The following is a 56,948-nucleotide window of genomic DNA, read 5'->3' as shown; positions in this document are numbered from 1 at the left end:
TCTGTCGTCTGGTTCGGTACGGCAGGTAACCGTCGGGCGCACCGTCGCCTGGGTCCTGCTGTTCATTCTGCTGATCGTCACGCTGTTCCCGTTCTACTGGATGCTGCGGACCGCGTTCTCTGACAACACCCAGTTGCCCGGTCACCCGAATTCGCTGCTGCCGGTAGAGACCACGCTCGGTGCGTTCAAGCGGGTGCTCGGGTTGTCGAGCATCGAGGAGGCGCAGGCCCAAGGCGGGTCCGGCGCGGCGGTCAACTTCTGGCTGTACCTGCGGAACTCGTTGGTCGTGGCAACCATCACGACGGTGTGCCAGGTGTTCTTCAGCGCGATGGCGGCGTACGCGTTCGCCCGGCTGCGCTGGCCGGGGCGGGACAAGGTCTTCGCCGTGTTCCTGGCCGCGCTGATGGTGCCGCCGATCTTCACCACGTTGCCGAACTTCGTGCTGATCAAGAACCTCGGCCTGCTGAACAGCTTCGCCGGCATCATCCTGCCCGGTGCGTTCATGACGCCGTTCGCGATCTTCTTCCTGCGGCAGTTCTTTCTCGGGATCAACCGCGAGCTCGAGGAAGCGGCGATGATCGACGGCGCGGGACACCGGCGGATCTTCTTCGGGATGATCATCCCGCTGAGCGCGGCGCCGATCGCGACGCTGGCGATCCTGACCTACATCAACTCGTGGAACGACTACTTCTGGCCGCTGCTCGTCGGTCAGCAGGAGAACGTCCGCGTGCTGACGGTCGCGCTCGGGGTGTTCCGCTCGCAGACGCCGCAGGGCGGTCCGGACTGGGCCGGGCTGATGGCGGCGACGCTGATCGCGGCGCTGCCGATGATCATCCTGTTCCTGGCGTTCGCCAAGCGGATCACGAACTCCATCGGCTTCTCCGGGATCAAGTGAGGACGGGCCCATGAATTCACTGATGTCACGACGTAATCTGCTGAAGGCCGGACTCGCCGCCCTCGCCGTACCGTCGCTTGCTGCCTGCAACAACGGCGCCGCGGCCCGAGGGCCGGGCGAGGTCATCTACTGGCTGTGGGACTCCGCCCAGCTGCCGATGTACACCGAGTGCGCGAAGGTGTTCCACGAGCAGAACCCGCAGTACACCGTCACCATCGAGCAGTACGGCTGGAACGACTACTGGTCCAAGCTGGTGACCGGGTTCATCTCCGACACGGCGCCGGACGTGTTCACCGGGCACTCCTCGAAGTACCCGCTGTTCGCGGACAAGGGGCAGGTGCTGCCGATCGACGACTACGTTGCCAAGGACAACGTTGACCTGAGCATCTACCAGAAGGGTCTCGCCGATCGCTGGATCGGTGCCGACGGCAAGCGGTACGGACTGCCGAAGGACTGGGACACCGAGGTCTACTTCTACAACAGCGCGTTCACCGAGGCGGCCGGGATCAGCACCGACCAACTCAACTCGATGACCTGGAACCCGCAGGACGGCGGGACGTTCGAGCAGATCGTCCGCCGGCTGACGGTGGACGCGAAGGGGCGTCGCGGCGACCAGCCTGGGTTCGACAAGGAGAACGTGAAGGTCTACGGGCTCGGGTACGCCGATGCCGGCGGTGGTGACGGGCAGACCAGCTGGAGTTGGTATGCCGCGATCAACGGCTGGAAGTACTCCCAGGGCGAGCCGTGGGGCACCAAGTTCTTCTACGGCGACCCGAAGTTCACCGAGACGATCGGATGGTGGCGGGGCCTGATCACGAAGGGCCTGATGCCGACGTACGCGCAGGCGAAATCCGGCGTGGACGTGACGACCTCCTTCGGCGCCGGGAAGTACGGGATGACCCCGAACGGCTCGTGGATGCTCGGGACGTACGGCCAGTTGAAGCAGGTGAAGACGAAGCTTGCGCGGTTGCCGATCGGTCCGATCGGGAAGCGGATGTCGATGATGAACGGTCTGGCGGACACCATTTGGGCCGGGACCAAGCGGCGGGACGCGTCGTGGGCCTGGGTGAAGTTCCTTGGTTCGCAGACCGCTCAGGACATCGTCGCCGAGGCGGGTGTGGTGTTCCCGGCGGTCGCCGCCAGCATGCCGGCGGCGAAGGCTGCGTTCGCCAAGAGCGGTTGGGACGTCACGCCGTTCCTGGAACCGGTCGAGGCGGGAGACGTGTTCCCGTACCCGGCCAACCCGAACGCCGCGGACGTGACCGCGGTGATGACGCCGGCGATGGAGTCGGTGATGTCGTTCGAGGCCGAGCCGAGCTCGCTGGCGAAGGCGAACGACGACGTGAACAAGATCCTCGCGGTCAACACCTGAGGCAAACAGCTGAGGGAACAGCTAAGGGTTGACCCTGGCCGGGCCTACGCCCGGGGGAGTACGTCGTACTGCGTCCGCAGGCGCAGGGTGCTCCTCCGGGGGTAGGTCAGGTGTCGCCGCTGAGGCGACGCGGAGACGGGGCCCGCGACGACAACCTTGGTGCCATCGGAGAACCGACGAGCATCGAGGAGAATCATGAGCGACGAGAGGCCGGGCGGATCGATCCGCATCGGCGACAGTGAGCGCGAGGACGCGGTCAAGCGTCTGGGCGAGCATTACGAAGCCGGCCGGCTGAGCGCCGAAGAGCACTCCGAGCGGGTCGAGCAGGCCCTGAAGGCGCGCACTGGAGCGGACCTGGATGCGCTCTTCACCGACCTCCCGGGAGCCCACCAAGCCGGCGACGCCGCCTTCGGCGGCGAAGGTGAGGGTGGCGCCGGTGGGGGATGGACTGGGCCGTGGGGTTGGCGGAAGCCGCCGTGGACCGCGCCGGAGAATGCCGCCGGCGCTGCCGGACCGGGCACCGGGCCGGGGGCCGGACACGGAGCCGGCTACGGAGCTGGACAGGGAGCTGGCTACGGAGCCGGGCAGGGAGCTGGCTACGGGGCCGGGCAGGGAGCTGGGCCGGGGGCTGGCTGGGGCGGAGCCGGTAGTGGTGGGCCGTTCGGGGGGCAGCGGCCGGAGTGGGCCAGGCGGGGGTTCGTCGGGCGGGTTCCGTTGCCGTTGCTGCTCGTGCTGGGCGTGATCGGCGTACTGGCGTCGTTCGGGTGTGTGGTGCTCGGCGGGCATCCACCGTTCCTGCCGATCGCGTTGATCGTCGCCGCCGTGATCGTCATCCGTAAGCGTCGGACGGAGCGCCGGGCATGAGAAAGGTCTACCGGGTGCTCGGTCTGCTGATCGCGATCGCGGTCGTGCTGCAGATCGCCTCGATCGCGCTCTCCGGGTTCACGATCGCGAAGGATGCGGACGACGGGACCGCGATCGGGGCGGATTACAGCAACTTCGGGCAGAGCTACCACAGCATCGCCGGTACGGTGATCGGCCTGCTCGCGTTGGTGTTCCTGATCGTGTCGTTCCTGACCGACGTACCGCGGGGTCGCGTGCTGGCCGCGATCGTGTTCGGTCTGGTGGTCTTGCAGTTCCTGCTCGCGGTGGTGTCCTTCGGCGTACCGGCGCTGGGCGTGCTGCACGGGATCAACGGGCTCGCGGTCGCCGCTGTCGCGAGCATGGGGGCTCGACGGGCCGCCGTACCCAATCAGCCCGTGACCAGTGCCTGAGGTCAAGAAACGGCGATGGGGCCGACTGGTCGCAGCCGGGATCACCCTGGCGGTACTCGTACCGCTGGGGTATCTCTGGGCGACCAGCCTGGTCCCGGGTTCGTACAACCCGGCGGAGATGGGGTACGCCGATTACGGCGGCGGCCCGTCGATGGATCAGTCGATGGATCACGAGCACCAGGCCGGCATGAGCGGCATGAGCGGGACCAGCGTCGCGGATCTCACCGGGCCGAAGACTGGTATGCCAAATGTGATCGTGACGCTGACGGCGCGGAAGCAGAAGTTCCAGCTCGCTTCCGGTGAGACCGTCGACGGGTACACCGTGAACGGGACCTCGCCGGGTCCGCTGATCCGGGCGCGGGTGGGCGATCTGATCCAGGTGACGTTCGTGAACGAGTCCGTGCCGGACGGCGCGACGTTGCACTGGCACGGGATCGACGTACCGAACGCCGAGGACGGGGTCGCCGGGGTGACGCAGGACGCCGTACCGATGGGTGGGAAGCACGTGTACCGGTTCAAGGCGCCGGCTGCGGGGACGTACTGGTACCACTCGCATCAGGTGTCAGCCGACGAGGTGAAGGGCGGTCTGTTCGGCCCGATCGTGATCGCGCCGCCGTCGCCTGGTGAGGTGATCGCCACCATCCACACGTACGACGGCAAGCGGACGATCAACGGGCACACCGGGACCTCGCGGGTTGCTCTTCCGGCGGGTACGACGGCGCGTATCAGGGTGATCAACACCGACAACGCGATCCTCCGAGTCGGTCTGGTTGGTACGCCGTACAAGGTGGTCGCGATCGACGGACGCGACGTACACGGGCCGACCGCGGTGACGGCTGCCTACCCGTTGGCTGCAGGCGGCCGCGTGGACCTGGAGGCTGTCGTACCGGCCGGCGGGATGCGGTTGGACGCGGGTACGGCGTCAACCTCGCTGGGGATCGGATCCGCTGATCCACCTCAAGCGGAACTGCCAGGGAACAACGTCGATCTTCTGAGCTATGGCACGCCGGCCCCGCTCGGCTTCGACCCCGCGAAGGCGAACCGCAACTTCGAGTACCGGATCGGCCGGTCGGCGGGCTTCCTCGATGGCATACCAGGGCTGTGGTGGACGATCAACGGGCACAAGTTCCCCGACGTGCCGATGTTCATGGTCGCCGAAGGAGACATCGTCAAGATGAAGATCTCCAACACCAGCGGCCAGGCGCATCCCATGCACCTGCACGGCCACCACATCGTCGTCCTGTCCCGCAACGGCGTCCCCGCCACCGGCTCACCCTGGTGGACCGACTCCCTCGAGGTCGGCAACAAGGAGACCTACGAGATCGCTTTCGTAGCCGACAACCCCGGCCTCTGGATGGACCACTGCCACAACCTCCCCCACGCCTCCCAAGGCCTGATAACCCACCTCATGTACGAAGGCATCACCACCCCGTACCAAGTAGGCGGCCACTCCCACAACAAACCCGAGTAGCGGAACCAGGATCGGATGTCCGGCGTCAATCGCTCATGATGTTCCGGTGAGCGACCCCGACGACGACCTCCACGGCCGGCAGTTGGCGCTGTTGCTGCTCTTCTTCTGCACGGTCGGCGGCGGCCTGTACTTCGTTGGCTGGCTGACCCGCCCAAGCTTCTTCTACGACAACCCCGTCGCCTGCGCCGCGATCGCGGGCGGGGCCTGCTACCCCGCCCGCTGGCTGGTCGAACGGTTCGACTGGTGGAAGCGGTTGGAGGCCCCAACAAGACGCACACGAGAAGCCCGCGACCGGGCAATGTCACGTGCGTTGGCGACAGCCCGGGCAGCACACGCCGGCCGACCGCGGCGGATCGGATGGCGCGAGGTGCTGATCCGGGCCGTCCGGCTGCTGGTGGGCATGCCGATCGCACTGGGTTCACTCGCCATCCTGCCGCTCGGGATCTCGGGCGGGCGTGACAACCAGCACTTGATCGCCAACGGACCGGTCCAGCAGGCTGTCGTCGTCTCGGTCTCGGAAGACAAGTGGTCGAGGTCTCGCGAGGTGACCGTCAAGGTGGCGCGTCCGGCCGACGGCGTCGCGGTCGAGGTGGACGGCGGTGACCAACTGGATCCGGAGCCGAACGAGGGGGACCTGATCGACGTGGTGGTCGACCCGGACGATCCGTCGAACGTCGTGGCCGCGGCGGTCGACTGGTCGATGCCGTGGTGGGCCTGGCCGTTCGGCATCGTCATCACCCTGATCCTCCTGGGCATCGGGCTCGCGATTGCGTTCGGCTGATGGCTCAGGAGGCCTGGTCGGCGAGGTAGGTCGGCTCGCGGTGTAGCGCGGCGAGGCGGGCGCAGGCGGCGTCGAGGGCGGCTTTCTGGGAGGTGTAGGAGCCCCACCACAGCGGGTTGTCGGGCTGGGGGTTGAGTTGGTCGTCGACGTCGGCGTACCACTCGTGGAGAGTTCTGAAGACTCGCGCGTGTAGATGGTTGTCGTTCACCGCCACCACTCCTGGAGTGAGAACCGTGTACGTCTTCAGGATGTGACGCCGGTGTGGTGTTGGCGGTGAACGACACGCGGGTTTCAGGTGACCAGGACGGTGATGCGTTGGGCGGTGTTGTTGCTGAAGCCGCCTCGGTTCCACTCGGCTTCGATGGGTTGTTCGCGGCCGCTGGCGTCGTACGCGCGGACGGTGAGCACGTGTTCGCCGGGCGTTGCCTCCCAGTCGTAGGCGAAAGCGCGCCAGGCGAGTTCGTCGTTGCCGAGGGCATCCAACGTGGCTTCGTGCCAGTTGACGCCGGCGTCGGTGCTGACCTCGACGCGTTCGATCGGGGCCCAGCCGGACCAGGCCCGGCCGAACAACGGAACGGTGCCTGCGGCAACGAAGCGGTGCCGGCTCATGAAGTCCGGGAACCCGGGCGGCATCAGCAGCGCCCGCGGCTCGATGCGGGTCACCGGCCGGCCCGGATCGTCCAGGTTCTGGCGGATCACGTACGCCACCGCGTTCTGGAACCCGTCGAACTCGTGGTCGATCAGCTCGATCGACCGCAGCCACTTCACGCTCGCCATCCCGTACCAGCCCGGTACGACCAGACGCAGCGGATAGCCGTGCTGCGGCGGCAGCGGTCCGCCGTTCATCTCCCACGCGACGATCGCGCCCGAGTCGATCGCCTCGGTGAGCGACAGCCCGCGCTGATAGTCCTGTACGACGCCACGCTCGACGCCGCGATCCGCGCCGGTGAACACCACGTCCACGGCATCCTCGCGGATCCCGGCCAGCCGCAGCAGGTCCGACAGCAGCACCCCGGTCCACTCCGCCGTACCGACCGCTTCCTGCAGCCACGGCTGGCTGATCGGCCGCGGCTGCAACGTCGCCCGCCCGTTGCCCGCGCACTCCAGCGTGACCCGGATCGTCCGGCGTCCCATCGCGCGCAACTCGGTCAGCCCGAACGACAACGGTTGCTCGACGCACCCGTTCAGCTCGAGCCGCCAATCGCCCGCATTCGTTGCCGGTATGTCGTAGTGCACCAGCACGTAGTGCAGTCCCGGCGGCGTCACGTCGTACCGCAGGCCCTCCAGCGGCATCCCGTGATTCCGTGCCGCGAGCTGCAACTCGTCGGCGGTGATCCCCTCACCCGTGTCCGCCAACCGCCCGCGGACGCTGAATTCCTCGATTGAATCCACAAATCCCACCCCCAAGGGACAACCCTAAACCCCCGCCCCTCGCTCCGCTCGGGGACGGGACGTCGAAGGTAGGGGCCGCCTACAACCAGCCGTTGTCGACGGCGATGCGGGCCGCCTCGGCGCGGGTCCGGGCGCCGGTCTTGCCGATCGCGGCGGAGAGGTGGTTGCGGACGGTGCCCTCGGACAGGTGCAGTTCCTTGGCGATGTCGGCGACGGTCCCGCCTTCGCGCGCGGCCCGCAGTACGTCGGCCTCGCGGCCGGTGAGGGGGCTCGTGCCGGCGACGAGGGTCTCCGCGGCGAGTGACGGATCGACGACACGCAGCCCCTGGTGCACCCGACGTACGGCGTCGGCCAGTTGCGTCGCAGGCGTGTCCTTGACGACGAACCCGGCCGCGCCGGCCTCCATCGCGCGTCGCAGGTACCCGGGCCGGCCGAACGTCGTCACCATCAGCACCCGAACGCCGGGCACGGCGGTCCGCAGCGCAGCCGCCGCCTCGATCCCGTCCAGCCCCGGCATCTCCACGTCGAGCAGCGCGACATCGGGTTGGGAGTTCTTCGCGGCATCGATCACCTCGTCGCCACGACCGACCTCGGCCACCACCTCCAGGTCGGGCTCGAGGTCGAGCAGCGCGGCAAGGGCTCCACGCACCAGCGCCTGGTCGTCGGCAATCAGCAATCGGATGCTCACAGGTCCATCCTCACAGGCCGACCCGGACAGCCAGCCGGAACCCGCCACCGGGCGCCTGACCGATCTGCACACTCGCACCGGCCTGGTTCGCCCGCTCGCGCAGCCCGACCAGCCCGTGACCGGACGCGCCGCCACCGGGCGTCGGCCCCTTCCCGTCGTCCAGTACTTCGATCTGTGTGGCCGTGAGCCGGATCGTGCAACGCTTCGCGCCGGAATGCCGTACGACGTTCGTCACGCCTTCCCGGACCACCCACGCGAACAGCTCTCGGTTCTGCTCCGGCACTTCGTCCACGGTGGTCGGGAGATCCGCCTTGACCTCGGCGGCCTGCAGCGCGGCCCGCGCCGAGACCAGCTCACCGGCGAGGCTGAGCTCGCGGTACCCGGCGACTGCGGCCCGTACGTCGGCCAGCGCGGCCCGCGCGAGGCTCTCGACATCCGCGACCTCGGCGGCCGCCCGGGTGGGGTTGGCCTCGATCAGTTTGCCGGCCAGCTCCGCCTTCACGGTGATGACCGTGAGCGAATGTCCGAGGATGTCGTGCAGATCCCGGGCGAACCGGTTCCGCTCCTCCTGCACGGCCAGCTCGGCCATGTCCTTGCGGGCGGCGTTCAGCTCGATGCTGCGCTGGATCGCCCGCCGCAGCCCGAACACGGCGAGCGCACCGAGGAAGATCGCGAAGCCGTAGCTGCCGTCATCGGTCCACCCCGGCACCACCCGCAGCGCGACCTCGGTGCCGGCCAGCAGGACCGCGACGAACGCGACGGCGGCCCGGAGGTCGAGCAGCATCATCGCGACCGACGCGATGTAGACCAGGCCCGTCAGGGCCGTCTGGCCGGCGGTCGGGATCATCAGCAGGCACAGCGTCAGCATCAGGGCCAGATAGCCGACCTGCTGCCACACGGCCAGCAGGTGCTTGCGGGCCATCCGGCGCAGGATTCCGAAGAACGCCAGGTAGCTGGCCGCGAACAGGATCACCGTGAGGAATCCGAGGATCTGGCTGATGCCGTCCTTGCGCTCCGCGATCTTCTGCAGCGGCTGCGCCAGGTAGAACAGCCAGACCCCCGCGGCCAGCCAGCCCCAACGACCTGGGCCGGCGCCGACTCGCTCGGCCATTCCGTTCAGGACGCTGGGGTCGCGGCTGGTCTTCACGGTGGTCACGCTACCGCTCGCATCCTCAGGCGCGAGCGGTGTCGGCGCGGAACCGGCGCAGGCCGATGAACCCGAGCACGACGGTCCAGCCGAGCACCACGAGCAGCGCCTGCATGTCGACGCCTCCCTGCGTCAGGGCGCTGCGGGAGGTCAGCCCTGTCCAGTACGCCGGGGTCAGTTGCGCGATGTGCTTCATGATCGACGGCATCTGGTCGACCGGCAGCCACAGTCCGCCGAAGGCCGCGATCAGCATCGTGCTCAGACCGGTGATCGGCTGCACGCTGTCGGGCTTGGCGATGTAGCCGATGACCAGGCCGATCGCCGCGAACGGAAGGGCGCCCAGCCAGGACACCAGCGCGACGGTCATCCACTGGCCGAGGTTCAGGTGCACGTGGCCGAAGATCATTCCGAAGGCGAAGACGACGAGCAGCGGGGGGATCGCCAGCAGCAGGGACAGGATCACCTTGTTGACGACATACGCCTGGGGCTTCAGCGGGGTCAGACGCAGCGTCCGGTTCCAGCCGCCGTCGCGCTCGGCCGCGATCACGCCGCCGCTGCTCATCGCGGCGGACATCGAGCCGAACATCGCCATACTCACCATCACGTAGGCGATCGCGGAGATCCCGCCCTCGCTGGCGTCCTTCGGCAGCGTCATGCCGAAGATCGCGAACAGCACCAGCGGCATCAGGATCGAGAAGATCAGCACCCGGCGGTTCCGCAGGGTCCGGCGGATGTCGAAGATCAGGTAGTTGCGGTTCATGCCAGGCTCTCCTCTTGGGCCGCGCTGATCGCGAGGACGGCGTCCTCCAGGTCGGCGGACGTTACTTCGATGTCGTGGGCGGTGGTGTTCTCGAGCAGGTGCCGCAGCGTGTTGTCGGAGTCCGCGCACTGCAGGAGGACGACCTCACCGCGGGTCTCGACATTCCGTACGCCGGGCAGCGATGCGAGCGCGGCGAGATCGGCGCCGGGGATCGTGGCGCGGATGGTGCGGCCGGACACGCTCGCCTTGATCTGCGCGGCGGTGCCGTCGGCAACGACCTTGCCGTTGCGCATCAGCACGACGCGGTCGGCGTACGAGTCCGCCTCTTCGAGGTAGTGGGTGGCGAACAGGACCGTGCGGCCGCGGGCGGTCTCTTCGTGCATCGACGCCCAGAAGTCGCGGCGGGACTCGACGTCCATACCGGTCGTCGGCTCGTCCAGGACGATCAGGTCGGGCTGCGGGATGATCGCCATCGCGAACCGCACCCGCTGCTTCTGACCGCCGGACAGCGCCTTCATCGTCCGGCCGGTGAGGTCGGCGATGCCGGCGCGCTCGAGCGCCTCCTCGACGGGCATCGGGTTCTTGTGCAGTCCGGCGACCAGGTCGAGGAGTTCGCCGACCTTGGCGTCCTCGATGATCCCGCCGCTCTGCAGCATCACGCCGACCTGCCCCTGGGCGATCGCGTCGGTCGGCGTACCGCCGTACACCTGGACGGTGCCGTTGTCCGGCTTCACCAGGCCGAGCAGCATCTCGATCGTGGTCGACTTGCCGGCGCCGTTCGGCCCCAGCAGCGCCACCACCTCGCCGGCCCGGATGGTCAGATCCACCCCGGCGACGGCCTGCACGCTCGCATACTTCTTGGTCACACCCCTCAGGCTGACCGCAGTCGTTGTCGTCATAGCCAGAAGCTTGTCCGAGGACGGCGTACGCCCCCTGGATCGCTCGTCACGACCGATCCATGACATCCGTCAGCCCGTTCTCAGGGTCGGTTCTCAGGGGTTGTTCACCGACGGCGCCAACTATTCGCCGGCACGGACCGTCCAGAGGTGAAAGGGGGTGGTTGAGGTGGTCGAACTACGGGCACGAGTGGGAGGGTGGCAGGGGAGGAGCGAGATGGCGACGTTGACGGTGTGGAAGTTCGAGAACTGGGACGGGGCCAACCAGGCGATCGGGACGCTCGAGAGCCTTGCCAAGCAGAAGCTGATCAAGATTCATGACGCCGCGACGGTGACCTGGCAGCCGGAGAAGCGGCGGCCGCGGACCCGGCAGGTGCGGAACATGACCGGACCGGGCGCGGTCGGCGGGGCGTTCTGGGGCATGTTGTTCGGGACGATCTTCCTGATGCCGTTCGCGGGGGCCGCGATCGGGGCCGCGGCGGGTGCAGTGGCGGGCAGGCTCATCGACGTCGGGATCGACGACGACTTCATCAAGGAAGTGCGGTCTCAGGTGACGCCGGGGACGTCGGCGCTGTTCCTGCTGTCCAGCGACGAGGAGACCGACAAGGTCCGCGAGACCTTTCGTAAGACGAGGCTTCGGGCCAAGCTCATCCACATCAACCTCAGCGACGACCAGGAGACCGCCATCCACGAGATGTTCGGCGACTGACAGGCTCAGCGACGTACGAACGACAGCGCGCGCAGCCAGTCCTCCTCGAGGAGGTCGTGGCCGCCAGGCCGCACGTGGTAGCCGATGCCGCCGTCCTCGAACGCCGGTTCCGCGGCGACCACGGCCAGGTATTCGCCGATCGGATCCGCCCAGGCGTCGTCCTCCGCGCTGGCGACGTACACGCGTCGGGGCGCGATGCTCGCGAGCAGTTGGTGCTGGTCGACGGGCAGTTCGTCCTCGCGACCGGCGTACGACGCGAACGACGGCACGAACCAGTGCGGGAACTTTGTCGTGATCGCGGCGATGTCCTCTCCGCCGGGGTGGCGGAACAGCGATGCGCCGCAGCAACCGGAGTCGTTCGAGACCGTGACGGCGAAGCGGTCGTCCTGCGCTCCGGCCCAGAGCGCGGCCTTCCCGAGCCGTGAGTGGCCGAGCGCGATCGCGCCGTCCGTGGTCAGGCCGGGGATCTTGGTGGCGATGTCCAGGCACCGCGAGAGTCCCCAGGCCCAGGCTGCGACCGCGCCCCACGGTTCGGCGGTCGGGAAGAGCGCGCGTACGCCGCGACTATCTGGGTCGTCGGGCTCGATCTGCTGGTAGTCGACGGTGAGTACGGCGTACCCGGCGTCCATCACCTTGGCGTACGGCCACTTCTCGATCGTCTGGTCGTTGCCGGCGAAGTTGAGCGCCACGATGACTCGCGCCGGGCGCGCGCCCGCCGGGAGGTGCAGAAGGGTGTCGAGCTCCAGATCGCCGAGCGGACAGGCAATCACCGCCCGATGCCGCAGCCGATCACCGGCGCCGCCGAACACACCCTCGTCGCGCGACTGCAACACCACCTCGGCCAGCCGACCACCATCAGGCGTCCGCCCGTAGATCGTTCGCGCGAACTCCTCGACAACCTCGCCAACGCCGCCGCCGGGGGCCGGCAAGTCCGGCAGCTCGGCATCCCGCCACGCCTCGGGGAGGAGGTCCGTCGACTCCGTCGTCATGAACCTATCCTTGCCGAAATGTCGTTGACCGGGGCGTTGGGGAGTGTCAGGGTCCGGTCGTGGATCGGGTTGCGAAGTTGCACGACGACGAGGTCGAGACCGACGCGTGTTTGGTGGAGCGGCTCGTCGCTGAGCAGTTTCCGCAGTGGGCGGGGTTGCCGGTGCGGGTGGTGCCGGGTTCGGGCACAGACAATGTGACCTTCCGGCTGGGGGATGAGCTCGCCGTACGGCTGCCGCGGACCGAACGGACCCAGGGCCAGGTCGAGAAGGACCTGACCTGGATGCCGCGACTCGCGCCGCACCTGCCGCTTCCGATCCCGGAGCCGCTCGAGAAGGGTGAGCCGGGAGCGGGATATCCCTTCACCTGGGGCGTTTACCGGTGGTTGGAGGGCGAGCCGTACTCGGCCGGGCTGATCGACACCGTGGATGCGGCACGGCAACTGGCCGAGTTCGTCCGGTCTTTGCAGGAGGTGGATACCACCGGGGCTCCCGTGCCGCCGGACGATCCGTTCAGTCGGGGTACTCCGTTGGCGCCGCGGGACGGACTGTTCCGGGAGGCGCTCGAGCAGTTGCAGGACGACTTCGACACCCCGCGGTTGCTCGCTGCCTGGGAGGCGTCGCTGGAGTCGGACACCTGGGACGGAAGGCCGAGCTGGATCCACGGTGATCTCATGCCGGGCAACATTTTGGTTGCCAATGGCAAGCTGTCGGCGGTGATCGATTTCGGGACCGCCTGGGCCGCCGACCCGGCCGCTGATCTGCTAGCCGCCTGGTACACGTTCGACGGCCCGGCGCGGGCCGCCTTCCGCGAAGCGATGGGGGTCGACCGGGACAGCTGGGCTCGCGCGCGGGCGTGGGCGTTGTCGCTCACGATCATCGCGGTCCCGTATTACCGCGATCGCCGGCCCGGCGCGGTCCGTGGAGCGCAGTCCTTCGTCGCCGAGATCCTGGCGGACTTCGACACCTGACCGTGCGATGTCCTTGATTGGGTTGTGGACGACGCGCCGATACCTGTGGATAGAGAATTCCCTTGAAATAAAGGGCTTTCCGGTTTGGAAAGTGTCGGTGGCGGTGCCTAGAGTTGACGTATGGATGCGGTGAGTGAGCGGCCGGTGTGGTCGATGAGTGGAGGCGAGATGCTGTCCACTCTCGATCAGCTCGACGCTGCGCTCGCCCGGATGGAGACGTACCGTCTGCAGGTGATCGCCGGTCTGGACGGTGTCGGCCACGCGCAGGAGATCGGTGCCCACAACACGGTTCAACTACTCGAGTTCCGGTACCGCTTGGATCCGGCGCGCGCTCGCCGCGACGTCCGGTTGGCGTTGTCCTTGGCGAAGTACGAGGCCGTCAAGGCTGCCTTGCCTACCACGGATCAGCCAATCACCGATACCGAAGTGCGAATGCGTCCGGCGCAGGCCGAGGCGATCGTGTCCGCACTCGAGAAGGTGCCGACAACTGTCCCGGTCGAGGATCTCGACGTGGCGGAGCGCGAGCTGGTCGGGCTGGCCCGCCACCTGCCGCCTCGCGAGCTGCGCCAAGCTGGTCAGCGCATCCGCGAGCTGCTCGACACCGACGGCCCGGAACCTGAAGAAAACAAGGCATATGGGCGTGAATCGCTGACGCTGACTCCGGCCGATCGTGGTGTGAAGTTCCGCGGGTTCCTTGCGAATGAGAACGCCGAGTTGTTGCGCGCGGTCGTCCACGCAGGTGCGCGCCCACACAAGACCGTCGATGGTGAACTCGACCCGAGACCTCGTGAGAAGCGTCAGGCGGACGCTCTGACCACAGCTCTGACAATCGCCGCTACCGCGTGGGACACAGCGGCTCCGGGCACGGCAGCCGCCGGTTCGACCGAAGGAGAGGCGGTCGGAGACGGTTCGTCCCAGGTGCGGACAATGGCTACAGCAGGCTCGGCATCGACCGCTGCCGGGTCTGGTGGACGGGTTCCCGGATACGGTGCGAAGGCAACCATCACCGTCACGATCGACTGGCAGGATCTCAAGGCGGCGACCGCGGATGCGATCGGCGATGCGGTGTACGGCGATGGCCTCTCCGCCGCGGTCGTCCGGCGCATGGCCTGCGACGCCAGGGTCGTGCCGTTGGTGCTCGGTTCGAACTCCGAGCCGCTGGATGTCGGGCGGTCCGAGCGATTCGTCACCCGAGCGATGCGGCGCGCGCTGAACGCTCGTGACAGAGGCTGTGTTGTGTGCGGCGCCCCACCAATTCAGTGCGATGCGCACCACCTCGTGTCGTGGATCGACGGCGGCGAAACCAAGATCGCGAACCTGGCGTTGCTGTGCCGGCGTCACCACATCGACGTACATGGCGGCGACTGGACGATCACCATCACCGACGGCATCGTGCGCGTCTCCCGTCCCCACTGGGCAGATCCACCACACCAGATCGTGAAACCCCACGCCACGCCGCCACCCTCCTCGACGGTCCTCGCATCAGACCCGCAGCCGACTGTTGTGTCGGGCGGGGTGTCAGGTGCTGTCTCGGCTGGTGTGTCGGCTGGTGTGTCGGGTTCGGCCTCGGGCGCGGCGGAAGAACGCGAAGTGGTCGCAACGGTCGCACCTGTGCCGAGCACGGCTGGGTTTGTGGCCAGACGTTCGGCACTCGGGCGGCGACTGCTCGAGGAGATGATGGCGCGCGGGCATCAGGGGGTAGGCGCGGCAACCTCGTTGCGGGAGGCTGCGTGCCTCGCCATCTGGGGCGAGAGCCCGACGACAGCCGACCGACGGACGGACCCCGAGGACAAGCCGCTAGACACCGACGCGTTCGATCCCTGGGGCGAGGTGGCGGAAGTCAAGGCTCGCGGCGTTGCGAAGTAGTCCTTGCCGAGGGTGGTACTCCGCGCCTACGCCGCCGGCGAGCAGGTCGACCGGGCCGGACACGAGCTCAGACTCGAACACGGCTCGAGCTCGGGCTCGGGCTCGGCTCGGGCTCGGGCACTCGGACTCGGGCACGGGCACTCGGGCTCAGGCTCGGGCACGGGCTCAGGCTCGGGCACTCGGACTCGGGCACGGGGCTCAGGCTCGGGCTCGGGCTGTGGGGCTCGGCTCGGGCTCGGGCACTCGGACTCGGGCACGGGGCTCAGGCACTCGGACTCGGGCTCGGGCACGGGCTCAGGCTCGGGCGCTCGGACTCGGGCACGGGCACGGCTCGGGCACGGGCACGGGCTCGGGCTCGGGCACCGGCTCAGGCTCGGGCACGGCTCGGGCTCGGGCACCGGCTCAGGCTCGGGCACGGCACGGGCACGGGCACGGGCACGGGCTCGGGCACCGGCTCAGGCTCGGGCACGGGCACGGGCACGGGCACCGGCTCAGGCTCGGGCACGGCACGGGCACGGGCACGGGCACGGGCTCGGGCACCGGCTCAGGCTCGGGCACGGGCACGGGCTCGGGCACCGGCTCAGGCTCGGGCACGGCTCGGGCACCGGCTCAGGCTCGGGCACGGCTCGGGCACGGGCTCGGGCTCGGGCACCGGCTCAGGCTCGGGCACCGGCTCAGGCTCAGGCTCGGGCACGGGTCAGGCTCAGGCTCGGGCACGGGTCAGGCTGGGCACGGGGTTCGAGCCTGGTGCGATGGACACGCAGTGCCGCTACCCCGCTCGCCGAGGACACGAGGACCGGGACGACTGGGCGGTCGTGGCGGCTTACCAGAGTTTGTCGATGGGGCCGGGGTGGAGAGCGATTCGGCTGTGCTCGAAGGTGCCGGCAGTCTGACGGGCGGACTCGCTGAAGAAGGCGGCCATGGTGACTTTGTCGAAGCCTGGTTGGTCGCTGGGGAACGGATCGTCGGGGGTGCCGCCGATGAGGGTTGTGCCGGGGAGGACTCGGAAGCCGGCGCGTTCGTAGAACGGTTGTAGCGGGCGGTCGCAGGTGAAGAGGGCCAGGTCCAGCTCGGCCATTGCCGCTCGGGCGGCGGTGACGAGGCGGAGGCCGTAGCCATGGCCGCGGAGCTCCTTCCGGGTGACGACGGTGCTGAGTCCGCCCACGCGGAAGGTGTTGCCGGCGTGGTCGACGGTTTTGTGGAGGATGTCGAGAGCGGCCACAACGGTGCCGTCGTCGACGAGGAGCATCGACAACGGATCAAGCGCTGGGTCGTGGACCAGTGCGTCGAAAGACAACCCACCCGGCGAGGCACCGGGCGAGGCAGCGGGCGAGGCAGCGGGCGAGGCAGCGGGCGAGGCAGCGGGCGAGGCAGCGGGCGAGGCGCCTGGCGAGGCAGCGGGCGAGGCAGCGGGCGAGGCAGCGGGCGAGGCAGCGGGCGAGGCGCCTGGCGAGGCAGCGGGCGAGGCACCTGGCGAGGCAGCAGGCGAGCCACCTGGCGAGGCGACGCGCGACTCACCCGGCGAGGCGGCAGGCGAGGCGACGGGCGAGGCGACGGGCGAGGCACCCGGCGAGGCGGCGGGCGAGGGCGGCTCTGGGGGCTGGGCAGGGGCTGGGGTGCTGGGGTGGTTGGCCAGGCTTCGTTTTGTAGGGCGTGGAGTTGGTGGCGGAGGGGGGTGGGGACGGCCGCCTCGGGGTAGGACTCGATGTGCATTAGGTGGACTTGAGGGTGTGGAGGCCCTGCCAGAGGAGGTCTTGGAGGGTGCGGGCTACCTTCTCGGGGCTGGGTGGGGTGGCGGACCGGGTGCGCCAGATGGCGAGCCGCTCGGTGGCGCCTGAGATGCTTTGGGCAACGATCTGGACCTCGTCCTCGTCGACCGGTCGGCCTGCTGGGAGGTTCATCCGGACCATCGTGGCGATCAGCTCGATGAAGGCCGCGCGCACTTCGTCGGTCGCTTCCGCGGCCGGCCCCGCGCTGAGCATGCCCTCGTCCACGAGTACCGACCACGCCTGCGGATGGTCGTCGAGGAACTGGAACCACGCCACGAACCCGGCGTACAGCGCGTCCTCCGCGTCCGGCGCCTGCATCACCGCATCGGACACCGTGTCCAGCAGTTGACCGCGGAGGCGGGCCAGGCAGGCGAGGAAGAGTCCGTCCTTCGAGCCGTAGTACTGGTAGATCAGCGGCTTCGAGACGCCGACCTGCGCGGCGACGTCGTCCATCGACGTGCCCTGGTACCCGCGCTCGCCGAAGATCCGCTCGGCCGCCTCGAGGATCTCCCGCTCCCGGGCGGCCCGGTCGCGCCGTCGCTTCGGGGCGGCAGTGGTCGAGGTCACTTGCGCAGTCTAACTGACTCCGAGTAACTTACTGGGAGTAAGTTCCAGCCGAGCGGGAGGCCAGGGATGACTGAGCAGCATCGGATCGTGGTGATCGGCACCGGGTTCGCCGGGATCGGGATGGCGGTCCGGCTGAAGCAGGCCGGGTACGACGACTTCGTCGTGCTGGAGCGTGCTGACGACGTCGGCGGCACCTGGCGCGACAACACGTACCCGGGCTGCCGCTGTGATGTGCCCTCGCATCTGTACTCGTTCTCGTTCGCGCCGAACCCCGACTGGTCATCGACGTTCTCGCCGCAGCCCGAGATCGAGGACTATCTGCGCAACGTCACCGATGCGTTCGGCGTCCGCCCGCACATCCGCTTCGGTCACGCGGTCGAGTCGGCGAGCTGGGAGGACGGCCGCTGGCGGGTCACGACCGGGGCGGGTGACTTCACCGCGGACATCGTGCTGTCCGGGATGGGTCCGCTCGCCGAACCGTCGTACCCGAAGCTGCCCGGGATCGAGGACTTCGAAGGCGAGGTCTTCCACTCGGCCCGGTGGAACCACGACCTGAACCTCAGCGGCCGCAAGGTCGCGGTGATCGGGACCGGCGCGTCGGCGATCCAGTTCGTGCCGGCGATCCAGCCCGAGGTGGAGGAACTGCACCTGTTCCAGCGCACGCCGCCGTGGGTGATGCCGCGTCCTGACCGCAAGATCACGCCGGCCGAGAAGATGCTGTACCGGCGGTTTCCCCTTGTGCAGAAGGCGATTCGGGCCGGCATCTACTGGGGTCGCGAGTCGATGGTGCTCGGGTTCGCCAAGCTGCCCGCGATCATGAAGCAGGCGCAGAAGGTCGCCGAGAAGCATCTCGCCCACCAGGTCCGCGACCCACTGCTGCGCGCCAAGCTGACGCCGGACTTCACCCTCGGCTGCAAGCGTGTGCTGATCTCCGACGACTACTACCCGGCGGTCGCACGGCCGAATGTCGAGGTGGTCACCGACGGAATCGCCGAGGTCACTCCGACCGGGATCATCACGGACGACGGCGTGAAGCACGAGGTCGACACGATCATCTACGGCACCGGCTTCAAGGTGACCGACCTGCCGGTGATGGACATGGTGCACGGCCGCGACGGCGTCTCGCTGCGCGAGGCCTGGACCGACGGCATGGAGGCGCACCTCGGTACGGCGATCGCCGGTTTCCCGAACTTCTTCATGTTGATCGGCCCGAACACCGGCCTGGGCCACAGCTCGATGGTCTTCATGATCGAGTCACAGATCGCCTACATCCTCGATGCGCTGAAGACGATGGATGCGCAGGGCTTGCGGGAGGTCGAGGTACGGCGGGAGGTGCAGCGCGCGTTCGTCGACGGGGTCCGCGCGTCGATGCAGAACACGATCTGGACCCGCGGCGGGTGCACCAGCTGGTACCTGGACTCGGAGGGCCGCAACACAACCCTCTGGCCGTCGTTCACGTTCCGGTTCCGTCGGCTGACCAGGCGCTTCAATCCCGCCGAGTATCAGACTCTCGCTATGTGACATCAAGCGTGTTACATTCGATCGGTCAGATCATCCGGGCTGATCGGAGGCTCCCGTGCTGGGGTTGGTGCTGCCGCTGCACGGGATCGGTGGTCGAGAGGACCTCCCGGTGCCGCTGTGGCTGGCGATCTACTCCGCCGGCGCCGCGGTCGCAGTCTCGTTCTCCGCGCTTGCGGCGTTCTGGTCGCGGCCGCGGTTCGAGCGGATCGGCGGGCGGCCGCTCGGTGTACTGACGCGGATCGTCGACAACCGTGCGACTCGCGTCGTGTTGAAGGTTGCCGGGCTTACGGCGCTCGGGTTGCTGCTCGGCGCCGCGTGGTTCGGCGATCCCGAGCCGTCGCGGAACCCGGCGCCGACCTGGCTGTACGTGTGGATCTGGGTCGGCATCATCCCGCTCTCGCTGCTCTGCGGCCCGATCTGGCGGTTCGCGAATCCGTTGCGCACGATCGCCCGCCTGGTGCGGCGTACGTCGTACCGGAAACTGCCCGACCGGGTGGCCTACTGGCCGGCCGTGGCGGGACTGGCGGGCTTCCTCTGGCTGGAGTTGGTATACCCGGACGGCTCCGAGCCGCTCGTCGTCGCCGTTGCCGTGACCGTCTACGCGATCGTGAATGTTGCTGCAGGCATCGTTTATGGTCCGGTTTGGTATAGCGCCGGCGACAGCTTCGAGGTGTACGCCGAAGTTCTCGCGCGGCTGAGCCCGCTCGGACGGGCCGCCGACGGTCAGTTGGTGGTGCGTAACCCGTTGGCCGGTCTGGCGACGATGCCGCAGCGGCCGGGGATCGTCGGGCTGCTGTGTTTGTTGCTCGGGTCAACGGCCTTCGACGGCATCTCCCGCTGGTCGGCGTGGACCCAGCGCACCGGCGAGCTGAGCCGCCCGCAACACCTCGTGGTCTACACACTCGGGCTCGTCATCTCGGTCGCGATCGTCACGGGCCTCTTCCTGCTGGCCGCCCGGACGACGGGAGCCGCGCAGACACGGCCCGGCGGGATCGGGGCAGCCGGACTGCCCGGCGCGTTCGCGCATTCACTGGTGCCGATCGCGATCGGGTACGCCGTTGCGCACTACTTCTCGTTCGCGCTGTTCCAGGGGCAGGAGGGCTGGCTGCTCGCGACCGACCCGTTCGGGCGCGGATGGGACCTGCTCGGGACCAGCGGGACGCGGATCGACTACGCGTTCCTGAGCACCGGTTTCATCGCGGGGGTCCAGATCGGTGCGATCGTGCTCGGACACGTACTCGGGGTGGTGTCCGCGCACGATCGCGCTGCCGACCTGTTCCGCCGCAGGCAGTTGCGACGTGCGCAGTACCCGATGCTGGCGGCAATGGTCGCCTTCACCGCCGGTGGCATCGCGCTGGTGACGGCATCATGATCGCCCTGCATATGGGCGGCATCCCCGAGACCGCGATGGTCCTCGGCCCGGTCCTGCTGATCGCCGCCTTCATCCGCATCGCCCGCCGCAACGAAGCAAACCTTCCCGACGAGGACGACTGGGACGCCGACCTCGGCGACCTGCCTGATCAGGCGCATCACACCCGGACACAGTGAGGCCCGGAGAACCCCCTGCGGTTCGCCGGGCCTCGCCCCGTAGTTCCCCGTGGATCTAGGCGGCCAGAGCCGGTTCGTAGTACCCGCTCAGGCGCGTGGGTGTTGCGATCGAGACGAGCTTGGCCAGCTCGGAGCAGCCGGCGCTCAGCGCGGCCTCGAGCGTGGGCCATTGGTCGACGCACCAGTACGGGTCGTCGGGCTGACGGTCGTTGTCGTCGTCGATATCGGCACACCACCCGCCGGAGCGGATGTGGTGGACGTGCAGTCGAAGCTTCATGGCGGGTTCAGCTCTCGGGTTTCAGCTCTGGGTTCAGAACGGCAGTGGACGGCCGGACGGCGTCCGGAGGTCGAGGGTCTGAGTCTGGGTCTGGCGGCGTGTCGTCGTACTGCGCGGCCGCCGACGGATCTGGATCTGGCGCATCGCCGTCCTCCTGCCTGGTCTGTTCTGGTAGCTATACGGTCCCGCGTGAGGACCGGTTCACGCATGCGGAGGATTACCTATCTACTTCCCGAGGAATCCCTGACTCCGGCTAAGGGAGGATGTAAGGGTGGACGGCTTGCTGAGGCGCTGGGGACTTCAGGGGTACGACGTACGCACGCTGACCGCAGGGACGAACAACGCCGGGTACTACGTCGGCGACGAATTCGTCCTGAGGATCCATCGCAATCCCGTCGCGCCGTACGAGCACGCCGTACTGCGCGCCCTGAGCGGACTGTCCTTCGCCGTACCGGTCCCTCTGCCGGCCGATGACGGGTCGACCGTGGTTCGCGGGGAGCTCGATGGTGAGCGCGAGCCTGAGTCGGCGGATCCCGGGGGAGCACCCAGTCCGGGGCGATATCGGGCGCGCGGCCGCGTCGGGCGCGGCGCTGGCTGAGCTCGACGATGTGCTCGGTCGGCTGGATCCGGCCGACCTGCCGCCGGGCCAGATGTGGGACGGCAACCTGACCGCGATCCACCCGCTAGTGCCGAGCCTCGGTCCGCTGATCGACGGGCTGCCCGCCGATTGCCGAGATGAGGTCGCGCGGATTCTCACCGGCGTCCGGCCGCGGACGGATCTGCCGCGGCAGATCATCCACGGCGACTTCGCGCCGAGCAATGTTCTGATGGTCGGCGACCGGGTGACTGCGATTCTCGACTTCGAGACCTGTGGTCCGGGTTACCGGGCGATGGACCTGGCCGTCGGCAGGTACTTCTTCAACGACTTCGGGCATCCGACCGCCGCGGGCGAGGCGTTCCAACGTGGCTACCTCGACAGATTCCCGCTCACCGGGGCCGAGCTGGACTCGCTACCGGAACTGGAGCTGATGCGAGAGGCGACCAGCCTTGTGCATTGGTACGGACGTCATCTCTCCGGCCTGACGACGGCGGAGGACGTCGCCGCCCGGGCGGATAGGCTCCTGGGGCTGCAGCGACTCAGCCGGTAGAGGGGAGGGCTTTCGGGTCGAGGCCTAGTTCTTCGTAGGCGACCTGTTCTATTTCGCGGGCCATGGCTTCGCGGAAGGCTGCGACCAGGGCCTGGCCGGCGAGGGGGATGATTCCTTCGAGGGTTCGCTGGATCTCGGGCCAGCCGTCGGCGGGCATGCCGGCGTTGGTGAAGTCGCGCCAGACGGTCGAGCGGAAGAGTTCGACGTACGTCTTGGCGACCGCGTCGGCCTGCGCGAACAGCTTGGGCAGCATCTCGAAGATGGCTTCCATCGGGACGCCGAGCTTGATCACCTCGAGGCCGGTGCGGAGCAGGTCCGAGTTCGGGATGCGTAGCCGGCCGTCCTCGAGTCGCTCGGCAATGCCCAGCTCGACCAGGCGCTCGATCACGGCCGGGTCGTACGGCACGCCGGCCCGGTCGGCGAGCTGTTCGCCGTCGAGCACCTCCGGCTCCGACGGCGTCCACGGGTTGACGAGGGTCTCGAAGACGCCGAGCGCGAGTGCGCCATCGGGCAGCTCGCCCAGCATCCGCTCGACCGCGGCTAGCGTGTAGCCCTTGTCGAGCAGATCCCGGACCAGCGTCAGCCGGGCCACGTGATCGTTGCCGTAGTAGCCGGTCCGGCCGACCAGGCGCGGCGGCGGGATCAGCCCGCGTCCGGCGTACGCGCGCACGTTGCGGACCGTCATCCCGACCTTGGCGGCCAGTTGGTCGACAGTGAGCTCCTCTTCCACCCTTGACAGTCTTCCAGACTCCACGTTACATAGTAGATGTAACATCAAGCATGGCGCATGTCTGATGTAAGGAGTCTCGATGGCGATTCCGCTGGCGACCACCGGTACGGCGAGCTTCGACCAGATCGCGATCGTCACCGGCGTTGTGGGCTTGGTCTACCTCGCACTCGCCGTACTGCTGTGGCGGGAACGCACCGGACGCGTCACGCTGGTAGGTAGGTTTGCGGACACCATCGGGAGACTGGACGGAGTCCCCCGATGGGCCGCGCTGACGCCGTACCTGCATGCGGTCTCGCTGCTCGCCTGCGCCTTCGGGGTGTGGTGGGACATCGCGATCCACATTGACCGCGGCCGCGACACCGGCCCGTTCGGTACGGCGGCGCACTACCCGATCTTCTTCGGCATCCTCGGCGTGATCATCTCGGGCGTGTTGCCGATCGCGCTCGCGGGCAGGCCGCTGCCGGCACGCACGATCAAGCTGACCAAGGGCTGGCGGATTCCGTGCAGCGCTGCGCTGGTGACGGTCTGCGGCACGTTCGCGCTGGTCGGGTTTCCGCTCGACGACGTGTGGCACCGGCTGTTCGGTGAGGACGTCACGCTGTGGGGCCCGACCCACCTGCTGATGATCGGCGGGGTGGTGTTCTCGATCTTCGCGCGGCTGCTGGCGATCGCCGAGGTCGAGCATTTGGTCGGGCCGAACAAGCGCCGGCTGTTCCAGGAGATTGTGTCGGTCGGTGCCTTGCTGATCGCATGGGACCTGTTCAGCACCGAGTTCAACTACGGCGTACCGCAGTTTCCCCTTGTTCTGCAGCCGATCCTGATCGTGTTCGGCGCCGCGCTGGGATTCACGATCCTGCGAGCGCGGCGCGGTCCTGGTACGACGTTCGCCGCGCTGGCGGTCTACCTGATCATCCGCGGCGGGATCGCCTGGGCGGTGGCCGAACCGCTGGGCCAGATCGTCGGGCACTTCCCGTTGCTGATCGTCGAAGCGATTCTGGTCGAGCTGGTCGCACTTGCCTTGGGCAACAAGAATCGCTTCCGCCTGGGTGCGGTCGCCGGTGCGTTGATCGGAACCGTCGGCCTGGTGGCGGAGTACGCGTGGAGTCACGTCTGGATGCCGATCGCCTGGCCGTCCTCGATGCTCCCGTCCGCCCTCGCGTACGGCGTGATCGTCGGAGTCGGAGCCGGTCTCGTCGGGGCCTGGCTTGCGACGCGGTACGCCGAGGTTGCCGGCGAGGAGCGGGCCGTCGGGATCAAGCACATCCGGCCGGTGGCGATCCGGCGTACACATCAGCTCGGTGCGGCCGGGCTGGTGGCCGTCGTGGCAACCGTCTTCTTCTGTGTGCCGCGGTCGGCGGACCCGGGCGTGTCGGGTGTGGTGTCGTTGGAGCGGGTGGCCACGGGCGCCGAGCCGACGGCGTACGTCACGATCACGATGTCGCCGGGTGATGCTGCTGACGGTGCGCGGTGGTTCGAGGCGCTCGCCTGGCAGGGCGGCGGTTTGGTGTACCAGCCGATGGAGAAGGTTGCCGACGGCACGTATCGGTCGGCGGGCGCGCTGCCGATGTACGGGAAGTGGAAGTCGATGATCCGGCTGCACCAGGGGCAGCGGGACATGGTGGCGGCCTGGGTGTACGCGCCGGAGGATGCGGCGATCGAGAAGCCGGCGGTGCAGGTGTCGAACGGCCAGACGGTCGAGTTCGTCAACGAGCAGCAGATCCTGCGGCGCGAGGAGAAGTCCGACGTGCCACGATGGATGTGGAACGCCGGTTATGCGCTGCTCGCGGTGGTCGGACTGCTCGAGATCATCGGGATCGCCTGGCTGGTCGGGCGCGGTGCCCGCGGCGGGCGGGCGCGTGCGGCTCATCTGGCGGCCGGCGAACGGGAACGGGAGATTGCGTGACGATCCAGGTGGAGCGGTCCGGGGTGACTGCTCGCGACGGAGTACGGCTGAACGTCGAGGTGACCGGACCGGCTGACGCGCCGGTGACGGTGCTGCTCGTGCACGGGTGGACGTGTTCGACGCGGTCGTGGCACAACCAGGTGGAGAAGCTGCCGGAGGTGCTCGGGCCGGACGCCGTACGCGTCGTCACCTACGACCACCGCGGGCACGGCCGATCCGAGGCGGCGCCCGTCGGGTCGATGCGGCTCGACCAGCTCGCTGACGATCTGGTGACGGTCCTGGACGAGGTCGTCGGCGACGGTCCGGTCGTGTACGCCGGCCACTCGATGGGCGGCATGACGTTGATGGCTGCCGCGGATCAGTACCCGGAGCTGTTCGGCTCGCGGATCCGCGCCGCCGCGCTGGTCAGCACGACCTCGGGGCATCTCACCGAGGGCGCGCTTGGTATACCACGGCGGTTCGACCCAGCAGCCGCCCGAATCGCTCCCCGCATCCTGACCGCAGTCGGCTCCAGGGCCGACAAGCGAGCGGCGCGCAGAGACGCACAAGCAACTGACAGGTCCGCCGCTGCCAGGCGGCGGGCGGCGGTGCTTGCTGCCAGTTTGCGGGCGCCGGCCTTGCGGCGGGTGGTGTTCGGGAGGCATGTGGATCCGGCTGAGGTGGAGTTGTTTCTGGAGGATCTGGCGATTGTGCCGGGGCCGTCGTACGGCGGGTTCTTCGCGACGATGCTGGAGCACGAGCGGGGGCATGCGTTGAAGGTGCTCGACCAGCTGCCTGTGGAGATCATGCACGGGACGCGCGATCGGCTGCTGCCGCCGCGGCACGCGAACCGGATCGCCTCGCAGCTTCCCGGCGCCCGCCTGTGGATGTACCCCGGCGCCGGCCACATGCTCATGCAGGAGCGTCCTCGCGACGTCACCCATCGGCTCGCCTCACTCGCTCGCAAGGCCCACTAAGTAACTAACTATTGACTTACGTCTTGGATCGCGCCATCCTGTATATATCCAGTTAGTTACTTCCTTGAGGGAGAGAGCATCATGTCCACAGTCCTGATCACCGGCGCGAACAAGGGCATCGGCTATGAGACCGCCCGGCAGCTCGTCGCCGCCGGCCACACCGTGTACGTCGGAGCGCGCGACGCCGACCGTGGGCGCGCCGCCGCCGACACGCTGGGCGCCCGCTTCATCCAGCTCGACGTCTCCGACGACTCCTCGGTCGAGGCCGCGGCCAAGTCCATCGAGGCCGACGGCGGCCTGGACGTCCTGGTCAACAACGCCGGTGTCGAGCCGCGCGCGGCCGACGGCGGCTTCATCCCGGTCGCCGAGGTCACCGCGGACAGCATGCGCAGCGTGTTCGAGACCAACGTGTTCGGCCAGGTCCGCACACTGCACGCGTTCCTGCCGCTGCTGCAGCGCTCCGAGGCGCCGGTCGTGGTCAACGTCAGCAGTGGCCTGTCGCTGGTGCGGGGGATTGCCAATCCGGAGTCCCCGGCCCGCTTCTACCCGGCCGTCGAGTACCCGGCGTCGAAGGCGGCAGTCAACGTGATCACCGTGCAGTACGCGAAGGCGTACCCCGGCGTCCGGATCAACGCGGCCGACCCGGGTTTCACCAGGACCGACCTGAACCACAACTCCGGTACGCAGACCGTCGAGGAGGGCGCGGAGGCCATCGTCCGGCTGGCACAGCTCGGCCCGGACGGACCGACCGGCCAGTTCTTCGACGCCGCCGGCCAGCTGGCCTGGTGACCGTCATGTCCGATCCCAAGCCCAGGGTCGGTTTCATCGGCCTCGGTGACCAGGGCGCCCCGATCGCCCAAGCGATCGCGGACGGCGGCTACCCGCTGCACGTCTGGGCCCGGCGCCCCGAGTCGCTCGATGTCCTCGAGGGCCATGCCTTCACGGTCCAGCCGAGTATCGCCGAACTGGCCGCCGCCGTCGACATCGTCGGACTCTGTCTGCGCGAGGACGCCGACAATCTGCAGGTCGCGGTCGACGGCGGCCTGCTGGCGAACCTGCGGCGAGGCTCGGTGCTTGTCAACCACGGCACCGGCCTGCCGCAGGCCGCGCGTGAGCTGGCCCGGCTCGCCGCGCCGTACAGCGTCGAGGTGGTGGATGCCCCGGTCAGCGGCGGCCACGCGGTCGCTCTGGCCCGGCAGCTGACCACGATCGCCGGCGGCGACGCGCGGGTCGTCGAGCGGCTCACGCCGATCTTCCGGACCTTCTCCAAGGAGGTCATCCACGTCGGCCCGGCCGGATCGGGTCAGTACGGCAAGCTGTTCAACAACACCTTGATGATGATGAACCACCAGAACGTCCTCGAGATGATGCACCTGGCGCAGGCGCTGGAGTTGCCGATCCAGCCGCTGCTCGACGTACTGCGCTCCGGGTCGGCGAGCAGCTTCGCGTTGCAGGCGATCGGGCCGTCGATCACGTCCGCGAACGTGCATCATCTGCAGCCGCTGGAGCTCATCGACATGCAGCTGTTCAGCGGAGCGGTCGATGCGCTGGGCGACCAGGCGCACGAGGTGATCGAGCGGGCCGTCGGCGGTGCGCGGGGGCTGGACGAGCTGACCGCGATCGTCGGTGCGTGACAGGGATGAGAGGGTGAGCCGCATGGCCGAGTCGACCGCCGAGCGCAAACGGCGTCCCCGCGATTCCGGGGCGACCAAGGCGCTGCTGCTGCAAGCCGCGACCGAGGAATTCGCGGAGTACGGACTCGCCGGTGCCCGGATCGACCGCATCGCCGAGCGCGCGGGAGTCAACAAGCGGCTCATCTACGTGTACTTCGGGGACAAGGACGCGCTGTTCGACGCGGTCGTGGACGAGCAGGCGCGTACGGTGGTCAAGGCCGTTCCGCTGGACGCAGGGGATCTGACCGCGTTCGCGGCCAGCCGGTTCGACTATGTCCTGGCCAATCCGGCGGCTCGGCGGATCGCCATCTGGCGTGGGTTCGAACGAGCCGAGGCGACCGAGGCGGAGTTGGCCAGTTATCGCGAGCGGGTCGAGTTGGTCGAGGCCGCGCAGCGCGAAGGGCGATTGCGGGCCGACATCCCGGCGGTGGACCTGTTCGCGATCGTGCTGCGGATGACCGAGAGCTGGTTGAGTGCGCCGGCGGGTCTGCGGGCGGCGGCCGGCGAGGACGCCGATCGCCTGAGTGAGCATCGGGCCGCGCTGCTGGCCGCCGTTCGGAGTGTGGTCGAGCCGCGTGGGTGAGAAGAGCGTCACGGCCGGCTGACGACAACTCGCCTAGGGTGGCGCCGTGCAGAACCTTCTGTCCGACGTCGTGGTCGTGGACCTGACCCGCGCGCTCGCGGGTCCGCATGCGGCGATGATGCTCGGGGACCTCGGCGCCCGGGTAATCAAGGTCGAGACCCCGTACGGCGGCGACGACAGCCGCGGCTGGGGTCCGCCGTTCGTCGAGGGCGAGTCGACGTACTACCTGTCGGCGAACCGGAACAAGGAGTCCGTGACCGCGGACCTCAAGTCGGCCGAGGGCAAGGAGTTCCTGACCAAGCTGGTCCGCAAGGCCGACGTACTGATCGAGAACTTCCGGCCGGGCGTGCTCGATCGGCTCGGGTTCTCCACGGAGGTCCTGCACGAGCTCAACCCCGGCCTCGTGATCCTGTCGATCACCGGCTTCGGGCACGACGGGCCGGACGGCGGGCGAGCCGGGTACGACCAGATCGCGCAGGGCGAAGGCGGTCTGATGAGCATCACCGGCGCGGTCGAGCCCACCAAGGTCGGCGCCCCGATCGCGGACCTGCTGGCCGGCATGTACGGCGCTTACGGTGCCCTCGCCGCACTGCACGAGCGATCGATCACCGGCAAGGGTCGCGTCGTACGGACGAGCCTGCTCGCGTCGGTGATCGGCGTCCACGCGTTCCACGGGACGAAGTGGACGGTCGCGCATCAGTTGCCTGAACGCGTAGGCAATCACCACGCGCAGATCGCGCCGTACGGGATGTATCGCACCGCCGACACCAGCATCCAGGTCGCGGTGGGAAGCGAGGGGCAATGGCGGACGTTCGCGCCGATTGTCGGACTCGATCCGAACGACGAGCGCTTCGCCGTCAACGCCCAACGCGTCGCGCACCGCGACGAGCTGACCGCCGCGATCGAGGCCGCGTTCGCCGCCGAGCCGGCCGACGTGTGGCTGGAACGCCTTGCCGGGAAGGGCATCCCGGCCGGCAAGGTCCGCGACTTCCAGCAGGTGTACGAGTGGGAGCAGACGCTGTCCCAGGGCCTGCTGATCGACGTCGAACACCCGACCCTGGGCACCGTCCAGCTGCCCGGTCCACCGCTCCGCTTCGACGACAATCCGTACGCCGGAGCGCGTGAGACCAACCTCCCGCCACCCCGCCTCGGCGAGCACAACGAGTCCGTCAGAGCCTGGCTCGACGACTAGTCATGCACTTTACGTACGTAACCTCGGGGCATTACCAGTGACGTGAGAGGATCACCCGCGTGACTGCCTTGCCGAGTGTTTCGTACTCCATCACCGTTCGCCTCGAGGTGCCCGCGGGTGGCTCGACGGTGAGCAAGCTGACGACCGCGGTCGAGCAGGCCGGCGGTCTGGTCACCGCGCTCGACGTGACCGCGTCCGGCCACGAGCGGCTGCGGATCGACGTCACCTGCGCCGCGGCCGACACCGAGCACGCCGGCCGGCTGGTCGAGGCGATGCGGGCCGTGCCGGGGGTCGAGATCGGCCGGGTCTCGGACCGGACGTTCCTGATGCACCTCGGCGGCAAGATCTCGATGGAGGCCAAGCACCCGATCCGCAACCGTGACGACCTGTCGATGATCTACACGCCGGGTGTCGCGCGGGTCTGTCTGGCGATCGCGGCCAACCCGGACGACGCGCGCCGGCTGACGATCAAGCGCAACAGCGTCGCGGTTGTCACCGACGGTTCCGCCGTACTGGGCCTCGGCAACATCGGCCCGAAGGCCGCGCTGCCGGTGATGGAGGGCAAGGCCGCGCTGTTCAAGCGGTTCGCCGGGATCGACGCGTGGCCGCTGTGCCTGGACACGCAGGACCCGGACGCGATCGTCCAGATCGTCAAGGCGATCGCCCCCGGGTTCGCCGGCATCAACCTCGAGGACATCTCCGCGCCGCGCTGCTTCGAGATCGAGGCCCGGCTGCGCGAGGAGCTCGACATCCCGGTCTTCCACGACGACCAGCACGGTACGGCGGTCGTGGTCCTGGCTGCGCTCTACAACGCGCTGCGCGTGGTCAGCAAGGACATCACGAACGTGCGGGTGGTGCTGTCCGGCGCGGGCGCGGCCGGTACGGCGATCCTCAAGCTGCTGCTCGCCGCGGGAGTGAAGGACGCCGTCGTCGCCGATGTCGACGGCATCATCCACACCGAGCGCGCGGGCCTGTCGCCGGAGCTGCGCTGGATCGCGGAGAACACCAACGCGGCGAAGTACAGCGGCAACCTCAAGGGTGCGCTCGCGGGCGCCGATGTGTTCATCGGCGTCTCCGCGCCGAACATCCTCGACGGCGCCGACATCGCCACGATGAACGACGACTCGATCGTGTTCGCGCTGGCGAACCCGGTGCCCGAGGTCGACCCGGCCGAGGCCGGCGAGCACGCGGCGGTCGTCGCGACCGGCCGCAGCGACTACCCGAACCAGATCAACAACGTGCTGGTGTTCCCGGGCGTGTTCCGCGGTCTGCTCGACGCGCAGTCCTCGAAGGTCTCGGTCGACATGGAGCTCGCGGCCGCCAAGGCGCTCGCCGGCGTCGTCACGGACGAGGAGCTGAACGCGACGTACATCGTGCCGAGCGTCTTCCATCCCGAGGTGCACACGCGCGTCGCGCACGCCGTCCGCGACGCGGCCGGCGGCAAGGCGCCGGCGCACGAGAACTACCCGGACGACACTCCGGCGTGACCGTGCGGGTAGCGGACGAGACGAAGACGGCACGGACGATCTGGCTCTGGCGGATCGCGTTCGTCGCCGCGGTGGCGTTGCAGCTGTACGGCGTGTACTCGCCGCGGGAGGCGGGTCCGCACATCGGGATCCCGCAGATCGACAAGGTCGCGCACTGCTTCCTGTTCGCAGCGGTCGCGTTCACCGGGCTGAAGGTCGGCGTACCCGCACGATGGTTGCTGGGAGCACTGGCCGCCAACGCGATCGTGAGCGAGCTGGTGCAGCACTGGCTGCTGCCTCAGCGTGACGGCGACCCGTTCGATGTGCTGGCCGACCTGGCCGGGGTCGCGCTCGGAGCTTGGATCGCCACGAAAACACACCGTAGAGCGAACCGTCGTACGCCATGATGGAGGTATGACGGTCTCGACCCTGACCGGATCGCTGCTGGTGGCGACCCCGTTGCTCGACGAACCGCCCTTTCGCCGGTCGGTGATCCTGCTGCTGGACCACGACGACGACGGTGCGCTGGGCGTGGTGGTGAACCGTGCCGCCGACCTCGCGGTGAACCAGGTGCTCCCGGACTGGTCGACGGCCGTGGACGAGCCCGGCGTGCTGTTCATGGGCGGGCCGGTCGGGACCGACAGCGCGCTCGCGGTCGCCGAAGTGGTCGAGGCCACGGATCCGCCCGGCTGGCGCGAGTGTTTCGGCCGGATCGGTCTGGTCGACCTCGACGTACCGCCGGTGCTGCTCGAGGGCGCGATCGCCCGGATGCGGATCTTCGCCGGGTACGCCGGCTGGTCCAGCGGTCAGCTCGAGGGCGAGATCGCCGAGGGCGCCTGGTACGTCGTGGAGTCGGTGACCGAGGACGTGTTCGGGGATGACCCGGACACGCTGTGGCGCCGGGTCCTGCGCCGCCAGAGCGACCAGATGGCCTACCTGGCGACGTACCCCGACGACCCGACGATGAACTAGCGGGGGCTACTCGCCGCCGTCGTCGCCGCCCTTGTCGTCGCCCGGGTTCAGCGAGTCCCAGATCTCCTTGCACTCCGGGCAGACCGGGAAGCGCTCCGGATCGCGGCTCGGCACCCACACCTTGCCGCACAGGGCCACCACCGGCGTGCCCATCACCATCGCCTCGGTCAGCTTGTCCTTCGGCACGTAGTGCGAGAACCGCTCGTGGTCCCCGCCCTCCAGCGGCTGCGTCCGCTCATCGACAACCGTCTCCGCACCCGGGGTCAGCTGAGTACTCATACCTCAGAGTGTATGACGCCCGACCAGCCGCGCCGGGAACTTTATCCACAGACTGCCCGTACCCCGACATGCCGTACGACGGTTGTCACGTCCGTCAGGTAACGTTCCTGCACGGCCGACAGTCGACTATCGGGGGAGTATGCCGTCCGTGGATTCGCATCTGCCCGCCGCGCCAGCCGTTCTTCCGCCGGCGTATCCGGAGCGTGCGGCGTGGGGTACCGCGAGCAAGCTGCGCGCGTGGCAGTCCGAGGCGCTGAAGCTGTATCTCGACGCCAACCCGCGGGACTTCCTCGCGGTGGCGACGCCGGGCGCCGGTAAGACCACGTTCGCGCTGACCGTGGCCGCCGAGCTGCTGCACCGGCGGGTGATCGAGCGGATCACCGTGGTCACGCCGACCGAACACCTCAAGGTCCAGTGGGCCGAGGCCGCCGACCGGGCCGGAATCGCGATCGACCCTGCGTTCGCCGGGCGGCGCGGCAAGACCAACAAGGACTTCCAGGGCGTCGCGGTGACGTACGCCGGGGTCGCGGTCAACCCACTTGCGTTCCGGGTCCGGACCGAGCGGTTCAAGACGCTGGTGATCCTCGACGAGGTGCACCACGGCGGCGACGCGCTCAGCTGGGGCGAGGGTGTGCGGGAGGCGTTCGAGCCCGCGGCGCGCCGGCTCTGCCTGACCGGTACGCCGTTCCGCAGCGACGACAACCCGATCCCGTTCGTCACGTACGAGGAGGGCCACGACGGCGTCGCCCGGAGCAAGGCGGACTACACCTACGGGTACGGTCATGCGCTGCGCGATCACGTCGTACGTCCCGTCATCTTCATGTCGTACTCCGGCGAGATGCGCTGGCGGACCAAGGCCGGTGACGAGGTCGCGGCGCGACTGGGTGAGCCGCTGACCAAGGACCTGACTGCGCAGGCGCTGCGGACCGCACTGGACCCGACGGGCGAGTGGATGCCGGCCGTCCTGGCCGCCGCGGACAAGCGCCTGACCGAGGTACGGCGGCACATGCCGGACGCCGGTGCGCTGGTGATCTCGGGTGACCAGAACACGGCCCGTGCGTACGCCAAGACGCTGCGGGAGCTGACCGGCGAGGCGCCGACCGTCGTACTGTCCGACGAGAAGGCGGCGAGCAAGAAGATCCAGAAGTTCTCCGAGGGCGACTCGCGCTGGATGGTCGCCGTCCGGATGGTTTCCGAGGGCGTGGACGTGCCACGGCTGGCCGTCGGGGTTTATGCCACACCGACCTCGACGCCGCTGTTCTTCGCGCAGGCGGTCGGCCGGTTCGTGCGGGCGCGGAAGCGGGGCGAGACGGCGTCGGTGTTCGTGCCGTCAGTGACCCGGCTGCTCGGCTTCGCGGCCGAGATGGAGGTCGAGCGGGACCACGTCCTCGGCCGGAAGAACAGCAACGACGACGGCGACATCTTCGCGCTCGAGGACGACCTGCTGAAGCAGGCGAACCAGACCGAGGGCGCCAGCGACGAGCTCGAGGGGAACTTCGAGGCGCTCGGTTCGGACGCGAGCTTCGACCGGGTGGTGTTCGACGGTGGCGACTACGGGACGGGCGGCGACCAGGCGTCGGACGAGGAGCTGGACTTCCTCGGCCTGCCGGGCCTGCTGGAGCCGGACCAGGTGCGCGAGCTCTTGCAGAAGCGCCAGCAGAAATCCGTGGCGGCGCAGAAGAAGTCGTCCCGGTCGACGAGCGACCGTGAGGACCCGACACCCACTGAGCTGGCCACCCACGAGCAGATCGCCCTCCTGCGCCGCGAGCTGAACGGGCTCGTCGCCGCCTGGCACCATCGCACCGGCCAGCCGCACGGCGTGATCCACAACGACCTGCGCCGCAAGCTCGGCGGCCCGGCCGCCGCCCACGCCTCCTCGACCCAGCTCAAGGAGCGCATCGAGCTGATCCGCGACTGGGCCACCCAGCGTCGGGCCTGAGCCTCGAGCGTCCGCGCCGGCCCCGCTGCTTCCAACGGACGGCCATTTGCGGGGGTTATCCGCGCGTGTTGTTGCTTCTCGCTCCGTACACCAGCGGAGAAGGAGCAACACCTGCGGATAACCCCGCAAAGTGGAACCGAGCCGCCTGTCAGCGTCTCGACGCACCAGACCGGTTTCCGTTCGGCCCGTGCAGCTCGTGAGCGTTGTGTCAGGACTGGCGATACACCCGGACATAGTCGATCTGCATCGACCCGGAGCTCACGGTCGGCGGGATCTTCCCGTACACGAACAGGTCGAGGATGAGGGCGTCCCCGGTCCCGGAGTACGCGCCCTGCCGGCACACCTCTTTGCCGTCGACATACCAAACCGTATGGTCCGGTCCGACCTGTTCCGCGATCGTGTGCCAATCCGTGGTGAGGTCGGTCGGCGACTGGTACGTGCACGCGCCACCGGGGGACTGGTGGTTGGTGAGGTAGAGCGCGTTGTGGTTGTCGCTGTAGAACTCGTAGGTGTCCTGCTCGTTCGAGCCGTTGCCGTTCCACGTCCAGGTCGAGGGCCAGAAGCCCTTGTCCGCCGGGAGTTTCAGCCGCGTCTCGATGTAGTCACCAGGCCGTACGGCGAAAGACTGCGCCGGCTCGTGCCCGCACGCCTGTCCGGTCGTGATCAGTGCGCCCGACCACTCGTACCCAGGCGTCGGGTTGTTCTTCCGGGCCGTCATCGTGAGCTTCCCGTCGCCGACCGACAGCGCGTCCCAGGTGTGCCGTTCGAGTTGCTGGTTGCCCTTGTTGCCGAGGCACTCGTCGGCTTCCGCGTTCGAGTGGATCGCCCACTTGGTCCGGTCGATCGCCGTACCGTCGAACTCGTCGGCGAACACCAGCTTCCCCGGCGCGGCATCGGCCGCCCGGATCGGTACGGCGAACAAGCCGAGCATCGCCAGAGCAGTAAGTAACTTACGCATCAGCTAGACCTCTCCGTCGGAAACCAACGGATCAAACGGTCGCTTGATCAGGGGCGGGTTGTCAACTGCTGCGTGCCGATCACGTCGAGCAGCCGGATCGCCTGGTCGGACTCCGAGCCCACCCCGGTACGTCGAGCCGCGCGAGCATCCGCAGTACGCCGGAACGTACCTCGGCGGGCGGTCCCGGCGGCGGACCGGGCTGCTCGCCGGCCAGCCGGAACAGGTGATCGCGCTCCTCGTCGGACAACCGCAGCGCCCGGGCCAACCCGGTCAGGACAGGGCGGGACGGGCGCGGGCCGCGGCCCTGCTCGAGGCGGGTGTAGTAGTCGGTCGACATGGTCGCCAGGCTCGCCACCTCCTCCCGGCGCAGACCCGGCGTACGGCGGCGCAGTCCGGCGGGCAGGCCGACATCGGCCGGCTGCAGCGCCTCCCGGCGTACCCGAAGGAACTCGGCCAGTCCGTCCCGATCCACGATCCCAGGATCGCAGCCGGGGTGGAGGCGCAACCAGGGACTGCCGATCCCAGGGTCGGCTCGCTCTGCCTGGGAAGCGCGATCCGCCGGAGCGTGGGCGGCATGAACACGCACAAGATCGCGCTCGTCACGGGCGCCAACAAGGGCATCGGCAAGGAGATCGCGCGGCAGCTCGGGCAGGCCGGGTTCACGGTGCTGCTCGGATCACGCGACGTCGAGCGCGGCGAGTTGGCGGTGAAGGAACTGGTTGCCGAGGGCCTCGATGCGGTCGGGGTCCAGCTGGAGGTCACGGACGAGGCATCGGTCCGGGCGGCGGCCGAGCGGGTGGAGTCGTCGTACGGGCGGTTGGATGTGCTGATCAACAACGCCGCGATCATCCCGGCGGGTGACGATGCCGTGTCGCGGATCGAGGCCGGCGCACTGCGGGAGGCGTTCGAGACGAACGTGCTGGGCCTGGTCGCGGTCACCCAGGCGTTCCTGCCGCTGCTGCACAAGGCGGACGCGGCGCGGGTCGTGAACCTGTCCACGTCGCTGGCGTCGTTCGAGCAGGTCGGGGATCCGGAGTCGCGGATGTCGACCGTGCTGACGCTCGGCTACAACTCGTCGAAGGCCGCGGTGAACATGGTCACGGTCATGCTCGCCAACGAACTCCGCGGCACGGGCATCCTGGTGAACGCCGCCGATCCCGGGAACTGCGCAACAGATATGGGTGGGTGGAGCGCCGCGCGCACGCCCGCCCAAGGTGCGGCGGTCGCCGTTGGGCTGGCGACGCTCGGCGCCGACGGTCCGACCGGCGGGGTGTACGCCGAGGATGGCCGCCTCGCCTGGTAGCCCGCGACTCCGTCTGCCCGGGCGTCAGGCCTCCGTCTGCGGAGTGTCAGACGATGGCGCCGGACCAGGCCAGTGCCTGCTTGAGCAGCTGACCGCGGCCACCCTCGAGGTCGTTCAGGAGGCTCGGCGCCAGGGCTTCCTCGGGGGTGAGCCAGGTGAGCTCGAGGGCGTCCTGGCGCGGGTTGCACTCGCCGGTGACCGGTACGACGTACACGAGGGCGACCGCGTGCTGGCGCGGATCGTGCAGCGGGGTCACGCCGGGGAACGGGAAGTACTCCGCGACCGTGACCGGGACCAGCGTGGCGGGCAGGCGGGGGAACGCGGCCGGGCCGAGGTCCTTCTCGATGTTGCGCTGCAGCGCGTCGCGGATCGACTCGTTGTGCATGACCCGGCCGGAGACCAGCGTGCGGATGATTTCGCCGGTCGCGGCGGAGGTCCGCAGCAGGACCCCGATGTGCTCGATCTGGCCCAGGGCGTCGACCCGGGCCGGTACGGCCTCGACGTACAGGATCGGGACCCGCGTCCGGGTCTCGGCGAGCGCGAACTCGGACAGCCAGCCGGGATTCGGGTCAGGCGTTTGCAACGACGACGTCATGAACACATCTTTGCTTACGGGGTGCAAGCAGACCGGCACTGGGATGGAAGAAGGAAGGAAAGAAAGAAGAGAGGATGGGGAGGGTTACGGTCTGAAAGCGGATCGGTACTGGGATGGACTCAGTCCGAATGTTGAGCGGAATCTTCTCGTCGCGTGGCTGGGGTCGTGCCAGCCGACCATCGCGCCGACGCTCGCGACCGGGAGCTCGGTCTCGATCAGGAGGCCGGCGGCTCGCTCCGCGCGGATGCGGTTCAGGTACGCGATGGGGGACATGCCGACGGACTTGCCGAAGAGACGAATCAGATACCCGGGCGCGAGGTTGACGCGTGCTCCGAGCTGTTCGAGCGTCCATGGCTCGGCGAGGTCGGCTTCCAGCACGCGCATCGCGTGCTGGACGGCAGGGTGCGCAGGCGCGCGGGTGCTGGGACCGCCTGGCACCAGCGCGCCGGAGAGGAGACCGAACACATCCGGTCCTAGGTAGGCGTTGCGTACGACCAAGCCGACGCAGTCGACGTACCCGTGCCACTCGCCCGGCCGCAGGACAACCACCGAGTCCGGCGCCAGCTCGACCTCCCCGGCGGCCGACACATGCACGCCCCGCCCCGCGACCACCACCGCGATCTCGAAGAACGCGTGGCTGTGAACGGCGACGTCCGCGACCAGCTCGAGCCGCTCGCCCGCGACCGGTAGCCGCGGGTCCGGGAACACCTCGCTGCTCAGCACGTTGTGCACGACCGCCTCCAGGAGGTCAAGATCAGTCAAGTCCTGGTCAACCACTGCCTGTCCGCAGCGCCGGCGAACAGCGAGTCTGGAATCACCTTCCAGTCAACGGAATCCAGGAGCTCCTCGATGACCACGACCGAGCCTACGACACCGCTCACCCTCGACGAAGAGACGATTTCCGCCTACCGCCGCGACGGCGTGGTGCGGATCAAGAACATCATCAGCCGTGAGGAAGCGGCCCGGTTCCGGGACGCCGCGGTGGCCGCGACCGCGAACGCCGACGACCTGTTCAAGGAGTCGAAGATCTTCAACCAGTACGTCAACGTCTGGCGCGACAACGACGTACTGCGTGAACTCACCCTCGATCCGCGCCTCGCCGCCGCGGCGACCGCGCTGGCCGGCGTACCGCTGCGGATCTGGCACGACCAGTTGCTGATCAAGCCGCCGCACAACGGCGCCGCGACCGAGTTCCACCAGGACGCGCCGTACTGGCCGCACGCCGGCTCCCGCGCCTCGCTGTCGGCGTGGATCGCGCTGGTCGACGTACCGGTCGAGCGCGGGTGCATGACGTTCATCCCCGGCTCGCAGGACCATCAGAACCTGCGCAGCCAGGACCTGTCCGACCGCGACGACCTGTTCCGCGCCTCGCCCGATCTGCGCTGGGAGGAGCGGTTGACGATCCCGCTGCGGGCCGGCGACTGCACCTTCCACAACGCGTACCTCGCGCACTCGGCGACCCCGAACCTCACCGACGACCCGCGGATCGCGCACGTCAACATCTACTTCGACGCCGAGGCGACGTACACCGGCGCCGGTCACGTGGTCACCGACGGCCTCGGCCTGACCGTCGGCGCACCGCTCGACCACGAGCTGTTCCCGACTGTTTGATCTTTCACGTTGTGACATAAGTTTGTCGTTGTGCGTCTGCTCACCGACATCCGTCCGTTGCGTGAGTCAGCCGATTTCCGGCGGTTGTGGATCGGGTCGACGGTGTCGCAGCTCGGTCAGCAGATGACCGCGGTGACGGTGTCGATCCAGGTGTACGCGATCACGCATTCGACGTTCTCGGTCGGTCTCGTCGGGTTGTTCTCGCTGGTCCCGCTGGTCGTCTTCGGGCTGTACGGCGGGGCGATGGCCGACGCGATCGACCGGCGGATCCTGTCGCTCGTCTCCTCGGCCGGGTTGTGGCTGCTGTCGATGGTCCTGGTGCTGCAGTCGCATCTGGACTGGGGCAAGGTGTGGGTTCTGTACGCCGTCGTCGCCTGCCAGTCGGCGTGCTTCGCGGTCAACAACCCGGCGCGGTCCGCGATCATCCCGCGGCTGATCCGCCCCGAGTTGCTGCCGGCTGCGAACACGCTCAGCCAGGCCGCGTTCAACCTGGGCTTCACCGCCGGGCCGTTGCTCGGCGCGGCGGTGATCGCCTGGCACGGGTTCGCGGCGGCGTACCTCGTCGATGTCATCACGTTCACCGCGGCGCTCTACGCGCTGTTCCGGCTGCCGGCGGTGCCGCCGACCGGCGCGATCCGGCGGGCGGGCCTGCGGTCGGTGCTCGAGGGCTTCACGTTCCTGCGTGCCGCCCCGGCGCTGCTCGCGACCTTCCTCGCGGACATCCTCGCGATGGTGTTCGCGCAGCCGCGGGCGCTGTTCCCGGCGGTGGCCGGAGCGTTCTTCGGTGGCGGCGTACGGACGGTCGGGCTGCTGCAGGCCGCACCGGCGATCGGCGCGCTGATCGGCGTCATCTTCTCCGGCTGGGTGACCCGGGTACGACGTCAGGGTGTCGCGATCGTGCTGGCGATCACGGCGTACGCCACGGCCGTCGGACTGTTCGGGTTGTCGCGGACGATCTGGCTGGGTGTGGCGTTGCTCGCGATGTCCGGTGCGGCCGACATGGTGAGTTCGGCGTACCGGAACACCGTGCTGCAGTCAGCGGCGCCGGATGCGATGCGCGGGCGGCTGCAGGGAGTCTTCATCGTCGTCGTGGCCGGTGGGCCGCGGCTCGGTGACTTCGTCGCCGGTACGACGGCGTCGCTGACCAGCCCCACGATCGCGCTGCTCGGCGGTGCCGCGGTCTGCATCACCGGCCTGCTGATCCTGCTCGCCCGGAACCGGCCGTTCCGCGTCTACGACTCGCAGACCCGCGCGCTCAGCTGATCAGCCGCCGGTCGCGAGCTTCTTCAGGACCGTGAACCAGGAGTCCAGGTCCGGGTTGATCTCGGTCATCGGCTTGTCGCCGACGGTGACCATCTTGCGGTCGCCGAGCGGCTTCTTCAGCTTGAACGCGGTCAATGAGGCGTTGTCCTCCGGGGGACACGGGGTGTCGACGTCGACGAACACCAGCACCTTGTCCTCCTGCTCGTCGACCCGGAGATCGCCCGCGCAGGAGATGCCGGTGCCGATCAGCATGTCGCCCTCGTCGTACTTCGGCGCGTTCTGGATCCACTTCAGGTACGCCGGCTTCTTGCCCTTGATCAGCTGGTAGTACTGCACCGGCTGCGGGGTCTTCTCCGTCGTCGGCCCCTTGCCGTCGCCGATGAACGTGCCGAAGACCATGTCGACGCATGGGTCCTTCGCGCCCGGACCGTCGATCGCGCCGAACGCTCTCGCGGCCTTGTAGCAGCCGACCGCCTCGCGGTTGAACGAGATGTTGAAGCCGACCAGGATCAGCGCGCCGACGACCAGCGCGATGGCGAGCATCCGGCGGCTCCGCAGCTGCTGCGGTCCGAGGACGCCGGCCGCGCGGCGGGCCTCCTCCGGGGTCGCGTCGGCGGGGATCGGAGCGGTGCGGAACAGGGCCATGATCGAGCTCGTCCACTGCGGGTTGATCAGGGTCGGAACGGCATAGACCAGGCCCAGCACCACGGCCACAACGACGGCGGGGAGCAGCGACCAGTAATTTCGCACGGCAGCAAGATACGGGGCCATCGGTCCGCGCCCGAATAACGGATACTCTTTCTAGGTGCCAGCCGAGACCTCGCAGACGCTCGACCGGGGATTGACGGTCCTCGAGTTGCTGGCGGATGCCCCGGACGGGCTCTCCATCACCGAGCTCGCCGCGGCGCTGGGGGTCAGTCGGACCGTGGTGTACCGCCTGGTGAATACGCTCGAGCTGCATCGGCTGGTGCGCCGCGACAGCGAGGGGCGAGCCCGGCTCGGTCTCGCCGTGCTGCACTACAGCCGGCGCGTGCAGCCGACGCTGCGTGACGCCGCCCTTCCGGTACTGCGTTCGCTCGCCGAGGACACCGGCGCGACGGCGCACCTGACGGTCGCGGACGGTGAGGAGGCGCTCGCGATCGCGGTCATCGAGCCCAGTTGGACCGACTTCCACGTCTCGTACCGGATGGGCTCCCGCCACGCCCTGGACCAGGGCGCGGCCGGCAAAGCGATCCTCGCCGGCCGCCGCAAACCCGACCCCGCCGGCCGCCCCTTCGTCGTCACCTCAGGCGAACTGCAGGCAGGCGCCCAAGGGGTCTCCTCCCCGGTCCTCGGCGTCCCAGGCGTAGAGGCCTCCATCGGCGTAGTAGTCCTGGGCAAACTCGACCGAGACTTCGTCGGCCCCCGAGTAGCCCGAGCCGCAGTAGAAGTAGCCAAACGCCTGGCATAACCCGACCCCGTGTCGCGCAGCACCGCGAGCAGACGTCCGCCCGCGCTCGGACGGGTCGCCCTTCACCGGCGGACGTCGCCCGGGCAGCCGTCCTCACCTGTCGGCGGCTTCGCCCCCTCCCACCCGGCGTGCGAGCGGAGCGAGCTCGCCGGGTTTCAGTGTTTGGTGGCTGCTTCCACCAACGGGAGAACTCGGTGGGGGATCTGCTCGGCCAGCGCGATGACTGTGGAGGCTCGTTGGATGCCTCGGACGATGACTACCTGGTCGATCACGCGCTGCAGGTCCGCGTTGGAGCGCGCGACGATGCGGCACCACAGGTCCTCCGCGCCGGTGATCGTGTGGACCTCGAGTACTTCGGGGATGCGGGCCAGCGCCTCGGCGACCGTCGTATGGCCTGAGCCCTGCTCGATCTGCAACGTCGCGAACGCCGTCACCGGGTAGCCGATCGCGGTCGTGTCGATGTCAGGGCCCCACCCCCGCACCACCCCGTCGCGCTGCAATCGGTCCAGCCGTGCCTGCACGGTGCCCCGTGCGACCCCGAGCCGCCGGGACGCCTCGAGCACGCCGACCCGTGGCTCGGCCGCGAACAACCGCAGGATCCGGCCGTCCAGTTCGTCCACCGACACCGGGCACCTCCGGAGAGATAGTCAGCCTGACCAAATAGTCCAGCGAAGTCGCCAGCATACTGTGCAACCTGACCAGCGAAATAACAAACTGTTGCGCAACCTGTCGCCCCCAGCGAGGCTCAGGGCACGAACCCGACCTCGGAGGAACCCGATGACCAGCACCGACCTCACCCCCGCAGAGCTCGACGCCGATCTCGACCTCGACCAGCTCAAGCAGCTCGTCGGCCTGGTGCCGTACGACGAGAGCACCGACCCGTTCCCGGTCACCGCGATGGACGCAGTGGTGTTCGTGGTCGGCAACGCCACCCAGACCGCGAAGTGGTACCAGCTCGCGTTCGGTATGGACCTGGTCGCGTACTCCGGTCCCGAGACCGGCAGCAAGGACAGCAAGTCCTATGTGCTCAAGTCCGGCTCCGGCCGCTTCGTCATCTCCGGCGGCGTGAGCCCGAAGAGCCCGCTGCTCGATCACCACCGCAAGCACGGCGACGGCGTCTCCGACCTGGCCCTCGAGGTGCCGGACGTGGACAAGTGCATCGAGCACGCCCGCAAGGTCGGCGCGGTCGTCCTCGAGGAGCCGAACGACGTGACCGACGAGCACGGCACGGTCAGGCGCGCGGCGATCGCGGCGTACGGCGACACCCGGCACACGCTGATCGACCGGAGCAAGTACGACGGCCCGTACCTGCCCGGCTTCGTCGCGGCGACCACCCAGGTGACCCGCCCCGAGGGGCACCCGAAGCGGCTGTTCCAGGCGGTCGACCACGTCGTCGGCAACGTCGAGCTCGGCAAGATGGACGAGTGGGTTGCCTTCTACAACAAAGTCATGGGCTTCGTGAACATGGCCGAGTTCATCGGTGACGACATCGCCACCGACTACTCGGCGCTGATGAGCAAGGTCGTCGCCAACGGCAACCACCGGGTGAAGTTCCCGCTGAACGAGCCGGCGGTGGCGAAGAAGAAGTCGCAGATCGACGAGTTCCTCGAGTTCTACGACGGCGCCGGCGCGCAGCACATCGCGCTCGCGACCAACGACATCCTGCGCACGGTCGACATCATGCGGGCCAACGGCGTCGAGTTCCTCAACACCCCGGACTCGTACTACGAGGACCCGGAGCTGCGGTCCCGGATCGGCAACGTCCGGGTGCCGATCGAGGAACTGCAGTCGCGGGGCATCCTGGTCGACCGGGACGAGGACGGCTACCTGCTGCAGATCTTCACCGCTCCGATCGGCGACCGCCCGACGGTCTTCTACGAACTGATCGAGCGGCACGGCTCGCTCGGCTTCGGCAAGGGCAACTTCAAGGCGTTGTTCGAAGCGATCGAGCGCGAACAAGAGCGACGCGGCAACCTCTGACCCCAGCCCCGCCCGATCGGTCCAGCCCCCTCCGATTGATTCAGCCCCCCTCCGATTGGTTCACCCCGTCCGATTGGTTGACCCCCGTCTGGTTGGTTCACCCACGAGACTGTGGGTTGGCCAACCGCATTCCGGTTGGCCAACCCCGCATCTGGTGGGTGAACCAACCAAAGGCGGAGGGGTGGGCGGAGGGGCGGGCGGAGGGGCGGAGGGGCGGGCGGAGGGAGTGGGGGGAGGGAGCGGACGGGCAGTGGGCGGGCGATGGGCGGGCAGTGGGCGGGCAGTGGGCAGGGCGTGCGGGGTGGGTTGGACGCCGAGAAGCTTGCCGGGTGCAACTGAATACGGCGTGTCGCCGTCCGATTACCGGAATGACTGTTGAGGCAAGCTCCGTTCGCGTAGTGTGCCTTCCTGAGTGTGCGTCGGGGCGTGCGCTCAGGAAGGGTTTCGTCATGAAGACACTGGGCATTCTGCTCAGCACCGCAGGACTGGCCGGAGTCGGCGTGCTCACCTTCGCCGCCGCAGCGCCGGCCCAGGCGGCCGAAACGGCCAGCTGTTCAGGTGCGAGATCCATCGCGTCGGCGCCGATGCTGCGCGACCACAAACCACCCAGCTGGGGCACTGTCCGGTTGGTCCGGGACAACTGCTCGCAGTACTGGGCCGAGATCAGCATGGCGTCGCCGGTGGTGGCCAATGCGAAGGCCAACGCCTTCGTGGTGCAGTACGGCGGCGGCAACAACGGCCGGGTGCTCAGCTGCGACAGCAGCGGCGGCAACGGTTCGGTGATCCAGGGGCAGCGCACCTGCCGGACACCGAAGATCAAAGGCGGCAGCGGTATCACCTTCGCCGCGATCGGCCGGGAGTACCACAACTACGGCGGCGGCTACGAGGAGATCTCGGAGAACGCCACCAAACGCACCCGCTGACATAGGTCCTGGCTGGATTACCAGACAGGACCTGATCCGGACACTGGGACGGTGCGCGGTACCGCGCAGTAGTTATTAGGCTCGACGGTATGAGTGAGGTTGTCGAGCAGTTGCGTCAGGCCCTGCCGCCCGAAGCGTTGGTGACCGATCCGGACCGGATGGAGAGCTACCGGTACGACCGGGCGATGTTCTGCCCGGCCGGGATGCCCCTTGCCGTCGTGCTGGCGCGGGAGACCGCGCACGTGCAGGCGGCGGTGCGGATCGCGGCCGAGGCCGGCGTACCGATCGTGCCGCAGGGCGCGCGGTCCGGCCTGTCCGGCGCAGCCAACGCGCTCGACGGCTGCATCGTCATCTCGCTGGAGAAGATGGACAAGATCCTCGCCATCGAGCCGGTCGATCGGTACGTCGTCACGCAGCCGGGCGTGTACAACGCCGTACTGTCGCGTGCCGTCGCCGAGCAGGGCCTGTTCTACCCGCCGGACCCGTCGAGCTGGGAGTTCTGCTCGATCGGCGGCAACCTGTCCACGAACTCGGGCGGTCTGTGCTGCGTGAAGTACGGCGTGACCACGGACTACGTGCTGGGTCTGGAGGTCGTGCTCGCGGATGGACGCATCCTGCGGACCGGCCGGAAGACCGTCAAGGGCGTCGCGGGGTACGACCTGGCCAAGCTGATCGTCGGCAGCGAGGGCACCCTCGGCATCATCACCGAGGCGACGCTCGCCCTGCGGCCGCAGGCGGCGAAGCCGAGGACGATGGCGGCACTGTTCGGCTCCGGCGTCGAGGCCGGGAACGCGATCCTCGAGATCATCCGCAGCGGCGTGTCGCTCAGCCTGCTGGAGATCATGGACCGCACCACGATCCAGGCGGTCAACAAGTACAAGCGGATGGACCTGCCCGAAGAGGCGGCCGCGATGCTGATCGCACAGTCCGATGCGGGCGGCGAGGCGGGCGCCGCCGATGTCGCCACGGTTGCCAAGCTGTGTCGCGACACCGGTGCCCTCGAGTGCATCGAGGCCGAGGACGACGCCGAGGGCGAGCTCCTGCTCGAAGGACGTCGCGTCGCGCTGACGGCGCTGGAGGAACTCGGTACGACGATGATCGACGACGTCGCCGTACCGCGGTCGCGGCTGGCGGAGTTCATCGGCCGGCTCGAGCAGCTGTCGGCGGAGCTGGACATCACCATCGGCGTACTCGGGCACGCGGGCGACGGCAACATGCACCCGACCGTCGTGTTCGATCAGACCGACCCGGGCCAGGCCGAGCGGGCCCAGCAGGCCTTCGACCGGGTGATGGAGATCGGGCTCGAGCTCGGCGGCACGATCACCGGCGAGCACGGCGTCGGCGTACTCAAGCGCGCCTGGCTGGCCGAGGAAGTCGGGCCGGTCTCGCTCGACGTGCACCGGGCGATCAAGAACGCGCTGGACCCGAAGAACCTGCTCAATCCGGGCAAGATCGTTGCCGACTGAGTCAGTCCGCCGCTGTGACGCAACCGCAATAGAACTGTCGAGGCCATTCGACGTCCACGCCCGTCGAATGTGACGTCCGGCCGACACTATGGAAGGTACTTAGCTGAATTCGCGGGGGGACTGGATGCAGGGTAGGAGGCGCCCGATGGGTCTGTGGCGCCGTACCGTGCTGCCCGCCGTCGCGGCTGTGGTCGCGACCGCAGCGCTGTCCGCTTGCGCGAACGGCGGCGGCTTGCGGGTCGAAGGCCCCGAGTCCCCGCCGCCGTCGAGCCCGACACCGTCGGTTGCCTTCGGCACCACTCAGCCGGCGAAGACCCCCGAAGTGGCCGTCGATCTGACCAAAGTCAGGGTCAGACTGCTCGCCGATCGGCACCTGTCCAGCTACGCGCGGACAGTCCTTTCGAATTGCACGGTGATTTCGCGTTGCCTCAGCAGGGGTACGACCGTTGATGTATTGCACAGCGGTAGACCTCAGCAGATCGTCCTGATCCACACCCTGGAGAAGTTCGTCTTCGGTATCTTCCTGATCGCGATCGAGCCCTCGGGCCCGCGACCGATCTGGAACCTGAACGTCGAGCAACCGACCGTGAACGCCAGCCCCGAAGGGGACCTGGTGGTCGAGTCGAAGATCTTTACGATCAACGACCCGGTCTGCTGCCCGTCGGGCCGACGGGTCGAGGTCTACCGTTGGAACGGTCGGCAGATGATCAAGGTGAGCTCGACGGACCAGTAGGGAGACTGAAGTTCGGTGGTACCGGAAGAACCGGCAGCGCGCATTCTCATGGTCGAGGACGACGCGGTGATCCGTGAGGCGACCCAACTGACCCTCGAACGGCACGGCTACGACGTCACCACGGCCGAGGACGGCCTGGAAGCGATCGAGCGATTCGAGAAGATCCACCCGGACGTCGTGATGCTCGACATCATGCTGCCCGGGCTGGACGGCATCTCGGTCTGCCGACGGGTCCGGGAGACCAGCACGGTCCCGATCGTGATGGTCTCTGCCCGCGGTGACGCGCTCGACGTCGTACTCGGTCTGGAAGCAGGCGCCGACGACTATGTGACCAAACCCTTCGACACTCAGGTGCTGGTGGCTCGGCTGCGGGCGGTGATGCGGCGAGCGGTGTCCGATCCGGAGCGCCCTGCGCCGGCGGCCGGTTCCGGCGTCGAGTCGTTCGGCGACCTCGAGCTGGACCGGGAAGCGTTGGAGGTACGCCGCGGTGGCGCGGCCGTCCAGCTGACGCCGACCGAGCTCAAGCTGCTGATCGAGTTCGCCAACAACCCCGGCGTCGTGCTGAGCCGATCGACCCTGCTGCAACGGGTCTGGGACTACGAGTGGGGCGGCGACGGCCGGCTGGTCGACGTACATCTGCAGCGGCTGCGGACCAAGATCGGTGCCGACCGCATCGAAACCGTCCGCGGCTTCGGGTACAAACTCAGGGCATAGCGGATGGGGTACAGGTCCTGTCTGGTGATCCAGCGCCTACTGCGGGGCACTCGGCACGGCACCTCGCCGCACGGGTGCAAAGGGGACGATGCTCCGCATCGACCCCTTCGCCCCCGCGCGCCGATGCACCGCACCGAGCACCTCCTCGCTACGGCGCTGGATCACCAGACAGGACCTAGTTGATGGGACTGCGCGGCAAGCTCGGTCTCATCTTCCTGCTGGTCTCGGCGCTCGCGATCCTCGTACTGTGCGTCGCGGTCTACACCCAGGCCCAGTCGGCCCGGCTGGACCGCACGCGCAGTTTCGCGGACGAGCGGATCCAGCTCGCGGCGCAGAGCTACGACACCAACGACGTGCCGGTGTTCGGGGCGAAGGTGGACGATCCGGAGCTGCCGCCGCAACTGCGCGACGCCGTGCTCGAGGGCAAGCGGGCCACGTTCAAGACCGGATCGCCGCACGCGAAGATGTGGGCAGCGGTCGCGGTCAAGGACGGCAAGATCCTCTCGATCGAGCAGGACTACGAGACCAGCGACGACTCGATGAAGGCACTGCAGCGGGCATTGCTGCTGGGCGGCATCGGCACGGTCGCGCTGGTTGCCCTGGTCAGCGTGATCCTTGCGGGCAGCCTGTCGAAGCGAATCGTTGCTGTGGCAGGGACGGCGCGGCGCATCGCCGCCGGCGATCTGGAAGCGTCGGCGGCCGGAGCCGTTGGCAAAGGCAAGGATGAGGTGCAGTCGCTGGCGACGGCGATCGACACGATGGCCAGCTCGCTCCGTGGCCAGCTCGAGGCCGAGCGCCGCTTCACCGCGGACGTGGCCCACGATCTTCGTACGCCGGTTACCGGGCTGACCACTGCCGCCGAGCTCCTGCCGCCCGGGCGGCCGAGTGAGCTGGTCCGCGATCGGGCCAAGGTGTTGCGGCGTCTCGTCGAGGACCTGCTCGAGATCGCGCGGTTCGACTCGGGTGTCGAGCAGGCCGACCTGGAACTGGTCGGTCTCGGCGCCTTCGTCGGATCGGCCGTCGCTCGGTTGCGGATGCAGCAAGCGTTGGCGCCGGACAGCGTGATGGTGCACCTGCTCGGGCCGGACGAGACCGTGTCGACCGATTCACGCCGGATCGAGCGGATCCTGGCCAACCTGATCGTCAACGGACTGCGGCACGGCAAGCCGCCGGTCGACGTGACGGTCAGCGGCCGGACCGTCGAGGTGGTTGACCATGGCAACGGTTATCCCGAGGAGTTGATTGCCGAGGGCCCGCGTCGGTTCCGGTCCGGGATGGCCGAACGCGGTGTCGGGCACGGCCTCGGCCTGACAATCGCCGCCGGTCACGCGAAGGTTCTTGGTGCAGAGCTCACGTTCGGCGAGGCGCCGGGCGGCGGCGCGCTGGCGCGACTCGTCCTGCCGGCCGGACCTGAGACGGAGTCGTAACACAACCTTTCGCGCTGCCGCCGCGTCTTCCCCTCCGTAACACCAACAAAACGAGGGGAAACCAGAACATCATGCGTACTCAGTTCATTCGCCGTTCCGCTGCCGTCGTCGCCGGTCTCGCCCTGGCCGGTGGGGGCCTCGGCATCGCCGGCGCTCTGCAGGCCAACGCCGCCACCACGCACACCACCATGGTGAGCGCATCGGTCGCGGCGAAGTCGATCACGATCAAGTCGGACAAGGCGACCGCGAAGGCGTGGACGAAGGTCTCGTTCACCGGCAAGACCACCGGCATCGCGAAGAACACCACGGTCCAGGTGCAGCGCCTCCAGAACGGCAAGTGGGTCAACTTCCCGGCCACCACCAAGGTGACCAGCAAGGCCACCTACTCGGTCTGGGTGCAGAGCGGCCGCGTCGGCGTGAACAAGTTCCGCGTAGTCTCAGCCGGCACGGCGAGCGCGGCGGCCTCGGTGACCATCACCAAGTAGGCGCCCTGCGGCACCTATCGGGGGTGGGGACAAGGACTGGGGTCCTGCGACAGGTTATTGCCTGTCCCAGGACCCCAGTGGGTGTTCAAGGCCCCGACTAGTGGGTGCCGTAGACGTTGAACTCGGCGGCGGAGCCGAAGACGGCGCCGTTGAGGGAGCTGGTGCCGACGAACTTCACGTACTGGCCGGGCTTCGGGGTGAAGTCGACGCGCTGTACGGCGGTGGAGTTCGGGAACTCACCCGTCGCGACCGGCGTACCCCAGTCCTGGCCGTCGGCGCTGACGTAGATTTCGTACCCCTTGAACATCCCGTTCGTCCCGCTCTGCCGGGGCAGGTAGCTGAACCCGTTCACTGTGTACGTCGATCCGAGGTCGAGCGTCATGTGATGGGGGAAGCCGGTCGGGGTGGGGACCTCGGACCAGGCGGAATGCCAGATCGTACTGGCGTTCCCGTCCAGCGCCATCGTCGCGGCGCCGCCGGTGGCGACGTCCTCGCTGTCCACGTCCGCCACCTTGATCCGCGATTGCGGCACGATCCCCGGCGGCAGCACGGTCGCCTCGGCAGTGATCGTTGCCTGACCACCCGTTGCCGTGAGCACGTACTTTCCTTCCGGAGTGCCGGCCGGAGGAGTGACGTCCCACGTGGTCGTCGCAGTCGCTCCCGCAGCCACGGTGGCGTGCGTCGCGGGCGTGGTCGCCGTGACAGTCCAGCCGTCCGGTGCAGTCAGTCCCAATGTGATGTTGCTAGCAGCAACCACATCGTTGTTGGTGAACGTGGTGGTGACCGTGTTGGCCTCGCCGGAGACGAGACCGCTGACCCCGGCCACCGCAACGGACGTGCAGTCCGCCGGCTCCGACGTCGTACCGAGATCGGTGACGGCGAAGTTGTCCATGATGAAGTCGGTCTGGTCACCGCCGTCGGTCAACTTGCGCAGACCGACCCAGTAGTCGCCGCCACATCCGGCCACGAACTCCTGATTGAACGCCGCCTTGGTCCGCTGCTCGCCGATCGGGGTCGCCTTGACCTCGACCGAGTCCGGACGATCGACGCCCTGGACCCACGCGTACTGACCGGCGCGACCGCTCTCGTAGTCGAAGCTGACCTTGTACTTGTGGCCCGGCTGGAAGTTCACCGTCGACGGCGTGGTGCGGTATACCAAACCGGCGTTCTCCTCGTGCGACTTGAGTGACCAGTCGCCGTCGAGCACATCGTCGACCAGCTTCCCGTTCCAGCCGGCCTGCGTGTACGGCGCGTGCTTCTTCGCCAGCACCGTCCGTGGATCGGTGATCCCGCCCGCATCGCCCTTGACGAAGGGCCCCCAGCCCTGGTCGACGTTCTCGAAGTCGTCGACGAGCCCGGTAGCAGGACGCGTGGTCTCGACAACCCGCACATCATCCAAACGAACCTTGGCCGTATCTGCTGCCGCTCCTACTGCTAGATCGGCAGTGCTTCCCTTTGCGGTGAAGACGACTCGGATCCGCTGGTAGTAGGCGCCTTGTTTGTCGTCAGAGGCAACCATGTTCTGCGCCGTCGACCTGGTGACAACGTTTGTGGCACCGTCGACACTCAGGGTTGTCGGCCGCGACTTGCCTGGCTCGACCTCGATCCAAGCAGACGCGCTGTACGTCCGACCACGCGTCAGTCCGGTGATCCGCTGGCTGATAGACGACTTGCGCGTCCCGAGCGACGCGACGTGCTGGCCGTTCTCGAGCGTGTCGATCGTCGCGCCGCCGGTCGCGTTCCAAACGTTGAGGTTGCCCGCGTTGAAGCCGGGGTCCTGGAGGTGCGTGCCTTCACCCCAGACAGCGGGCCGCGGCTTCGGAGCAGCCACCGGGTAGAGGACGTACGGCTTGCCGGCAACGGCGTTGAGCGTGACGGTCCCGTGCTGTACCGGGACGGTGGTCGGCTTGGTGCGGCCGGTGTCGGTCAGCTGGTAGGCAGTGAAGCTGCGGGCGCCGGCGAAGGCTGCCGGGACCTGCCACGTCGTACGGCCACCGGCTGGGTTGTAGTGGTAGAGCTTCTTGTTGTCGTCCCACGGGAGAAGGTACTTGTCGCCGTCGAGCACCTTCGCGGTCCCGACGTACACCGCTCGCTTGCCGTTCTCGACCGCGCCGCGGACACCGCCGGTGAACGTGATGTCGTTCGCGTTCCAGTCGAGGATCTTCTGCTGCTGGAGGAACTTCGTCGGCAGGTTCTGCTTCCAGACGTTCGCGGAGAACTTGTTCCAGTCGGTCTCGCCGGTCCAGCCCTCGAACTCGACGATGCTGGCCTGGCCGAGGATCGGGTCGTTGTTCCAGACATCCTTCTCGTGGTTGCGGACGAACCGGATGATCTGCGAGTTCAGCCCCTTGTTCGTCGGGCCGCCGTAGTCGAGGTCGTTGGCCCAGTGAGACCACAGCGACGTCCGTTCATGCCGGTCGGCCCACTCGGTCGCGATCTGCCAGCCCTGGTCGGACAGCTGCCGGGTCAGGCCGTCGGCGAGCCAGCCGGACTGGTAGTAGACGTCGATGTACAGCTCCTGCAGGTTCTTGTCGGTCTCGTCGCGGAGCTGCTGGAACCGCTTCACGATGTTGCCGGAGGCAAGATCCGGGCGCTGCTTGATGTAGTAGCTCTGGTTCAGCCAGTTCCAGCCCTTGGCGGTCTTGTCGACCAGGTCCTCGCTGAACGCGTTCGCCTCCGGGTAGGACTCGGTCGCGTTCACATGCACGCCGAATGCCGCGTTCCAGGACTTGCCCTGTGCGAGCAGGGTGTTGAGGTCGGTCAGCCCGCCGGCGCGGATGTTGTAGTTGCCGCCGTAGTCCGGGTGACCCGAGTCATGGCCCTCCGAGGCGTACCCCTTGAGGATGGCCATCTGGCCGAGCCCGTCGGTCGAGAGCGAGATCCGCTTGACGTCGTCGAGCGTCCGCAGGAACGGGTGCGTGGCCTGGCTGGCGAAGTTGAACGGGATATGCGTGATCACGCGGTCCTTGACCTGGTCGCCGCCGTTCGGCTCGACCATGATCGAGCGGAACGCGACGGCTCCGTCCTCCCAGTCGACGGTCTTGTCGTTGTTCGCGTCCGGCGTCACCACGACCTTCGCCCAGGGGAGCGGCTCGGTGTACGGCGAGGTGTCGGCGCGGTACGTCCACTGACCGCTCCAGACGCCGACCCGCGTGCTGCCGTCTGCACCCTTACGGGCCTGGTGCCAGAACCGGGCGCCGTCGTCGACCGATTGACCGGACGGCTTGTCGTACGTCGAGTTGGACTCGATGCCCGCGGCCAGCCCGCTCGTGTTGACGAACGCGTACGCCGCTCCGGTGGCTGACGTCTCGCCCGGAGTGGCCGTGGTGACCGGCGTGATCTTGTCGGCGGTGCGCGTCGAGTCCGGGTCGAGCGTGGTGAACGCGGTGGTCGCGCCGGCGTCCGTACTCGCGACCGAGACCAGGTCCTGGTTGGGGATGTCAATCGTGTGCACGCGGTTCGCCTCGGTGTCGCGGACGGCGTCGATCGCGAACTTCGTCACCCGCCCGGACACGCTCAGACTGGCGTCGAGCTGGACGTCGGGCAGAGCGTCGAAGGCGAGCGTGTACGACGCGCGTCCGTCGCCGACCGTCGGCGCCTTCGTGAGATGCGCGGTCCGCGCGGTGCCGTCGATTGTGACCGTCGAGATCGGGTCCGGTTGGCCGCCGAGGGCCTGGCCGGAGGCGTTGTCGACGTACTTGACCACCCGGGGGAAGTCCGCCCCGACGGTGACCGTCAATTCGTTCGACCGCAGGGTCAGGTCGCCGGCGGCGTGCGCACCTGAGGGCACGCTCAGCACACCGACAGCCAACGCTACAGCCAGTACTCCACACCCCACTGAACGTTTCATGCCGGAAAAGTTCGCACGTAACCGCTAACTCGTCAAGAGAAACGAACACTAATGAACAAGATTGCCGTGCGCGGAGGCCAGCTGGCCCCTGGACACCCATGGGGCTCGCCGGCCTTCCCTGCGCCCCTCTACGGACCTCTCAGGGGTCAACCCCCGAGTTTGCCGGTTGCGGACGCAGACTCTGGCTCCGCAACCGGCCGGCTGAGGGGTTGACCCCTGAGACGTGCGTGACGCGGGGGACGTGGCTGCCGCCGGGGGAGGTTGGGCGGGGTTCGGTTGGGCGGGGTTCGGTGGGGGTGCGGTTAGGCGGGAGTGATGCGGCCGGTGACCTCGCCTAGGCCTAGGTGGGTGCCGGTGGGGGTGGTGGCCCAGGCGGAGATGGTGATCTCGTCGTCGTCTTCGAGGAAGGTGTGTTCCTTGCCGTCGATGATGAGGGGGTCGCGGCCGGCCCAGGTGAGTTCGATGAAGGAGCCGCGTTGGTCTTTGGCCGGCCCGCTGACCGTGCCGGACGCGAACAGGTCGCCGGTGCGGACGGTGGCGCCGTTGACGGTCATGTGGGCGAGCATCTGGGCGGGGGACCAGTAGATGTCGCGGTACGGCGGCGTACTGACCAGGTGACCGTTGAGACGGACCTCGAACGTGATGTCGTAGTTCGGGAGGTTCTGTCCGGCCAGGTACGGAAGGACGGGCGGGTCCTGCGCCGGCAGCGGGACGGTGCCCAGGGCATCTAGGGCGACGACCCACGGGGAGATCGACGTGGCGAACGACTTGCCGAGGAACGGGCCCAGGGGGACGTACTCCCACGCCTGCAGATCGCGCGCAGACCAGTCGTTCACAAGCACCACGCCGTACACATGGTCAGCAAAATCGTCAACGGAGACAGGCTTTCCGAGCGTTGACGGCGAGCCGACGACGTATCCGAGCTCGACCTCGATGTCCAACCGTTGCGACGGACCGAACGTCGGCGCCACCGCGTCCGGCGCCTTGCGCTGACCGCTCGGCCGGACGATATCGGTGCCGCTGACAACGATCGTGCCGGCGCGGCCGTGGTATCCGACCGGGAGGTGTTTCCAGTTCGGCAGCAGCGGCTCGGAGTCCGGGCGGAACAGCCGGCCGAGGTTCGTCGCGTGCTGTTCGGAGGCGTAGAAGTCGACGTAGTCCGCGACCTCGAACGGAAGCTGCATGGTGACCGCCGACTGCGGGATCAGATGCGGCTCGACCGCGTCCCGGTCGTTCGCATTACGGACCAGCTCGAGCAGCCAGCTGCGCGTCGCCCGCCAGGTCGGCCGCCCCAAGGCGAGGAAAGCGTTCAACGTGGGCTCGGCGAACAGCTGAGCGCCGTCGAGCATCTGCGCCGACGCGACCGGCGCGAGGTCGATGATCTGGTCCCCGATCGCGGCTCCGACCCGCGGCTCCTCGTCGCCGTACCGGAACACGCCGAGCGGCAGGTTGTCCGGCCCGAACGGCGAACCGTCCGGGATGTCGATCCAGCTCATCAGGCCTCCATCAAACCCAGTGCCGTCAGGTCGTGCCGCGGCTCCTCGATGCTGCAGGAGCCGAACGACGTGAACCATCGCCGGGTGCCCACGGCCTGATCATCGGTCAGCTCCTGCGCCCGAGCGGCAAGCGCCCGGCCGTCGCGCTCGTTGAGAACCGAGGTCACCTCGTCCCGCGCCCCGCCGTCGAGCGACGCCCGCGTAGCCATCAGCACGTTGAGGAAGCCGTGGTGCTCGAACCCCGAATCCTCTGCGGTGTGCCGGACCGCATTGTGCAACCCGGCGGTGCACTTGAACGCTACTTCGCGGTCCAGGCAGGCGATGATGAACGCCGCCACCTGATCCGCGGACGGGAAGAGCGACGCGTCGAGTCCGCCGGTCCGCAGCTTGGCGGCGTACCCGGCGTCGGCGACCACATCGAGCGCGCGCTCCCACGCTCCGTCGAGGCCGATCTCGACGTACGCCGTCTCTTCGTCGAGGCAGTCGTCACAGGCCCGGACGACGCGCAGTGCGTTGCGGGACAGGTCGTCCTCGTCGCGCAGCCGAACTTCGACCGCGGTCACCTCGACATCCTTCGAGCGGTCACCCCACCGGATGGCGGGCTCGATCCCGCCCGCGCCGCCGGCGATCACGACCGAGACGCGGAGCGGCCCGTCGCCGGAGCGGGCTGCCTCGGCGGCGACATCCATCAGGTCCTGGTCGGTGCAGACGAACGGCCCGACGAGGTCGGCGTACGGCGACGTCAGGTGAGCCCGGTGTGCGGTGACGGCCTCGGCCATCGGCAGGTTCCCCGGCGGGAACATGGCAGCGTCGTCGACCAGGTGCCGGAACAAGGCGGGGACGGTTGACATGGCTCAGAGCCTAACGGATGCTTTCGGTAAGCGGACGCACGCGTTCGATTATCGGATACTCTGGAGCAATTCTGATGGCGTTCTACCGGCAGGTCGGGGAAGTTCCGCCGAAGCGGCATACCCAGTTCCGGAAACCGGACGGAGGGCTGTACTACGAGGAGCTGATGGGGGAGGAGGGGTTCTCCTCGGACTCGTCGCTGCTGTACCACGCCGGCGTGCCGTCCGCGATCGTCGATTCGCAGGTGTGGGACCTCCCCGACCTGGCCACCGTCGCCAATCACCCGCTCACCCCGCGGCACCTCAAGCTGCACGATCTCTTCACCGACACGTCGAAGACCAATGCCGTCGAGGACCGTCGGCTGGTGCTCGGCAACGGTGACGTCCGGATCTCGTACGTCGTCGCGGAGCAGCCCTCGCCGTACTACCGGAACGCAATCGGCGACGAATGCGTGTACGTCGAGAAGGGCTCGGCGACCGTGGAGACGGTGTTCGGCGTACTGAACGCTGTCCAGGGCGACTACGTGATCATCCCGCGGGCCACCACGCACCGCTGGCTGCCCGGCCCGGAGGGCGTGCACGCGTACGCCATCGAGGGCAACTCGCACATCGCGCCGCCGAAGCGCTACCTGTCGCGGTACGGGCAGTTCCTCGAGCATTCGCCGTACTGCGAACGCGACCTCCACCCCACCACCGAGCCACTCGTGGTCGAGGGGACGGACGTCGAGGTGCTGGTGAAGCACCGCGGGAACGGGGCGGGCGGGATCGTCGGGAGCCGGATGACGTACGCGACGCACCCGTTCGACGTGGTCGGGTGGGACGGCTGTCTGTATCCGTACACGTTCAACGTGAGCGACTTCGAGCCGATCACCGGGCGGGTGCATCAGCCGCCGCCCGTGCATCAGGTGTTCGAGGGCTACAACTTCGTGGTCTGCAACTTCGTGCCGCGGAAGGTCGACTACCACCCGCTCTCGGTGCCGGTGCCGTACTACCACTCCAACGTCGACTCCGACGAGGTGATGTTCTACTGCGGCGGCGACTACGAGGCACGCAAGGGCTCCGGGATCGGGCTCGGCTCGATCTCGCTGCACCCCGGCGGGTACGCGCACGGTCCGCAGCCGTCGGCGATCGAGGCCTCGCTCGGCGCGGAGCGGTTCGAGGAACTAGCGGTCATGGTCGACACCTTCCGCCCGCTCGAACTCGGCGAGGGCGGCCAGGCCGTCGACGACGGCGTGTACGCCTGGACCTGGGCGGGTCGTCACAGGAGCTGACGGTCTGTGGGATTCTTTCCCGTGTGAGTGAGGACGGGGACACGTCGCAACACGTAGTGGAGCAGGTTTCACCGGAGCCGGAGTCTGGGCTGGAGTCGGACGATTCGCCGGAGGTGGAAGTGCAGGTGCCGCCGCAGGATTCGGGGGCGCCGTTCGTCGTCGGCGTCGATCGCGAGGCGGTGATGCGCCGCCGCGAGGTCGTGCGGACCGTGGAGCGTCGCGGCGCGTGGATCACGCTGGCGATCGGCGTGGTGGGTATCGCGGCCGCACTCTACGCGCTGCTCGCGTTCCGCGGCTCGGGGATGTGGCCGTTCGCGATCTTGTTGATCCTGGCAATGATCCCGCTGGTCCTCAGCACGGTGATGGTCTACCGGCTGCAGGCCGAGCGGCAGCAGTGGTACGACAGCAACGAGCTGCAGCCGGTCGCGATGCGGATGTCGCTCAAGGGGCTCGAGCTCGCGTGCGACGGAGCGGCGTACCCGGTCGTCCTGCAGTGGCAGACCGTCCGCGGCTTCCGGCAGCAGAAGCTGCTGGGTCAGTACGTCCTCGACCTCGACCTGGTGCCGGGGGTGAGCGCGACCACGGCCGGTGTCCGTGGCCTCGACCAGGCGCCGGTCCGCAGCGTCGTCAAGCCCAATCCGCTCCTGCGCCCCACCGGTCTCTTCCTGGTGAAGGCGCTGGACCAGCCCGTCCACATCATCGACGAGGCCATGAAGCACTTCTCCGGCGGAACAGCACAAGTACGCCGGTAGCAGGGCAGCTCTAGCAGGGCAGCTCTAGCAGGGCAGCTCTAGCAGGGCAGCTCTAGCAGGGCAGCTCTAGCAGGGCAGCTCTAGCAGGGCAG

At 68.3% G+C, this 56,948-nt stretch carries 58 protein-coding genes (1 of these 58 cut by a window edge); 37 read left to right on the top strand and 21 right to left on the bottom strand.

Translation table 11 applies throughout. From position 1 onward, the window contains the following. The 6 genes from EV653_RS18180 to EV653_RS18155 form a co-directional block, all read left to right on the top strand. Window positions 1-895, top strand: the 3' portion of a protein-coding gene (locus tag EV653_RS18180; protein WP_134104937.1) for a carbohydrate ABC transporter permease. Its footprint begins 5 nt before the window's first position; only the last 895 of its 900 coding nucleotides appear in the window; the start codon falls outside the window, past its left edge; it ends in the stop codon at window positions 893-895. Window positions 896-917: 22 nt separating this feature from the next. Next, window positions 918-2,267: an ABC transporter substrate-binding protein gene (locus tag EV653_RS18175; RefSeq protein WP_238159874.1), complete on the top strand. Its 1,350-nt coding sequence runs from the start codon at window positions 918-920 to the stop codon at window positions 2,265-2,267. Between the two features lie 195 nt (window positions 2,268-2,462). Next, a complete protein-coding gene (locus EV653_RS18170; RefSeq protein ID WP_134104935.1) occupies window positions 2,463-3,131 on the top strand; it encodes a DUF1707 SHOCT-like domain-containing protein in 669 nt (222 codons plus the stop codon). Continuing rightward, complete coding sequence (locus EV653_RS18165) at window positions 3,128-3,541, top strand: hypothetical protein (RefSeq protein WP_134104934.1); 414 nt, start codon at window positions 3,128-3,130, stop codon at window positions 3,539-3,541. The genes EV653_RS18170 and EV653_RS18165 overlap by 4 nt, the downstream gene beginning before the upstream one ends. Beyond that, on the top strand, window positions 3,534-5,012 hold the full coding sequence (locus tag EV653_RS18160) for a multicopper oxidase family protein (RefSeq protein ID WP_238159873.1): 1,479 nt from the start codon (window positions 3,534-3,536) through the stop codon (window positions 5,010-5,012). Before EV653_RS18165 ends, EV653_RS18160 begins: the two co-directional genes overlap by 8 nt. Window positions 5,013-5,058: 46 nt before the next feature. After that, window positions 5,059-5,793, top strand: a complete 735-nt coding sequence (locus EV653_RS18155; protein ID WP_134104933.1) for a DUF3592 domain-containing protein — start codon at window positions 5,059-5,061, stop codon at window positions 5,791-5,793. Between the two features lie 4 nt (window positions 5,794-5,797). Here the strand turns inward: EV653_RS18155 and EV653_RS18150 are convergent, their stop codons facing one another. The 6 genes from EV653_RS18150 to EV653_RS18125 form a co-directional block, all read right to left on the bottom strand. After that, window positions 5,798-6,001: a hypothetical protein gene (locus EV653_RS18150; RefSeq protein ID WP_238159872.1), complete on the bottom strand. Its 204-nt coding sequence runs from the start codon at window positions 5,999-6,001 to the stop codon at window positions 5,798-5,800. A gap of 83 nt (window positions 6,002-6,084) precedes the next feature. Beyond that, a complete protein-coding gene (locus EV653_RS18145) occupies window positions 6,085-7,185 on the bottom strand; it encodes a sulfite oxidase (protein ID WP_134104931.1) in 1,101 nt (366 codons plus the stop codon). 79 nt (window positions 7,186-7,264) lie between these two features. Beyond that, window positions 7,265-7,873 (bottom strand): response regulator transcription factor, encoded by a 609-nt coding sequence (locus EV653_RS18140; RefSeq protein WP_130444881.1) that lies wholly within the window; start codon window positions 7,871-7,873, stop codon window positions 7,265-7,267. 10 nt (window positions 7,874-7,883) lie between these two features. Beyond that, window positions 7,884-9,020 carry a sensor histidine kinase gene (locus EV653_RS18135; protein ID WP_202871727.1) on the bottom strand — a complete coding sequence of 379 codons (1,137 nt, stop codon included), beginning with the start codon at window positions 9,018-9,020 and terminating at the stop codon, window positions 7,884-7,886. A gap of 25 nt (window positions 9,021-9,045) precedes the next feature. Further along, the gene (locus EV653_RS18130; protein ID WP_134104930.1) at window positions 9,046-9,780 is read right to left on the bottom strand and encodes an ABC transporter permease; all 735 of its coding nucleotides are present in this window, start codon (window positions 9,778-9,780) and stop codon (window positions 9,046-9,048) included. After that, window positions 9,777-10,679 carry an ABC transporter ATP-binding protein gene (locus EV653_RS18125; RefSeq protein ID WP_134104929.1) on the bottom strand — a complete coding sequence of 301 codons (903 nt, stop codon included), beginning with the start codon at window positions 10,677-10,679 and terminating at the stop codon, window positions 9,777-9,779. Before EV653_RS18125 ends, EV653_RS18130 begins: the two co-directional genes overlap by 4 nt. A 214-nt stretch (window positions 10,680-10,893) precedes the next feature. On the opposite strand from EV653_RS18125, the gene EV653_RS18120 reads away from it, so the two are divergent. Beyond that, window positions 10,894-11,385, top strand: a complete 492-nt coding sequence (locus EV653_RS18120; protein ID WP_134104928.1) for a DUF1269 domain-containing protein — start codon at window positions 10,894-10,896, stop codon at window positions 11,383-11,385. Between the two features lie 5 nt (window positions 11,386-11,390). Here EV653_RS18120 and EV653_RS18115 read toward each other — a convergent pair whose 3' ends face one another. After that, window positions 11,391-12,374: a glucuronyl esterase domain-containing protein gene (locus EV653_RS18115; protein WP_134104927.1), complete on the bottom strand. Its 984-nt coding sequence runs from the start codon at window positions 12,372-12,374 to the stop codon at window positions 11,391-11,393. 59 nt (window positions 12,375-12,433) lie between these two features. Here EV653_RS18115 and EV653_RS18110 point away from each other — a divergent pair, with 59 nt between their 5' ends. Then, window positions 12,434-13,342: an aminoglycoside phosphotransferase family protein gene (locus tag EV653_RS18110; RefSeq protein WP_134104926.1), complete on the top strand. Its 909-nt coding sequence runs from the start codon at window positions 12,434-12,436 to the stop codon at window positions 13,340-13,342. Window positions 13,343-13,462: 120 nt separating this feature from the next. Next, window positions 13,463-15,208, top strand: coding sequence for an HNH endonuclease signature motif containing protein (locus EV653_RS18105; RefSeq protein WP_134104925.1), 1,746 nt, complete (start codon window positions 13,463-13,465; stop codon window positions 15,206-15,208). Window positions 15,209-16,031: 823 nt separating this feature from the next. Here EV653_RS18105 and EV653_RS18085 read toward each other — a convergent pair. Together EV653_RS18085 and EV653_RS18080 are read right to left on the bottom strand one after the other, a co-directional pair. After that, complete coding sequence (locus EV653_RS18085; RefSeq protein ID WP_202871726.1) at window positions 16,032-16,505, bottom strand: GNAT family N-acetyltransferase; 474 nt, start codon at window positions 16,503-16,505, stop codon at window positions 16,032-16,034. A gap of 415 nt (window positions 16,506-16,920) precedes the next feature. Further along, window positions 16,921-17,544 carry a TetR/AcrR family transcriptional regulator gene (locus EV653_RS18080; RefSeq protein WP_134104923.1) on the bottom strand — a complete coding sequence of 208 codons (624 nt, stop codon included), beginning with the start codon at window positions 17,542-17,544 and terminating at the stop codon, window positions 16,921-16,923. Window positions 17,545-17,610: 66 nt separating this feature from the next. Between EV653_RS18080 and EV653_RS18075 the strand changes: the two genes are divergently transcribed. From EV653_RS18075 to EV653_RS18065, 3 genes are read left to right on the top strand one after another with little or no spacing between them, the layout of a single operon-like run. After that, window positions 17,611-19,065, top strand: a complete 1,455-nt coding sequence (locus EV653_RS18075; RefSeq protein ID WP_134104922.1) for a flavin-containing monooxygenase — start codon at window positions 17,611-17,613, stop codon at window positions 19,063-19,065. Window positions 19,066-19,120: 55 nt separating this feature from the next. Then, window positions 19,121-20,437 (top strand): hypothetical protein, encoded by a 1,317-nt coding sequence (locus EV653_RS18070; RefSeq protein ID WP_238159871.1) that lies wholly within the window; start codon window positions 19,121-19,123, stop codon window positions 20,435-20,437. Continuing rightward, window positions 20,434-20,613 (top strand): hypothetical protein, encoded by a 180-nt coding sequence (locus tag EV653_RS18065; RefSeq protein ID WP_134104921.1) that lies wholly within the window; start codon window positions 20,434-20,436, stop codon window positions 20,611-20,613. Before EV653_RS18070 ends, EV653_RS18065 begins: the two co-directional genes overlap by 4 nt. A 55-nt stretch (window positions 20,614-20,668) precedes the next feature. Here the strand turns inward: EV653_RS18065 and EV653_RS18060 are convergent, their stop codons facing one another. Beyond that, window positions 20,669-20,890, bottom strand: a complete 222-nt coding sequence (locus EV653_RS18060) for a hypothetical protein (protein WP_130444901.1) — start codon at window positions 20,888-20,890, stop codon at window positions 20,669-20,671. A gap of 271 nt (window positions 20,891-21,161) precedes the next feature. Between EV653_RS18060 and EV653_RS41210 the strand changes: the two genes are divergently transcribed. Then, window positions 21,162-21,488, top strand: a complete 327-nt coding sequence (locus tag EV653_RS41210; protein ID WP_166679480.1) for a hypothetical protein — start codon at window positions 21,162-21,164, stop codon at window positions 21,486-21,488. Continuing rightward, complete coding sequence (locus EV653_RS18055; RefSeq protein WP_166679479.1) at window positions 21,397-22,038, top strand: phosphotransferase; 642 nt, start codon at window positions 21,397-21,399, stop codon at window positions 22,036-22,038. Before EV653_RS41210 ends, EV653_RS18055 begins: the two co-directional genes overlap by 92 nt. Here EV653_RS18055 and EV653_RS18050 read toward each other — a convergent pair. Further along, the gene (locus EV653_RS18050) at window positions 22,028-22,768 is read right to left on the bottom strand and encodes a MerR family transcriptional regulator (protein WP_238159870.1); all 741 of its coding nucleotides are present in this window, start codon (window positions 22,766-22,768) and stop codon (window positions 22,028-22,030) included. The genes EV653_RS18055 and EV653_RS18050 overlap by 11 nt on opposite strands. A gap of 79 nt (window positions 22,769-22,847) precedes the next feature. Here EV653_RS18050 and EV653_RS18045 point away from each other — a divergent pair, with 79 nt between their 5' ends. The 9 genes from EV653_RS18045 to EV653_RS18005 all read left to right on the top strand — a co-directional run bounded on the left by EV653_RS18045 (window position 22,848) and on the right by EV653_RS18005 (window position 31,513). After that, entirely contained in the window at window positions 22,848-24,671 is a 1,824-nt protein-coding gene (locus EV653_RS18045) for a hypothetical protein (RefSeq protein ID WP_134104918.1), read from the top strand. Then, window positions 24,668-25,627: an alpha/beta fold hydrolase gene (locus EV653_RS18040; protein ID WP_238159869.1), complete on the top strand. Its 960-nt coding sequence runs from the start codon at window positions 24,668-24,670 to the stop codon at window positions 25,625-25,627. The genes EV653_RS18045 and EV653_RS18040 overlap by 4 nt, the downstream gene beginning before the upstream one ends. Window positions 25,628-25,708: 81 nt before the next feature. Further along, a complete protein-coding gene (locus tag EV653_RS18035) occupies window positions 25,709-26,416 on the top strand; it encodes an SDR family NAD(P)-dependent oxidoreductase (protein ID WP_134104917.1) in 708 nt (235 codons plus the stop codon). A 5-nt stretch (window positions 26,417-26,421) separates the two neighbouring features. Continuing rightward, window positions 26,422-27,261, top strand: coding sequence for an NAD(P)-dependent oxidoreductase (locus tag EV653_RS18030; protein WP_134104916.1), 840 nt, complete (start codon window positions 26,422-26,424; stop codon window positions 27,259-27,261). A 22-nt stretch (window positions 27,262-27,283) separates the two neighbouring features. Continuing rightward, complete coding sequence (locus EV653_RS18025) at window positions 27,284-27,883, top strand: TetR family transcriptional regulator (RefSeq protein WP_134104915.1); 600 nt, start codon at window positions 27,284-27,286, stop codon at window positions 27,881-27,883. Window positions 27,884-27,929: 46 nt separating this feature from the next. Beyond that, complete coding sequence (locus EV653_RS18020) at window positions 27,930-29,075, top strand: CaiB/BaiF CoA transferase family protein (protein ID WP_134104914.1); 1,146 nt, start codon at window positions 27,930-27,932, stop codon at window positions 29,073-29,075. A 59-nt stretch (window positions 29,076-29,134) separates the two neighbouring features. Next, window positions 29,135-30,562 carry an NAD-dependent malic enzyme gene (locus tag EV653_RS18015; RefSeq protein ID WP_134104913.1) on the top strand — a complete coding sequence of 476 codons (1,428 nt, stop codon included), beginning with the start codon at window positions 29,135-29,137 and terminating at the stop codon, window positions 30,560-30,562. Continuing rightward, on the top strand, window positions 30,559-30,948 hold the full coding sequence (locus EV653_RS18010; RefSeq protein WP_238159868.1) for a VanZ family protein: 390 nt from the start codon (window positions 30,559-30,561) through the stop codon (window positions 30,946-30,948). The genes EV653_RS18015 and EV653_RS18010 overlap by 4 nt, the downstream gene beginning before the upstream one ends. A 7-nt stretch (window positions 30,949-30,955) precedes the next feature. Then, window positions 30,956-31,513, top strand: coding sequence for a YqgE/AlgH family protein (locus EV653_RS18005; protein WP_134104911.1), 558 nt, complete (start codon window positions 30,956-30,958; stop codon window positions 31,511-31,513). Between the two features lie 6 nt (window positions 31,514-31,519). On the opposite strand, the gene EV653_RS18000 is transcribed toward EV653_RS18005, so the two are convergent. Next, a complete protein-coding gene (locus tag EV653_RS18000; RefSeq protein WP_134104909.1) occupies window positions 31,520-31,792 on the bottom strand; it encodes a DUF3039 domain-containing protein in 273 nt (90 codons plus the stop codon). A gap of 148 nt (window positions 31,793-31,940) precedes the next feature. On the opposite strand from EV653_RS18000, the gene EV653_RS17995 reads away from it, so the two are divergent. Next, window positions 31,941-33,731 carry a DEAD/DEAH box helicase gene (locus tag EV653_RS17995; RefSeq protein WP_238159867.1) on the top strand — a complete coding sequence of 597 codons (1,791 nt, stop codon included), beginning with the start codon at window positions 31,941-31,943 and terminating at the stop codon, window positions 33,729-33,731. 208 nt (window positions 33,732-33,939) lie between these two features. Here EV653_RS17995 and EV653_RS17990 read toward each other — a convergent pair whose 3' ends face one another. Together EV653_RS17990 and EV653_RS17985 are read right to left on the bottom strand one after the other, a co-directional pair. Next, the gene (locus EV653_RS17990) at window positions 33,940-34,689 is read right to left on the bottom strand and encodes a glycoside hydrolase family 16 protein (RefSeq protein ID WP_134104905.1); all 750 of its coding nucleotides are present in this window, start codon (window positions 34,687-34,689) and stop codon (window positions 33,940-33,942) included. Window positions 34,690-34,768: 79 nt separating this feature from the next. Continuing rightward, window positions 34,769-35,161: a helix-turn-helix domain-containing protein gene (locus tag EV653_RS17985; RefSeq protein WP_441294975.1), complete on the bottom strand. Its 393-nt coding sequence runs from the start codon at window positions 35,159-35,161 to the stop codon at window positions 34,769-34,771. A 102-nt stretch (window positions 35,162-35,263) separates the two neighbouring features. Here EV653_RS17985 and EV653_RS17980 point away from each other — a divergent pair, with 102 nt between their 5' ends. Further along, a complete protein-coding gene (locus tag EV653_RS17980) occupies window positions 35,264-35,992 on the top strand; it encodes an SDR family oxidoreductase (RefSeq protein WP_134104903.1) in 729 nt (242 codons plus the stop codon). Window positions 35,993-36,038: 46 nt separating this feature from the next. On the opposite strand, the gene EV653_RS17975 is transcribed toward EV653_RS17980, so the two are convergent. Both EV653_RS17975 and EV653_RS17970 read right to left on the bottom strand, forming a co-directional pair. Beyond that, entirely contained in the window at window positions 36,039-36,587 is a 549-nt protein-coding gene (locus EV653_RS17975; protein WP_134104901.1) for an NUDIX hydrolase family protein, read from the bottom strand. A gap of 84 nt (window positions 36,588-36,671) precedes the next feature. After that, window positions 36,672-37,349: a helix-turn-helix domain-containing protein gene (locus tag EV653_RS17970; RefSeq protein ID WP_166679478.1), complete on the bottom strand. Its 678-nt coding sequence runs from the start codon at window positions 37,347-37,349 to the stop codon at window positions 36,672-36,674. Between the two features lie 87 nt (window positions 37,350-37,436). Here EV653_RS17970 and EV653_RS17965 point away from each other — a divergent pair, with 87 nt between their 5' ends. Together EV653_RS17965 and EV653_RS17960 are read left to right on the top strand one after the other, a co-directional pair. Beyond that, window positions 37,437-38,198 carry a phytanoyl-CoA dioxygenase family protein gene (locus tag EV653_RS17965; protein ID WP_134104897.1) on the top strand — a complete coding sequence of 254 codons (762 nt, stop codon included), beginning with the start codon at window positions 37,437-37,439 and terminating at the stop codon, window positions 38,196-38,198. Window positions 38,199-38,228: 30 nt separating this feature from the next. Then, on the top strand, window positions 38,229-39,461 hold the full coding sequence (locus EV653_RS17960; RefSeq protein ID WP_134104895.1) for an MFS transporter: 1,233 nt from the start codon (window positions 38,229-38,231) through the stop codon (window positions 39,459-39,461). Here the strand turns inward: EV653_RS17960 and EV653_RS17955 are convergent, their stop codons facing one another. Continuing rightward, entirely contained in the window at window positions 39,462-40,211 is a 750-nt protein-coding gene (locus EV653_RS17955; protein WP_238159866.1) for a hypothetical protein, read from the bottom strand. Between the two features lie 55 nt (window positions 40,212-40,266). Between EV653_RS17955 and EV653_RS17950 the strand changes: the two genes are divergently transcribed. Further along, window positions 40,267-40,911, top strand: coding sequence for an IclR family transcriptional regulator (locus EV653_RS17950; protein ID WP_130444922.1), 645 nt, complete (start codon window positions 40,267-40,269; stop codon window positions 40,909-40,911). A 155-nt stretch (window positions 40,912-41,066) separates the two neighbouring features. Here the strand turns inward: EV653_RS17950 and EV653_RS17945 are convergent, their stop codons facing one another. Beyond that, on the bottom strand, window positions 41,067-41,531 hold the full coding sequence (locus EV653_RS17945) for an Lrp/AsnC family transcriptional regulator (RefSeq protein WP_238159865.1): 465 nt from the start codon (window positions 41,529-41,531) through the stop codon (window positions 41,067-41,069). 157 nt (window positions 41,532-41,688) lie between these two features. Between EV653_RS17945 and hppD the strand changes: the two genes are divergently transcribed. The 7 genes from hppD to EV653_RS17910 all read left to right on the top strand — a co-directional run bounded on the left by hppD (window position 41,689) and on the right by EV653_RS17910 (window position 48,639). Further along, entirely contained in the window at window positions 41,689-42,891 is a 1,203-nt protein-coding gene (hppD, locus tag EV653_RS17940) for a 4-hydroxyphenylpyruvate dioxygenase (RefSeq protein ID WP_134104889.1), read from the top strand. A 449-nt stretch (window positions 42,892-43,340) separates the two neighbouring features. Beyond that, the gene (locus tag EV653_RS17935; RefSeq protein WP_134104887.1) at window positions 43,341-43,814 is read left to right on the top strand and encodes a hypothetical protein; all 474 of its coding nucleotides are present in this window, start codon (window positions 43,341-43,343) and stop codon (window positions 43,812-43,814) included. Window positions 43,815-43,903: 89 nt separating this feature from the next. Continuing rightward, on the top strand, window positions 43,904-45,280 hold the full coding sequence (locus EV653_RS17930) for an FAD-binding oxidoreductase (protein WP_134104885.1): 1,377 nt from the start codon (window positions 43,904-43,906) through the stop codon (window positions 45,278-45,280). 145 nt (window positions 45,281-45,425) lie between these two features. Continuing rightward, window positions 45,426-46,013 carry a hypothetical protein gene (locus EV653_RS17925; RefSeq protein ID WP_134104883.1) on the top strand — a complete coding sequence of 196 codons (588 nt, stop codon included), beginning with the start codon at window positions 45,426-45,428 and terminating at the stop codon, window positions 46,011-46,013. Window positions 46,014-46,028: 15 nt separating this feature from the next. Next, complete coding sequence (gene cseB / locus EV653_RS17920) at window positions 46,029-46,727, top strand: two-component system response regulator CseB (RefSeq protein ID WP_134104882.1); 699 nt, start codon at window positions 46,029-46,031, stop codon at window positions 46,725-46,727. Between the two features lie 182 nt (window positions 46,728-46,909). Beyond that, complete coding sequence (locus EV653_RS17915; RefSeq protein WP_134104880.1) at window positions 46,910-48,154, top strand: HAMP domain-containing sensor histidine kinase; 1,245 nt, start codon at window positions 46,910-46,912, stop codon at window positions 48,152-48,154. A gap of 71 nt (window positions 48,155-48,225) precedes the next feature. Next, window positions 48,226-48,639, top strand: a complete 414-nt coding sequence (locus EV653_RS17910; protein WP_134104878.1) for a hypothetical protein — start codon at window positions 48,226-48,228, stop codon at window positions 48,637-48,639. A gap of 97 nt (window positions 48,640-48,736) precedes the next feature. Here EV653_RS17910 and EV653_RS17905 read toward each other — a convergent pair whose 3' ends face one another. The 3 genes from EV653_RS17905 to EV653_RS17895 form a co-directional block, all read right to left on the bottom strand. After that, complete coding sequence (locus EV653_RS17905; RefSeq protein WP_134104876.1) at window positions 48,737-52,489, bottom strand: endo-alpha-N-acetylgalactosaminidase family protein; 3,753 nt, start codon at window positions 52,487-52,489, stop codon at window positions 48,737-48,739. A gap of 302 nt (window positions 52,490-52,791) precedes the next feature. Continuing rightward, entirely contained in the window at window positions 52,792-53,985 is a 1,194-nt protein-coding gene (gene fahA / locus EV653_RS17900) for a fumarylacetoacetase (protein WP_134104874.1), read from the bottom strand. Beyond that, window positions 53,985-54,836 carry a hypothetical protein gene (locus tag EV653_RS17895; protein ID WP_134104872.1) on the bottom strand — a complete coding sequence of 284 codons (852 nt, stop codon included), beginning with the start codon at window positions 54,834-54,836 and terminating at the stop codon, window positions 53,985-53,987. The genes fahA and EV653_RS17895 overlap by 1 nt, the downstream gene beginning before the upstream one ends. Window positions 54,837-54,910: 74 nt before the next feature. Here EV653_RS17895 and EV653_RS17890 point away from each other — a divergent pair, with 74 nt between their 5' ends. Then, window positions 54,911-56,104 (top strand): homogentisate 1,2-dioxygenase, encoded by a 1,194-nt coding sequence (locus EV653_RS17890; RefSeq protein WP_134104869.1) that lies wholly within the window; start codon window positions 54,911-54,913, stop codon window positions 56,102-56,104. 23 nt (window positions 56,105-56,127) lie between these two features. Next, a complete protein-coding gene (locus EV653_RS17885) occupies window positions 56,128-56,856 on the top strand; it encodes a hypothetical protein (RefSeq protein ID WP_238159864.1) in 729 nt (242 codons plus the stop codon). Window positions 56,857-56,948 lie beyond the last annotated feature (92 nt).

The organism is Kribbella pratensis (genome assembly GCF_004365355.1).
Classification (GTDB): Bacteria; Actinomycetota; Actinomycetes; order Propionibacteriales; family Kribbellaceae; genus Kribbella.
The sequence above is the reverse complement of the archived record's forward strand: the minus strand, read 5'-3'. Positions and strand labels throughout refer to the sequence as shown.

Coding starts and splice junctions, on each gene's coding strand:
- EV653_RS17910 (WP_134104878.1), top strand. CDS start 48,226: ATGCGTACTCAGTTCATTCGCCGTTCCGCTGCCGTCGTCGCCGGTCTC.
- EV653_RS17895 (WP_134104872.1), bottom strand. CDS start 54,836: ATGTCAACCGTCCCCGCCTTGTTCCGGCACCTGGTCGACGACGCTGCC.
- EV653_RS18030 (WP_134104916.1), top strand. CDS start 26,422: ATGTCCGATCCCAAGCCCAGGGTCGGTTTCATCGGCCTCGGTGACCAG.
- EV653_RS18120 (WP_134104928.1), top strand. CDS start 10,894: ATGGCGACGTTGACGGTGTGGAAGTTCGAGAACTGGGACGGGGCCAAC.
- EV653_RS18025 (WP_134104915.1), top strand. CDS start 27,284: ATGGCCGAGTCGACCGCCGAGCGCAAACGGCGTCCCCGCGATTCCGGG.
- EV653_RS18060 (WP_130444901.1), bottom strand. CDS start 20,890: ATGAAGCTTCGACTGCACGTCCACCACATCCGCTCCGGCGGGTGGTGT.
- EV653_RS18005 (WP_134104911.1), top strand. CDS start 30,956: ATGACGGTCTCGACCCTGACCGGATCGCTGCTGGTGGCGACCCCGTTG.
- EV653_RS17935 (WP_134104887.1), top strand. CDS start 43,341: ATGAAGACACTGGGCATTCTGCTCAGCACCGCAGGACTGGCCGGAGTC.
- EV653_RS18000 (WP_134104909.1), bottom strand. CDS start 31,792: ATGAGTACTCAGCTGACCCCGGGTGCGGAGACGGTTGTCGATGAGCGG.
- EV653_RS18115 (WP_134104927.1), bottom strand. CDS start 12,374: ATGACGACGGAGTCGACGGACCTCCTCCCCGAGGCGTGGCGGGATGCC.
- EV653_RS18165 (WP_134104934.1), top strand. CDS start 3,128: ATGAGAAAGGTCTACCGGGTGCTCGGTCTGCTGATCGCGATCGCGGTC.
- EV653_RS17905 (WP_134104876.1), bottom strand. CDS start 52,489: ATGAAACGTTCAGTGGGGTGTGGAGTACTGGCTGTAGCGTTGGCTGTC.
- EV653_RS18105 (WP_134104925.1), top strand. CDS start 13,463: ATGGATGCGGTGAGTGAGCGGCCGGTGTGGTCGATGAGTGGAGGCGAG.
- EV653_RS18170 (WP_134104935.1), top strand. CDS start 2,463: ATGAGCGACGAGAGGCCGGGCGGATCGATCCGCATCGGCGACAGTGAG.
- EV653_RS17990 (WP_134104905.1), bottom strand. CDS start 34,689: ATGCGTAAGTTACTTACTGCTCTGGCGATGCTCGGCTTGTTCGCCGTA.
- EV653_RS18130 (WP_134104930.1), bottom strand. CDS start 9,780: ATGAACCGCAACTACCTGATCTTCGACATCCGCCGGACCCTGCGGAAC.
- EV653_RS17890 (WP_134104869.1), top strand. CDS start 54,911: ATGGCGTTCTACCGGCAGGTCGGGGAAGTTCCGCCGAAGCGGCATACC.
- EV653_RS17915 (WP_134104880.1), top strand. CDS start 46,910: ATGGGACTGCGCGGCAAGCTCGGTCTCATCTTCCTGCTGGTCTCGGCG.
- EV653_RS18175 (WP_238159874.1), top strand. CDS start 918: ATGTCACGACGTAATCTGCTGAAGGCCGGACTCGCCGCCCTCGCCGTA.
- hppD (WP_134104889.1), top strand. CDS start 41,689: ATGACCAGCACCGACCTCACCCCCGCAGAGCTCGACGCCGATCTCGAC.
- EV653_RS17980 (WP_134104903.1), top strand. CDS start 35,264: ATGAACACGCACAAGATCGCGCTCGTCACGGGCGCCAACAAGGGCATC.
- EV653_RS18065 (WP_134104921.1), top strand. CDS start 20,434: ATGATCGCCCTGCATATGGGCGGCATCCCCGAGACCGCGATGGTCCTC.
- EV653_RS18045 (WP_134104918.1), top strand. CDS start 22,848: ATGGCGATTCCGCTGGCGACCACCGGTACGGCGAGCTTCGACCAGATC.
- EV653_RS17975 (WP_134104901.1), bottom strand. CDS start 36,587: ATGACGTCGTCGTTGCAAACGCCTGACCCGAATCCCGGCTGGCTGTCC.
- EV653_RS17965 (WP_134104897.1), top strand. CDS start 37,437: ATGACCACGACCGAGCCTACGACACCGCTCACCCTCGACGAAGAGACG.
- EV653_RS17930 (WP_134104885.1), top strand. CDS start 43,904: ATGAGTGAGGTTGTCGAGCAGTTGCGTCAGGCCCTGCCGCCCGAAGCG.
- EV653_RS18075 (WP_134104922.1), top strand. CDS start 17,611: ATGACTGAGCAGCATCGGATCGTGGTGATCGGCACCGGGTTCGCCGGG.
- EV653_RS18035 (WP_134104917.1), top strand. CDS start 25,709: ATGTCCACAGTCCTGATCACCGGCGCGAACAAGGGCATCGGCTATGAG.
- EV653_RS17925 (WP_134104883.1), top strand. CDS start 45,426: ATGGGTCTGTGGCGCCGTACCGTGCTGCCCGCCGTCGCGGCTGTGGTC.
- EV653_RS18125 (WP_134104929.1), bottom strand. CDS start 10,679: ATGACGACAACGACTGCGGTCAGCCTGAGGGGTGTGACCAAGAAGTAT.
- fahA (WP_134104874.1), bottom strand. CDS start 53,985: ATGAGCTGGATCGACATCCCGGACGGTTCGCCGTTCGGGCCGGACAAC.